Raw genomic sequence first — 57,359 nt, 5'->3', positions numbered from 1 at the left:
GAAGGCGGCAACGAAATGGGGCTGGAGGCGGCGAGCCTCGGCCCGTTCCATGTCTTCCCGAATCTCCCGGACGCGGGAGGCATCCATGGAGTCGTGCGCCAGGGCGTGTTCCTCGATCAGATCGCGGAGTTTGTTCCGATCCATGGCGTTGTCGACGACCTGGTTCAGCCGCGCACGCACTTCCGGATGGTCTCCGTACCGAATGGCCTCCATGAGGAGGCTCCGCAGAGGCTTATCACCGAAAAGCAGTTTGCCGAGGATGTCGAATACCTTTCCTCCCAGCGCCTTACGTTCCTCCTCCAACTTCTCCAGCAGGCGGCGATACACATCGCCTTCCCGCGTCTTTGACGCGACGAGGTTCCAGCAGTGGCAGACCTCCGTCTGCCCGATGCGGTGGATGCGGCCAAACCGTTGTTCGAGACGGTTCGGGTTCCAGGGTAAATCGTAATTGACCATCAAATGGGCCCGCTGCAGGTTGATACCTTCGCCAGCCGCGTCCGTGGCGATGAGCACCTCTGTGGCTCTATCCTGAGTGAAGAGCGATTCATTCTTCTTTCGTTCCTCACGGCCCATGCCTCCGTGAATAGTCACGACGGATTCCGGCTTCCCGATCACCGACCCGATCCGGTCATGAAGGTAATTCAAGGTATCGCGATGCTCGGTGAAAACGATCAGCTTGCGGCGATGACCATGGGCATCGAACATCTCCGTCTGGTTCTGCAGTAGACTCGAAAGCTCATCCCATTTGCGGTCCGTGCGTGATTGACGAACCCGCAGGGCCACTTGCTCCAAATCCTTGAGAATTGCGATCTCCGCCCTTAGCTCGGCGATTGTCTGGGCTGCCGAGGCCAGATCGACAACGCGCTCTTCCGTGTTCTCGACTTCCTCATCCGGCGCGTCTTCGAGATCTTCAAGGTCATCTTCGGACAGGGACGGGACATCCTTGTACCAATCGATACGGACCTCTGCGCCACGTTTGAGGAGTTCCTCCTCGCGGCATCTCTTTTCCAGTCGCTCCCGACGCCTGCGGAGCGATTGATAGATGGCTTCCGGCGAAGAGGCCAACCGACGCTGCAGGACCGTCAAGGCAAATCCGACCGTGCCTTTGCGGCCGTCGTTGGCAAGTTGTTCGGCGCGGTTGAACTCATCGCGAACATACTCCGTCACACGCTGGTACAGGTCCGCTTCACCGTCGGAAAGCTCGTATTCGACGGTGTAGGCCTTACGCTCCGGGAACAACGGACGACCATCAAACTTGAGCAGGTCCTCCTTAACCATCCGACGCATCAGATCACCGGCATCGATGGAATGAACGCCGTCGCGGAACTTGCCCTCGAAGCGGTCGCCATCGAGCAGCGCCATGAACAACTGAAAGTCCTCTTCCTTTCCGTTGTGCGGCGTGGCCGTCAGAAGCAGGAAATGACGAGTGAGGACGGAAAGAATCTGTCCCAACTGGTGGCGTTTGGTCCTGCGGATTTCACCGCCCCAGAAGGATGCGCTCATCTTGTGGGCTTCGTCGCAGACCACAAGGTCCCAATCCGTGGTCTTCAGTTTCTCCTGTACGTCCTCGTTTCGGCTGAGCTTGTCGAGACGACAGATAGAGAGCGGGTTCTCCGCGAACCAGTTTCCGGTCCGGGCCGCCTCGTACTTGTCATTGGTCATGATTTCGAAGGGCAGATGGAAGCGCCGATAGAGTTCATCCTGCCACTGTTCGACCAGGTTGCCCGGGCAGACAATGAGGCACCGTTGCAGGTCGCCCCGCGCGATCAACTCCTTGATCAACAACCCTGCCATTATGGTCTTTCCGGCCCCGGGATCATCGGCCAGAAGAAAGCGAAGTGGCTGCCTTGGAAGCATCGTCTCGTAGACCGCCGTGATCTGATGTGGAAACGGATCGACGAGTGAGGTGTGGACCGCCAGGAGCGGATCGAACAAGTGCGCGAGACGAATACGGTACGCCTCCGAAACAAGCCGAAAAAGGTCGGAATCACCATCGAAGCTCCAGGGCTTGCCGGATTCCAAAATTTCGATGTCGTCTTCGCGGTCGCGATATATTAATTCATTGGCCAGCTTCCCTTTGCTGTCTTTGTAGGTCAGTTCGATGGCGACAGAACCAATCCAGGACACATCGACCACGGTTATGAACCCCTCCGGCAGAATGCCTTTGACAGTCGCACCGCGTTTCAGTTCTTCGAGTCTGGCCATCAGGATTCTCGTTGTCTGATTTTAGATTGTTCATTTTCCGGCGGAGAAGTGTTCGCACCACCGCTTCTCACCCACTTGTCAACTTCTCGCTGGTTGAATTTCCAAAGCCGACCGATCTTGTGGCCCGGCATCTGCCGTTCACTGATCCACTTGTAGACCGTGTCCCGCTTGATACCGAGATGGCCGGCAATCTCATCTACTGAAAGCCATCGGTCTTCCATCATTCGACCTCGCTCACTGTTTGCTTCATCGGTTGCCTCCCAACAGCATCTTTCTTTTGGTTGATCGGTGTCCCACGTTCCAGTCCTCGTTGCTTGCATCCCAACAAACCAAGACAAACAGGGTTACAATATATCAAACTGATGCCAAATGTCAAACTGTTTATCCGGTTTGTTGCTAACATGAAATAGTGCCTCAGGGCGGGTCTTTCATTGACGGCGCCTTTCCAAAGGGTATACAGGAAGGAAAAAGGAGGACTGAAACAGGCAAACGTGTTCATGACCGGCGGCACGGGCTTTGTCGGAGCACTCCCGGCGCGCGATCCGGTCCACAGAGGCCGCCGGCGACAATGATCCCGACGTCCACGCTGGAAGGAACGGAAAGAAGCATAAAAGGGATTTCATGCCCGGCGGGAAACCCGACGATCGGAGGCTCGTGTTTCTGCCCGGGAAATTCGGCTCCGTTCTGCTTCGAGGACAGCGTGTGGAGTACGGACGGGGGTCACCGTTTGTGAACAGACGGGGGATGGAGCAGGTCTATTCCGCGTTCCATCAGGTATTCCTTCACCTGACCGATACCGATGACCCGGTAATGAAAAACAGAGGCGGCCAGGAGAATCCGGGCGCCCCCTTCCGTTACCGCTTCGTAGAAATCCTCCAGTTTCCCCGCGCCGCCCGAGGCGATGACGGGAACCGTCAGGGCGCTTGAAATGGCCCGTGTAAGCGGGATGTCGTACCCCTCCCGTGTTCCGTCTCCGTCCATGCTGGTGGGAAGAATGACACCGGCGCCACGGTCCTGGCATTGCCGGGCCCACTGGACTGCATCGATACCCGTCGGTTGCGTCCCGCCGGAAGTCACCAGCTCGAACCCGGAGGGCATGGCGCCGTTGCGGCGGGCATCGACGGCCACGACGATACGCCCGGAACCGAACCGTCTCGATGCTTCGTCGATCAGGTCGGGACGTTTTACGACGGCGCTGTTGACGGAAACCCTGTCGGCGCCGGCTTCGAAGGTGAGTTCCATGTCCTCCGGAGACGATATGCCTCCCCCGACGGTCAGGGGAATGTCGATGACTGAAGAAACAGCCCGTACCCACTCCAGGCGTGTCCCGCGGTTCTCGAGAGTGGCCGCTATGTCCAGCATGGCCAGCTCGTCCGCCCCCTCGGCCTGATAGAAGGCGGCGCCTTCCACGGGATCACCGGCATCCCTCAACCCCACAAAGTGGATCCCCTTGACGACGCGACCGTCTTTCATGTCGAGACAGGGCATAATGGTCACCGGACGTATCGCCGTCTTTTTCTGTTCCATGGCCATGTTCACCTCCCCGCCTCGCCCTCGTCGGCTGTGACCCCGCCGTATCGGGACAGGTCCAGGCCGGAAACAAGTTCCTTGAGTTCTCGAAGCACCTGCCCGCCAGTCCGGTATGCAATGGCATGCCACCCGCATTCCCGGGCCCGCCCGCAATTTCCCTCGTTGTCGTCAATCAGGCATATACATTCCCCCGGAATGTCCAGGCGGCGCGCCGTTTCAACAAAAACCTCACCGTCCCGCTTGCTGAGACCCAGGTGAAAACTGTTGGAAACATAGTCGAAGTGCCGGAAAAACCCGTCCCGGGCATCGAGCCGGTCAAGCCAGTCGGTCTGATCGCTGAGAATTCCCACTGTCAGGTCCAGGGACCCGAGATCATCGGCCAGATCCAGAACCCATGGACGCAGTACAAAGCGCGCCAGGATTTCCCGGCGCAGGCACTCATCGGTCCCCGCGATACCGGTTTTTTCCCGCAGGGCCTTCCAGAAAGCGGCCTCATCGGCACGGCCCGTGAGGTATCCCGTGGATGCCACCAGATCGAAGGCGGCGTCGATGAAAAAATCCCTGTCCAGGCCGCCGGTGTCCGCCAGAGCCGTCAGTCCTCCGACGAATCCTTCCTCGGCAATGACCCCTCCGTAGTCGAACAGAACCGCGGCGATCCCCGCGTTGCCCATGGATGTTACCCCGCCGCTCACAGCGAGGCCCTTCGAAGCATGTCCCGGGCATGCATGTGCCACGATTCGTCCACGGCTTGTCCCTGGGCAATGAGATCGAGCACCTGCTGCTTTTCTTCGGGAAAGCGGTATCCCTCGTAGTCCTGGGTAAAGAGAAGCCCTCCCCTGCCGTCGATCCAGGAGTTCATGGCATGATCGAAGCAGACCCTCGATGTCACGTCAAGCCCCTCGACCATCACCTTCAACTCTTCCAGCCGTTCGTGGGGCGACGAGAGGGTCAGCCTGCCCGCCTTGTAGTCGTCGTACAGGGGCGTACCGGGCCGGGGAACCAAGGGGCGCGAACGGATATAGTGGGGGTTAATGGCCGTCAGAACGCGGGCCGTGTTTTCGGCATGCTGCTTCCAGCGCTCGCGTCCTCCCAGGTCGGGCATCCAGTATTCGGAAAGCTGGAACCCCGCTTCAACGGCCTGCCTGCCCCCCTTGATCTGTTCCTCGCCGGTGACCCCCTTTCGGATGAGACCCAGCAGCTCGTCGTCTCCCGTTTCAAGTCCCACGTGAAGGCGGTCGAGACCAGCCATGCGGATGTTTTTCAGGTCTTCCGGTTTTCTCTGGGCCAGCGTTTTGGAGCGGGCGTAGCTGGTGACGCGGGACACCCAAGGCAATTGTTTTCTCAGGTGAACGAGTACGTCGACAAGCTCCGGGGGACGCATGATGACACTGTTCGCGTCCTGGAGGAAAACCGTTTTGCCTCCCGAGTAGAGCCAGTTGAACACGATGATGAAACAGTGGTTTCCGTTCAGCGACGGATCGGCCCGCACAATGGCGGCACCCACGTCCCGGGTGATCCTGCCGCCGAAACCAAGTTTCCACGAAATCGACCGGATGTCGTCCGCCATTTCGCGCACGGCGTCAATATCGGCCTTGATATGCTCCACCGGACGGTACTCAAAGGTATGGTTTTTATACATTTCACAGAATGTACACTTGTTCCAGGGACAGTTCCTGGAGACCCTGAGGAGCAATGAAGAGCTTCCGCCTTCACTGGGCGGGCGGTACACGCCCACATCGAAGGTGAGCGTTCCGAGTTTTTGTATAGTCGAATCCGGCATCATGGGGACATTTCCTTTTTCCTTTTTTTCAGTCAGGAAGTTCCGTATTGATCAGGGCCTAATATAGTGTCCACCGGGGGCTTTGTCAAAAAAAAGGGCGGCCCCCGGGGGCCGCCTCGGAAAACGTTCCGTGTCGAAAGCGGGTTCAGGCACCCGCCTCTTCATGACGCTGCCGGATGAGCTTCTTGACGAAAACCTCCTCCCGCTCCATCTCTTCGATTCTTCCGGTGATGTAGACCTTCGCTTCTTCATGCTGGGGTATGAAGATTTTCTCCAGGGCATTGACCCGGCGCTGGACCTTCTTGAGTTCCCGGGAAAGCAGAATGATGACCCGGGCGATGGCGGCGTACTCGGAAAGTATCCGAAGTGCCCTGATTGATTTCTTTTTCGCTTCGTCGTAGGAAGCGGTTGACTGCGGAACAGTGTGGGCTACGGGCAGCTTCTTTTCCCTGATAGTGATTTTCGGAAGCCGAAGGCCCATGAGTCGGGTCGATTCCATCCGAAGGTAGTAGCTCCTTTTTTCGGAACTGCTCTGCAGCGTCAGGACGTCTGAACCCATGTCAACGGCGGCCAGGCGGTAGGCTCCGTAGAACGAACCGAGAACGTCCGCCAGTTCCGCCTCGATGCGCCGGGCTTCTCCCACGCGTTTCATGATCTCGATTACCAGAACCTCCCGCTTCTGGTTCAGCAGGTCGTATCCTTCGTAGGCGAAGGTGAGTTCGTCCTTGATTTTTCGCAGTGACGATTTGGTCGGTGGAAGTTCCAGGTGCGGCATTCTTATCCCTTGCCTTCAGCAATGTAGTATCGCTGTATATCCTCGCGGCTGATGCGGTACAGCTCTTCCTGAGGCAGGTACGACAGCATCCGCCAGCCCATCTCGAGGGTCTGCTCGACAGTCCTGTTTTCAAACTCTCCCTGCCGGAGAAACTCATCTTCAAAGGCAACGCCGAAGGTAAGATAGGTCTTGTCGAGTTCGGACAGTTCCTCTTCCCCGACGATCGCCGCCAGGGACCGTATGCGCTTGACCTTGGCGTAACTGGCGAAGAGCTGTGCCGCCACCTGCGCGTGGTCACCCCGGGTCCGCCCTTCGCCGATACCGTCTTTCATCAGCCTCGACAGCGAGGGAAGCCCCGCGATGGGCGGGTAAATACCGCGATTGAAGAGCTCCCGCTCCAGAACGATCTGTCCCTCCGTGATGTAGCCCGTCAGGTCCGGCACAGGGTGGGAAATGTCATCGCTGGGCATGCTCAATATGGGCATCTGAGTTATGGATCCATTAAAACCCTTGAGCCTGCCGGCCCGTTCGTAAATGGAGGCCAGGTCGCTGTAGAGATACCCCGGGTACCCTTTGCGGGAGGGAATTTCGCCCCGGGAGCTGGAAAGCTCCCGGAGGGATTCGCAATAGTTGGTCATATCCGTGAGGATGACCAGGACGTGCATCCCCTCGTCAAAGGCCAGGTGCTCGGCCAGGGTCAGCGCCACCCGGGGCGTCACGAGCCGCTCGATCGAAGGAGCGTCGGCGAGACTCAGAAATATTGCCGAGTGGGTGAGAACCCCCGATTCCTCCAGGGAGTTTATGAAAAACCGGGCCACGTCGAACTTGACCCCCATGGCGGCGAAAATGACGGTAAATTCCTCTTCTTCGGTGAGGATCATGGCCTGCCGGGCTATCTGGGCGGCGATGAGGTTATGGGGCATACCGCTACCGGAGAATATGGGCAGTTTCTGTCCCCTGATCAGGGTGTTCATGCCATCGATGGCGGAAATGCCCGTCTGTATGAAATCCCTGGGGTATTCCCGGCTCCAGGGGTTGACGGGCAGCCCGTTCACGTTCATGCGCCGGTCGGTCACCACCTGGGGATACCCGTCAATGGGGCGTCCCAGCCCATCGAAGACCCGTCCCAGCATGGCCCGGTCAACGGGTATTTCCTGGGCGCGCCCGACGAAGGAGACGCGCATGCCCTCCAGGGCCAGTCCGCTCGTACCTTCAAAGACCTGGACCACCGCCTTGTCTTCATCGACTTCCAGTGTCTCGCCAACTCGCAGTGTCGATCCGTCCCGAATCTCGACAATCTCTCCGAGGCCGACCCCCTTTACCCCCTGGACAAAGATCAGCGGCCCCGAGATTCCCGCTATTCTCGTGTATTCGATTTCGAAGGACATGATCACACCCCCAGAACCAGTTCTTTGAGCGATTCAACCTCTTTCATGAGGCGTTCATGATAATCGTCTATCAGTTCGGTCTCCTTGTTCGGTATCTCCGACTTCAGGCGCACCATCCCGGTAACCGCTTCGAGGTCGGTAATGTCCTTAAGAACAAGACCGGCCTGTACCAGTTGCATCCCCCGCTCGTAGAAGGCGACCAGCATCTTCAGAATTTTCAGTTGTTTCTCGGGACTGCAGTATTTGTCCACGGGATCGAAGGAATTTTGCTGCAGAAAAGCGTTCTTGATCATTTCGGCCACGTACAGGGTGAACTGCTGGGTTGTCGGCAGGGCGTCGGCCCCCACGAGCTTGACCAACTGTTGGAGCCGGTTGTCTTCGAGCAGAATATTCATGGCTGCGTTGCGAACGGCAAGCCACTGGCTGTCCAGGTTCTTCCACCAGCTTTCTATGTCGTGGAGGTACTCCGTATAGCTGTCTATCCAGCTGATGGACGGATAGTGGCGCGCGTCGGCGAGCGTCTTGTCCAGGGCCCAGAAGCACCGCACGAATCGCGATGTATGCTGGGTGACGGGCTCGGAAAAATCACCCCCCGGCGGTGAAACGGCGCCAATGATCGTGATGTCGCCGTCGGCTCCCGACAGTGTTTCCACCAGGCCCGCCCGCTCGTAAAATTCAGCGAGCCGCGTGGCGAGATAAGGCGGGAATCCTTCTTCTGCGGGCATATCGCCCAGCCTGCTCGAAAGTTCCCGCAGGGCCTCGGCCCACCGTGACGTTGAATCGGCCATGATGGCCACGCTGTACCCCATGTCGCGGTAGTATTCGGCGATGGTGACGCCCGTGTAGATACTTACCTCCCGGGCGGGAACCGGCATGTTCGATGTGTTGGCGATCATGACGGTCCGCTCGATCAGGGGGCGTCCGTTCCGTTCGTCGATGAGGTTGGGAAATTCCGTGAGAACGTCGGTCATCTCGTTCCCCCGCTCGCCGCAGCCGATGTAGACAATGATATCGGCATTGCACCACTTTGCCAGGGCGTGCTGGGTCATGGTCTTTCCCGTTCCGAAGCCACCGGGAATGGCCGCCGTTCCGCCCCGGGCGATGGGGAAAAAAGTGTCGATGATCCGCTGGCCCGTCACCAGCGGAATGTTTGGGTTCTTCTTCTGCTTCACCGGTCGGGGGGTCCGTACGGGCCAGTACCCGGCAAGCTTCCCCTCGTATGTGCCCCTGGAGGTCTCCATCCTGTAAACTACGTCCTCGATGGTGTATTCCCCGGCTTCAGCGATGCCGGTGAGCGTACCCGAAAGACCGGGCGGAAGGACTACACGGTGTGTTATGAGGTAACTTTCCTGTATCTCACCGATGACGTGCCCTTCCCGCAGCGTTGTCCCGGCGGTTACGGAGGGGATGAATTTCCATTTCCTGTTTGTATCCAGGGCGGACAGTTTTATACCCTTTTCAATGTAGCTGCCGCACAGGTCGGCAATGCCCACAAGCGGCCTCTGTATGCCGTCATAAATACTCGCAATAAGCCCCGGACCCAGAAGGACTGACAGCGGCCTGCCCTCGGAAACCACCTCGTCCCCCGGTTTGAGCCCCGTGTTGTCTTCGTACACCTGGATCAGGGCTACTTCCCCGAGAAGCCGTATGACTTCTCCGATGAGCCGTTCGGGCCCCACCTCGGCGATATCGAACATTTTGATGCCCCTCATGCCCACGGCTTTGACGATGGGGCCGTTAACCGAAATCACTCTTCCCCCTATGAGGCCATCCATGCCATTTCCCCCGCTTTATTCAGTAAAACCATGTTTTTTCAGAACATCCATCACCTCGCGGCGGATCATGGCGGATTTTCTGAAATAGATTCTGTCCACGGCGCCGTTCAGAATACGACCGTCCTCACGATCCTCGACGAGTGCCCCGCCCCGTTGAAGGGTTTTGTCTTCCTCGATGGTCCAGGGGGCTGTGCGGCCCGACTCGGCCATGGCTTTCTCGATATCCTTCCGGAACCCGAGATCCTCGCCTCTCAGCATGACGCGGGCCTCGCCGGGAACCCGTTCCAGGGCCCCCGTGATGAATCGCAGGAGAAAGTCCCTGTACCGGGGATCGGAGCCGATGGCCCGGAAGGACTTCTCAACGCACCCCTCGGTGAGATCCTCCACGGCCCGGAGCCGAAGTTTCCTCTTTTCCAGGATGCCCCGGTTGGCAATCCGCGACCGTTCCCATTCCAGACGCTCGGTAATGTCGGCTTCAACCTCCTTCAGGCGCCGGTCAATGTCGGCGGTATGGCTCTCGTCGAGCTGCTTCAGCTCCAGGGCTTCCCGCCCTCTCACGGCCTCAATCGCCCGGTGCGCCTCTTCCCTGATGGAGTTCTCCAATGATGAATTTTCCATGAATACCCCTTCCGCCAAAATTACAGGGCGATACCGAGCGCCTCGGTGATGTAGTCCAGGGCCGAGGCGCTGAATCCTTCTTCATCGTCGATACCGGGTATCTCAACGACCACAGGCAGGGCGCCCGTCATGGCCATTGCGCTGATTCTGGCCTGAAGTCCCCGGGCCAGGTCGTTGGTAACAGCCAGGATGCTCGCGTCGCCCCGCGAAACAATATCATCGAACCTGCTTTCCGCTGTCTCCTCATCGCACACCACTCCGATTATTCCGGCGAGGCGAAAGGCGCTTACCGTATGAATGTCACCGATCAGATAGATTCTGCTCATGGCATGACACCCTTGTCAGGATGCCGCCCGCGACAGATCGCGCCGGCATCCGTCCTGTTACAGCTTGTTCAGGATCATGATGGAGATAATCAGGCCGTAAATGGCGATACCCTCGGCAAGACCCACGAAGACAAGGACCCGCCCCATCATTTCCGGTTTTTCACTGATGGCACCCATGCCTGCCGATCCTATCTTTCCGACGGCGAAGCCGCTTCCGATACAGGCCAGGCCGACGGCCACAGCCGCCGACATGTACGCGGGCCCGAGCCATGTCGTACCCCCGACCGATTCCGTCGCCCAGAGCAGATCGGGACATACCATCATACCGATACAAACGAGAATCGCCACCGACGCCCCTCTTACCGTGCTGTTCGCCATCATCATGCACCTCCGCTGTTTTCAATTGCATCACCGGGCAGGGAGAGTGTAGTCCTGTCCCCGCTTTCCGTTCATCGTCAGACCTCGACCCGCTTGACTTCACCGGGCGGCCGTTCCGCCAGCCTGAAAGGCTCGAAAACCACGCCGGAACCCTTGAAAAACTTGCTGAAGAATTCGTAATATTCCAGCCTCAATGACTGTATGCCGCAAATCAGCCCCTCAAAACCGATAATGAATATGTTTCCCGCGACGATCACCGCGATGGCTCCCGGGGAACGCAGCGAGGGATCGAGCATGTGCGCCAGTGTGTAGGTTACAATGCCCAGGCCGGCGTGAGAAAGGGCGAAGGCACCGACCCTGATGAAGGAAATCGTGTTGGCGAGCATGCTGATTGCCAGCTCGAATATTTCCATGATCGTCTCGACGATGTACTCAACGGCGCTGTGGGGCGCGCGGCTTTTGAATATAAGCGGTCCCAGGACACCCCGGAGGGCGAAAAGGACAACCGGGAAGAGTATGAAGACCGATGTTTCCCACAGAACGGGCACGTGGTCCGTCGCCACGAACCGTACGGCGAAAAAAACCAGGGCGAGGTAGGGAACCAGGATGACAAGCCCCCGTTCCTCCAGCAGGGCTTCCCCGTATTCACCGTTCATAACGCAGTTGATCATGTTGATGATCAGCCCGACGGTAATGATGACAACGCCCATCATGACGGTGAACCCGAAGAGGGTCATGATGTTGTTGATGGGGTGGAATATCAGCGCCGGTATGAGGTGCTCGTGAGAAAACACGCTGCCGAAGAGAATACCGCAGAAGGCGGCCCCGAGACCACAGAGAATCATGATGCCTCCGGCCTGGCCGACGGGACCGGCGAGCACGCCTTTCTTCCGGGCAATCCTCCTGAGGATAACGCCGACCAGGGCCAGGGTCAGCCCCTGTCCCAGGTCTCCGAACATGATGCTGAATATGATGATGTAAAAAACGGCCGCCAGGGGTGTCGGGTCTATTTCATCGTTTGAGGGGACTCCCATCGTTTTCACGAGCAGTTCAAAGGGCCTGAAGAGCGCCATGTTCCTCAGGCGGACGGGAGCCCGGGGGTCCCGTTTCCCCTCGATGGAAAGGATGTGCCGATCACCGCAGACACGGTCGAGAAGAGCCGTCAGCCGCTCCCGGTCCCGAATATCCATCCAGCCCGTAATGAACATGGCCCGGGACGAAAAGAGCGACATCCGCAGGGATTTGATAATTTCGTCGACCCTTCTGTAGTGATACAGCATGGCCGGAAGTTTTTCCGCCGCTTTCCGCCTGAGCTCCTCACGGTACCCGCCGAGGATGGATGCTCTCCTCCGCAGCGTTTCCAGCCGCGATTCCGCTCCTTCGACCGACAGGCCGACGATGTCCCGTGAGCGGTCGACAAAGCCCCTGTCCTTCAGGAAGGTCTGCATTTCATCACGCTGGGCCGGCATGGCGACGGCGAAGACATAGGGGCCCTTTCTGACGGCAAGGAAGCCGTCTTTTTCCGAAGGCTCCCATCCCTCGTCTTCGACCGTCCCGAACACCATGGTCATCAACCGCGTCCTGGTAAGCGCCCCGGAATCGACACCCATGGACTCCAGGGCCCGGAAGCAGGAAAGACGATCCTTAAGACGGGTCGATTCTTCGTCGTTTTTCGAACGCAGCCGCTGCAGGCGGTTGACAACGGAGAGCATCTCCATGACGGAGTGCCCGTCCTCCGCCGCGTCGGGTTCTGTTTCCCGCGGCACGTGGATGGAGGAATCGACATCGAGGACCCGCATGATGGCGTCGATCCCCATGAGGATCTCCCGTATTCTCGCCTCCTCGGTTTTCAGCCCTTCCTCGGCCTGGCCTTCATCATGCGAAAAGCGTCCCAGGTGCATGATGCCCGCTCTTCCCAACTCCAGAGAGACATCGTGGTAAAACCGCTTTTCGAGAGCTATGGACACTCTGCGTATGTCGGACTTTACAAACATCGGCGTCCTCAGGTTTCGCTGATGATCCTCTCAAGTATGTCCTCGTGAGGCAACCGGAACCGAAGCCCCTCGAAGATGACGAACATGTTCTGAATCTGGCGGCCCAAAAGCCACAGGTAGGCCGCGACACAGCAGATGGAATGAAAATCGCGGTAGAAGACGTGTCGGATCCAGCGGTAATAATACTGTTCCAGGTGGTGTTCTATGTCCTGCGCGCCCGGTTCCGATCCGGTCTGCTTCTTCAGTTCTTCCAGGTCTCTGTCCAGCTGACGCTCCACGGTGACGATAAAGCGTGCCGGGCCGTCCTCCATGAGATCGTTCGCGATGTTCCCGTAGGCCGTGGCCCTGCCGTACTCCCACCCGTAATTGATGGTAAGCCGCCACTTCCAGGCGGTCATGGACACGGCGGCCCGCATGAAGATGATTTCGCGCAGAAAGGCGGCGTCATCGCGATCGAGAAAGGCGGCGCAATCCAGCATACGGGCCAGCGTAAGCCGGTCAAGGCGGATCAGGAGGTGATCGTAGTTCACCGATCCCCTAAAGAGACCGTCAAGCCAGGTGTCGGTAAGCATGCGTTCGATGGTCTTCGGGGTAAGTTTTTCGTCCAGAAGGCCGCGGTCAAGGATGGCGAAACGGCCGATATCGTACCATTGCTCCGCTACGCTCCTGTCAAAGGCCTTCGCCAGAAGCAGTTTCAGGTTCCGGGCTTCGTAGCGCCGCAAAAAGGCCATAAACAGAGGAGCATGGTAGGCCGTCGCCTCGGCAAGGTTAAGGACGTCCCGGATCTGCTCCCTGAAGAGGGCTTCTTTACCGGAGATCGTCATCCGGTGGGCTTCGGCGGTTTTTTCCACAAGGCCTTCCTGCTCCCGCAGTAACGCGTTGTAGTCCCTGAGGCGAAGAAGCCTGCCGCGCATGGCATAGATTCTCGTGTGAAGATATTCCTTGTCGGCGTAATTTTTCATCGTCCCTCAATCAGCGAGCAGGATGGAAAGAATCCGTTCCTCGATCTCCCCCGTAACGTCAGGATCGTTGAGGAAGTGTCTCTGCCTGTTCCGGGTCGACTCGAGTTCTTCTTCCATCGCGCGATTTGCCTCATCCACGGCCTTTTGAAGCCTGCCGTCGGCATCGGCGGCAATGCGCTCGAACTCCCGGTTTTTTTCGTCCTCAAGGGATTTTCTGTGCTCCTCGACAGCCTTTCTGCTGTCCGCTTCAGCTTTTTCAAGCTCTTGGGCACACTGCCGCTCGACCTCGACAATCCGGGCAACCATACTATCCGTAGCCATAGGCCCTCTTTCCTCCTGGACTTGACGACCCCGTTAAAAGTTTAAAGCATCCGATTCGGGACGGCTTTGTAAAAAGTTCCTCAAGGAACGGCGCGCGCATCCTGAAGAATGAGGCGTACGTTAAGGTACGCCGCGATGACGAAGGAAGGAACGCAACCAGGCATCCGGCACCGGTACCGGTGACATGCCTCCGGTACTGGTGTACGAAGCCGTCAGACTTTGTTGTCGTCTTCCTTCTGCTCCCTCTCATAACCGACGGACACACACCAGATAATCCGGTCAAAAAAGAAGACAACCCGGTTATTGACTTCCAGGACCTTTTCGGCTCCCTGATATTCGGCGAAAAATTTTTTCTCTATGAGAAACAGCCACAGGTGACGCTTTATCAGCATCAACATCATGATGACTTCCGAAAGGGGAATGCCCTCATTGTACTTCTCGCGACCCGTTTCCACATAGTGTTCAACGATCTTGCCCTTCGTCTTCCCCCCGCCGAGCCAGGAGCTGAGCATCCCGTAAACATCGTAGATCTGACCGTAAATCCTCGTCTGGCGGAGATTCCGCAGATGCTTCGTCTCTTCCCTGGTGAGAAGATCTTCAACCAGGCGCTTCGCCAGTTCCTCGCCGCTTTGTTCGATGAAATCGATCATGTTCCGGGAAATCATGGGTCCTCCCTTCTTCGTCTCTTCGTCCACCTTTGACAACCAACAGAAGGTTCAACAACATGAACCGCGGGGAGATCTCCTCTCCCCGCGCTGTTCACGGGGACAGCCGCGGGAATCCCGGCAGGAACCCCGACGTCAATCGTTGTGCATCGAGCGTGATTACAAAAAGGAACAAGGAACGGTCACAGAGAACTGTAAGAACCATCCGCCACCCCCCCTGACAGACAATTCCTGAAACGTTCACCAGGAAAACGCACATTGTGCACGGTGCGTACAGTTTTTGACGAGATGCTTTACATGATGACCGATGAATTCTTCTTTGTCAACGGCTTTTTCGAGGACGGGGCTTTTTCGCTTTTATCGTTCACCGGCATGTCGGGGTGTCATGGGTTCCCCGCGGCAGCGACGATCTCCTTGAATCTCTTCAGCGCGTCGCCCAGGCCGGACGGATCGGATCCTCCCGCCTGGGCCATATCGGGACGACCACCGCCTTTCCCGCCCACCAGGGGGGCTATCTCCCTGATGATGTCACCGGCGTGAAACCGGCCGGAGAGGTCCCTGGTAACCATGCACAGAAGCATGGCCTTGCCGTCGATGACGCTTCCCAGACACAGGACACCGGAGCCGAGCCTGTCCCTGAACCGGTCGCCCATCTCGCGGAGAGTCTTCACGTCGGGAGCCTCCAGCGTCGCCGCCAGAACGGGCACTCCGCCGATCTCTTCCGCATCTTCAGCCAGGCCTGATGTGTCCCGGAAGGCAAGCTTTCCCTTAAGGACGCCGCACTCCCGTTCCAGTTCCTTCTGGCCGGCCAGGAGCTTCTCCAGACGGGCCGTCAATTCCAGGGGATTCGTCTTCAGGAGCGCCGCCGATCGTTTCAGTATCTCCTCCGTTCTCCGGCCGTGGCGGACCGCTTCTCCACCGGTGACGGCCTCGATACGCCGAACACCGGCCGCTATGGAGCTGTCGGAAAGGATCTTCATATACCCGATGTCCCCTGTTCGGCTCACGTGGGTACCGCCGCAGAGTTCGGCGCTCAGGTCTCCCATTCGAACCAGGCGCACAACGTCACCGTATTTCTCGTCGAAGACGGCTGTGGCCCCCGTTTTCAGGGCATCGTCCCGGCTCATGATTTCCGATGTGACGGGAAGATTGAGGCGTATGTATTCGTTCGCCAGGGTTTCAACGCGGTCAAGCTCTTCCCCGTCGATGCGGGCGAAGTGGGTAAAGTCGAAACGGAGTCGGTCGGCGTTCACCAGGGAGCCGGACTGCTTTACATGATCTCCGAGAATACGGACCAGCGCCGCCTGCAGTATGTGGGTTCCCGAGTGGTTGGCTTCGATGGCCCGCCGGAGCATCCTTTCGGTCTTGAGAAGCACCGTTTCACCCACCCGTACGCGTCCCGAGGCGACAACACCCACGTGCGTGAAGAGGGTGTCCAGGGGTTTCCGGGTAGCACGAACTTCGAAGCGGGCGTTTTCATGCTCCAGGACACCCACATCCCCCACCTGCCCTCCCGCTTCGCCATAGAAGGGCGTCCGTTCCGTTATGACTTCCCCCTCGTCGCCCTCGAGAAGCTCATCCACGGGTTCTCCCCGTTTCAGAAGGGCGATGACCCGGGACGATGCCTCGCAGTTGCCCTCGTAGCCGACGAATTCCGTTGACACCCCTGAAAGGGCCAGGCGGCGGTAGGTTTCGGAAACGGCCTCTTCACCGCTCCCCTGCCAGGACCGGCGGGCCCGTTCCCGCTGGGCCTCCATGGCGGCATGGAATCCCTCCGTGTCGAGTGTCAGGCCGGCCGATCGGGCCGCTTCTTCCGTCAGGTCCAGGGGAAAGCCGAAAGTGTCGTAGAGTTTGAACACCACGGCACCGGGGATGATCCTTTCACCCGCTTTGCCGAGACGCTCGATTTCCTCGTTGAGAATGCGAAGTCCCCCGTCGAGGGTTTCCATGAATCGCTGTTCCTCGTTGGTCACGACGGTACGCAGGAAGGATTCCTTGTCCAGCAGTTCCGGATACACCCGGCCCATCCCGGCTATGACCACCGGCACGAGATCCGGGAGAAAGGGCCTGTCGATTCCGAGGAGCCTGCCGTGCCGGGCGGCCCTCCTGAGTATGCGGCGCAGAACGTATCCCCGGCCCTCGTTGCCCGGCAGGACACCGTCGGCTATGAGAAACGTCAGTGCCCGGGCGTGATCGGCAATAACGCGAATGGATATGTCCCCGTCGCCGTCGCTCCCGTAGGATTTTCCCGACAGGTTTTCAACGGCGGTGATGATGTCGCTGAAAAGATCCGTGTCATAATTGGTGGGAACTCCCTGAATAGCCGCCGCCAGGCGTTCGAGCCCCATGCCCGTGTCGATATTCGGCCTGGGGAGAGGCGTCAGGTTTCCGGAAGCGTCGCGATCGAACTGGGTGAACACCAGGTTCCATATCTCGAGGTAGCGGCCGCATTCGCACTCGATGCCGCAGGAAGGTTCGTTGCACCCCAGGGCTTCGCCCTGGTCGAAAAGAATCTCGGAACAGGGACCGCAGGGACCCGTATCACCCATGACCCAGAAATTGTCCTTTTCACCGAGACGGACAATCCGGTCCGCGGGAATACCCACGGTTTTGTGCCATATCCCGAAGGCTTCGTCATCGTCTTTGTAAATGGTGATCCAGAGGTTCCCGGCGGGGAGCCCCATGACACGGGTGAGAAAATCCCAACTCCAGGTAATGGCCTCGACCTTGAAATAGTCGCCGAAGGAAAAGTTGCCCAGCATTTCGAAAAACGTGTGATGGCGGGCCGTGTATCCCACGCTTTCGAGGTCGTTGTGCTTTCCCCCGGCACGGACACATTTCTGTGAACTGACCGCCCGGGTGTAGCCGCGGTCCTCCTGCCCCAGGAAAAGATTCTTGAACTGCACCATGCCTGAGTTGGTAAAGAGCAGTGACGGATCCTCCCGGGGGACGAGGGATGAACTGGGAACGACGGTATGATCCCGCTCCCTGAAATAATCCAGAAACTTCTGCCTGATCTCATTGGCCGTCAACACTGTCACTCTCCTTGACCGGGTGGTCCAGCACATCGTAAATAACGGACAGCGGAAACCCCTTCGCCGCCAGGTGCCTGATTAATCGCTGCTTCTCCTTAACGGAAATTGCAGGTGCTGTCAATCGTTCAGGGCTTTGTTTTTCCAGTATTTTCAGTATGGCTTCACGCTGGGTTACTTCTTTCCTCGCCTCTTCCACGGCCCCCTGCACAAGCTCTTCGGGAATGCCCATGTCCAGAAGCCTGGCCTGTATTTTCCGGTCTCCCCAGAGACTGTTGACGGCGTAACTGCGGGCCCACTGGCGGGCCACGGCGGCATCGTCGAGATAACGCAGCTCCCGGAACCGATCGATGACCGCCGTTACAACGGCTTCGGGAAACCCTTTCTCCATCAGCCGGATGGTGAGTTCCCTGATGCTTCTCGACCGGCGGGCCAGAAGGCGGTAGGCCGCCGTCCGGGCGGCCCCCTGAAGACGGTCTGCCTCACTCATTCCTCACCGGAAGCGGCGGTTTCACCACTTTTTCTTGCCAGAACAGGGAATTTTTTCCGAAGATTCGCTTCGATGGCCTCCGCTATGTCGGGATTTTCTTTGAGGAAGTTTTTCGCGTTTTCTCTTCCCTGCCCGATACGTTCCCCGCCGAAGGAATACCATGCCCCCGATTTTTCAACAATGCCGTTGTCGCCGGCCAGGTCGAGCAGGTCACCCTCACGGGAAATGCCGGTGCCGAAAATGATGTCGAACTCGGCCTCCCTGAAGGGCGGTGCCACCTTGTTCTTCACGATCTTCACCCTGGTTCTGTTGCCGACCTGATCCTGACCTATCTTGATGGATGTTGTTCTGCGAATGTCGAGGCGCATGGAAGCGTAGAACTTGAGGGCGTTCCCGCCTGTCGTGGTCTCGGGGTTGCCGAAGAAAGTGCCTATTTTCATTCTGAGCTGGTTGATGAAAATGACCGTTGTCTTTGAACGACTGATACTGCCGGTGAGTTTTCTTAAGGCCTGTGACATGAGGCGGGCCTGAAGTCCCATCTGGGCGTCTCCCATGTCCCCTTCAAGCTCGGAACGGGGGACCAGGGCCGCGACGGAGTCCACCACCAGGACGTCCAGTGCCCCGCTTCGAACGAGGACTTCGGCGATTTCCAGGGCCTGCTCGCCCGAATCAGGCTGGGAGATGAGCAGGTCGTCGGTGTTGACACCGATTCTTCGGGCGTAGGTCACGTCGAGGGCGTGCTCCGCGTCGATGAACGCGGCAAGTCCTCCCTCTTTCTGGGCTTCCGCGATAACATGGAGGGCCAGGGTTGTCTTGCCCCCCGATTCGGGGCCGAAGATCTCGATAACCCGCCCGCGGGGAATGCCCCCCACGCCGAGGGCGAGATCCAGGCTGAGGGCCCCCGTGGGAATGGCGGGAACGTCGGAAACAACGTCACCGCTCCCGAGCCGCATGATGGATCCCTTCCCGAACTGCTTTTCTATCTGCGAAATCGCAAGGTCTACCGCTTTTCCCCGTTCCGAATGTACCGCCATGTGATGCTCCCCTTTCGTATTTCGTATAGTATTCACACTAGTTTCGACCCCATTCACCCGTCTCCCGAGGAGAGAGGTTCTCCGCGAATACCCGGGATTCCCTCATATTTCATCTCCGAAGGGGTACCGTTCCAGAGGGGTGTACCGAGCGCCCCGGGGGTGCAGGTCACTTCTGAACAGTGTCAGCCCGCGTACGGTAAAGGAGGGCTCTTCCCCCGTTTTCTGCAGGTCCATGGCTTCCTTCAGTCCCGGGACCGCCTCCATGACTGATGTGACGCGTCCCAGGGTCACATGGGGCTTGAAGGACCGTTTTTCCTTCCTGCAGCCGAGTGCGTCAAGCTCCGATTCGATGCGTTTCCGGAGCCCGGAAAGGACCGCTGTGTCCCCGCCGAGACCGACCCAGATGGTCCTGGGCCTGGTCACGTCCGGGAATACTCCCACTTCCGCCAGGGAGAGGGTGATTGTCTTTTGAGAATCCGTGTGTTTTCTCACGGCCCGGGACAGGATCTCGAGTAGTCCGGAATCGGTATCGCCAAGAAATTTCAGAGTCAGGTGAATCGAAGAGGGAGCGACCCACCGAACGCCGCCGAGCCTTCCTTTCAACCGGTTCTGAACCATTTCGAGGTAATCGACGACGGGTCCGGGAAGCTCAACGGCGATGAACATCCGCATGCTCTGTCTATTCATCACAGACTTGCGTTCCTGTCAAGTATTTGTGTACCATCTCCAGCGCCATGCTGGAACCGATTTTCTTTATGTCCCGCCGCCCCCGGCGAATCCGCGCCTTCCGGCAGACGACACGTTGTCTGTCGGCAAGGGCGATATAGACCGTCCCCAGGGGTTTTTCCGCGCTTCCTCCCGATGGGCCGGCAATCCCCGTGGTTGACAGCCCCAGGTCCGTTCCTGCCGAGGCCCGTATCCCCCGGGCCATCAGCCGGGCCGTTTCGCGGGACACGGCACCATGCCGTTGGATAACGTCCGGAGGCACACCCAGAAGATGCACCTTCGACTCATTGCTGTAGGCGACGACCCCTCGTTCCAGAAAGAGGGAACTGCCGGGAATGTCGGTGAGACGATCCGTTATGAGCCCGCCGGTGAAGGATTCGGCGACGGACAGGGTGAGAGCCCGTTCAGTGAGAATCCGGGCGACGACACCTTCCAGTGTTTCGTCATCGAGACCGTAGATATAAGGACCGAGCGCTTCATGAATCCGCCTTGCCGCTTCATCCAGACGGGCGACCGCCTCGTTCCTGCCCCGACCCCGGGCCAGGAGTACCAGGTGGTTTTCCGGAAAACGGGGATAGAACCCTAAGGTAACACCGGGGAAAGGGCCCATACCGGCTATTATTTCATCCACCCGGGATTCTGAAAGCCCGAAGATTCGAATCGTCTTTCGGGCCTTTTCCCCCCCGGTCACGGGAAAATCACGCTCCAGGAGCGGCAGCACGCCCCGGGGAACCATCTGTCGGACCTCCCGGGGGACACCGGGAACCACAATCACCGCCTTGTCCTCCCGTTTAAGGTAAAAACCCGGAGCCGTGCCCGCGGGATTCTCGATAATTCCCGCTCCCCGGGGAAACCACGCCTGTTTGGCGTTGTTTTCCGTCCAGGGGATACCGAAAGAACTGAAGCGTTCTTTCAGGCGCGCCAGGATTTCCCGATTCTCATCGAGGGGAAGGTTGAATGCGGCCGCGATGGCGGCGGTTGTTATGTCATCCGCCGTCGGTCCGAGGCCGCCGGAAACGATGACGGCATCGGACCGGGAAAGCAGATATTCCAGGCCGTTCGCTATCGCTTCGGGGTCATCACCCGTCAGAAGAATCGTCGAAACATCCCACCCGGAGAGGTCAAGCTCTCCCGCGATGAAGGAAGAATTGACGTCCGGGATCGACCCTCCCGTCAGTTCATCCCCTATAATAAGCAATCCCGCTTTCATGACGGATGCCCCCCCGGATTTCCCGCCGGTACCTCTCACATCAGATCAGCCGTATCAGGATGTTCAGAATCACGGCCCCGTAAATTCCCGCCGCCACGTCATCGCCGACTACCCCGAACCCTCCGGGAAGTCGCTTCTCGATGATCCTGATCGGAAAGGGTTTCAATATATCGAAGAACCGGAATAAAAGAAAACCCGCAACGACGGTGAACACCGAGGGCGGCACGAACATCATGACAACCAGGTACCCGGCGATCTCATCGATGACGATCTTCGAGGAATCACGTTCCCGGAACAGCCGCTCCGCCTCGGCCGACACGTGGACGGCAAAGAATATGAAGACCAGAACGCAGAGAAAACAGAGGGGCGGAGGAAGGACGGAAAAGACGAGATACAGCGGTATTCCGACGATCGTTCCCAGGGTTCCGGGAGCAACGGGCGACATGCCGACGCCGAGGCCCGTGGCCGCAATTTTTATAAAGGTCACTCCCATTGGATCACGTTTCACGACACCGCGGCGCGCGCCGCTCCCGGTTCGCTCCGCTGTCGGCCTTTCACACGAGGACTCTATAGTATATTGACCTTCCCATGTAAAATGTAAAGAGCGCATGAAAGGGGGAAAACCACAAAGTAAGGGTTTTTTACCCTTGACATGAGGCATTTGATGGATTATGGATGGCCCAGTCAAAGCGGATCGTTCATTTTGCCCGGTCGATATACAAGAAGTGGTTATTGTGAGGCAGGGTAACCAAGCGTGAAAAACAATCCACATCCACCAAAAAACAATGCCGTTCTGCTGCTTTTGATGATGGCCTTCTGGCTTGTGATGAGCGGCTACTTTGACGTTTTCCACATCTCCATGGGAGTCATCTCCGTCGCCCTGGTCTTCTGGCTTGACCGGAAACTTCTGCGGGAACGGTTTTACCCGGCCGCGGAGAAACGTCCCCAGCTTCGACTGGGATATTTTCATTTCAGCTATTTCCCCTGGATGGTCTGGCAGATCATCCAGGCGGCCCTTCACGTGGCCCGCGTCATACTTACGCCGGGGGATCCCCTGAACATGTCCCTGGTGCGTTTCAGGACAAGACTGCCCTCTAACACGTCGCGGGTCATCCTGGCCAATTCCATTACCCTCACACCGGGAACACTGACGATCGACCTCGTCGGCGACGAGTTCCTGGTCCACGCGCTGACGGATCAGTCGTCGGAAGGAATCATCAACAGCGACATGCCGGACCGCGTGGGCAAACTCTACGATCCCGACGGCGGAACCATGATGATCGACTATGACGTGCTACGGGCGGATGATTTCTGATGCAGACGTTCTTCCTCTACACAGCTGTTATCCTGACCATCATCATACTGATGCCGCTCTACCGGATGTATGTCGGACCGACGCTCTTCGACAGAATTCTCGGAGCCGGATCCATCGGAACCAAAACGCTGGTCCTGATCTTAATCATCGGCAACATATACGACAGGTTCGACATGTTCCTGGATATTACCCTCGCCTACGCGATCCTGAACTTTCTCGGAACACTCGCGATAGCCAAGTATCTCAACTCTGCGAGAAAAAAGGAGAAGGAATGATCGAGATTCAAATCATACTGGCAGCGGCGTGCATCATTATGGGCGCCTTCTTTCTCTTCGTGGGAAGCCTGGGCATCATCAAGTTTCCCGATTTCTACTCCCGGGCCCACGCGGTCAGCGTGGGTGATACCCTGGGAATCATTCTTGTACTTGGGGGGCTGATGATCTACGAGGGCTTCTCGCTGAACAGCGGCAAACTGTTCATTGCCATTCTTTTCGTGGCTCACGCGACCCCCACGGGATCCCATGCCATAGCACGGGCCGCCTACAGGGGAGGACTCAAACCGTGGTTCGGCCCTGCCGGGGGGGATGAAAAAAAATAAATGTACTGGCAACTTGAAATCACACTGATGGTTTTTATCGTCTTGACGGCCTGGGTGGCCGTCTTGTCGAAGAACATCCTGACGGCGGCGGTCAACCTGACGATCTTCAGCTTCCTCATGGCCCTGGCGTATATTTCCATGGGATCCATCGACGTGGGCTTCACGGAATCCGTTGTCGGCGCCGGTGTGACGGGACTGTTCATCATCATCGCCATCTTTAAGACGTCACCGATAGCGATCGAAAAAAAACAGTCCCGGTTCAGGATCTTGAGGCTTGTTGCTCTTGTCGCCTTCGGGGCAGTTCTTATCTACGGTTCAAGCGGCCTTCCGAACAGGGGCGATGCCTACGCGCCGCTGAACGCTGAAACAAGCATCGCCGGAACGCCCAACGCGGCCACCCACTATATACTGAACGCCTACGATGACGCGGCGACACCGAACATGGTGGCGGTCATCCTGGCCGACTACAGAGGCTACGATACGCTCGGGGAAGAAGTTGTCATCCTCACGGCGGGGTTGATCTGTTTCCTTTTATTGAGAACGACGAGGGGTCCACGTGAAAGAGAGAGACGAAAGTCCGATCGTCATAATCGTTAGCAGAATGATCAGCCCCTTCATCATGATGTTCGGGGCCTACGTCATCGCTCACGGCCACTACGGTCCCGGTGGAGGATTTCAGGGAGGCGCCCTGCTGGCGGCAAGCATCCTCCTGATCCGCCTGACTGCCGGAAGCCGCATATCGGAGCTCCAGTTCAGAAGAATCTGGGGTACTCCGATCGGCGTCGTGGGAGTTTCAATTTTCTTCGGCGTCGGCGTGATATGCATGCTTAACGGCGGAGAAGTGCTGAATTACGCCCATTTCATCATTCCCGGCGTTGACGGCCCCATGCTCAGGTCGCTCGGCATCCTTGTCGTCGAGGTCGGCATCGGGCTCGCCGTCATGGGTATACTGGTTTCCATCTACGATGACCTTCTGGAAGAAGATGAACCCCGGGAACTGTATCGAAGGGAAGACGAATAACGATGGAATTCTTGCTCGGACACTACAGCTACTTTTTTGTCTTCGTCCTCCTCTGTATAGGACTCTACGCGGTTCTGTTCATGAGGAACCTGGTGAAGCAGATCATCGGCCTGAACATCTTCCAGGGGGCCATCATTTTATTCTGGGTGTCCTGCGCCGTTAAGTGGAACGCCACCGTTCCCATATACGACCCGGACATCGGACTTGGAAGCACGGCTCTTTACATCAACCCGCTTCCCCACACGCTGATGCTGACGGCGATCGTTGTGGGTGTCGCGACGACGGGTGTGGCCTACGCTCTCCTGATTATCATTTATAAACACTACAAGACGGTCGACGAAGAAAAACTGATCGAAGAAATGAAGCGATGGTAAGAAACGCTCCCGCACTCATACCGGTTATCTACCTCACGGCGTGCCTGCTTATCGCCCTGACGAAGATCAAGTACCGGCAGTACGCCTACCCCATGGCGGTAGCGGCGGCGGCCCTCGCCTCGGCCGTCTCCGTGGGTATGCTTGTTCACGTGGTCCGGTACGGTCCCCTGCACTACCATTTCGGCGGCTGGATTCCGCCCCTCGGCATTGAATATTCCATTGACCATCTGTCAGGCTTCGTGGCCGTGGTCATCAACATCGTGGCCACCATCGTGCTGGTCCATTCCCTCCACGTAAACAAGATCGAACTCGTGAGGAAGGTTGTTCCTTACTATTCCGTGGCCATGCTGCTCATGCTGGGCCTCAACGGTATTGTTATAACCGGTGACTTCTTCAACCTCTTCGTGTTTCTTGAAATCGCTTCTCTCGCGTCCTATGGACTCGTCGCGACCGGAGAACGGGGGTCGGCCTTCGCCGCCTTGCGGTACCTCATCCTCGGTACCGTGGGAGCCTCCTTCTATCTCCTCGGCCTGGGCTTCCTCTATATAAACACGGGATCCCTGAACATGGCCGACCTGGCGCTCATCATCCCCCTGCTGCAGCCCCACAACGACCCGGCCATCATTATCGCCCTTGTTTTCATGGTTGTGGGCATTGCAATCAAGATGGCCATTTTCCCCCTGCACGGATGGCTGCCGGACGCTTACACGCTGGCCCCTTCAACGACCTCGGCGCTGATCGCGCCTATCGGAACAAAAGTGGCTTCATACATTCTGATCAGGGCGCTGTTCTTTGTTTACGGAGCAAACCTTGTCAGCAAGGGCATTCCTGTTCTCACGATCCTGGGATGGCTTTCCGCGGCGGGCATTATTTACGGTTCCATACTCGCCATCGCCCAGAGTGAATTGAAGCGTATGCTGGCATACAGCAGCGTGGCCCAGGTAGGCTACATAGGCCTGGGCGTCAGCATGGCAAACCCCCTGGGGTTCATCGGGGCCGTGCTGCACGTGGTGAACCACGCGACCATGAAGGCCTGCCTCTTCCTCGTGGCGGCGAACATGAGGGTCCACATGGGACATTCCGACATCTCCCGGTTCGACAGCTCCTACCGGGTTAAAATGCCCTTTACCATGGCGGCCTTTACCGTAGCGGCCATCTCCATGGTCGGGCTGCCGCCGCTGGCCGGATTTTTCAGCAAGTGGTACCTGGCCCTGGCAACCATCGAGAACTCCCAATGGATTTTCCTCGGGGTGATCTTGGTGAGCAGCCTTCTCAACGCGGTTTACTTCTTCAGGGTTATCGAAAAAGTATATATGAAATCACCTTCCGATAAAACAGTAAATGATCAACACAGCGGCGGCCGGGATGATCACCAGGCTGCCCCGGAAGAGGAAGCGGTTACCTTCGGCAGTGGTGAGCCGGGTCCGTCCATGCTGGTCCCGGTCATTATATTTGCCGTGGCGTTGCTCCTGCTTGGCATTTTTAACGCCGTCATAGTCACAACGCTTATTAAACCAATGATTCCCCTGGGCCTGTAACTCATGAATGAACTGATCTACGTATCACATATTCCCCTCTACGCGGTGCTGGTCTCCATGGCTGCGGTGCCCCTCATTCTCCTGAGTTCGTCAAAGCCCAACCTTCGTGAAACATGGACCATCATAGCCGCGGTAAGCAAGTTCCTCCTGGTGCTTTCATTGTTACCCGGCGCCCTTGAAGGACGCAGCGCCGCTCTTCATCTGCTGGAAATTTCACCCGGTATTGACCTGGCTCTCAAAGCCGATCCTTTCGGCGTCTTCTTCGCGCTGATTTCCTCGGGGCTCTGGATTGTAACGTCCTTCTATTCCATCGGGTACGTCCGCGGGAATCAAGAGCATAAGCAGACCCGTTATTTCGCCAGTTTTGCCATGTGTCTCTCGGCGACCATGGGAATCGCTTTTTCGGCGAACCTGCTGACCTTTATCATCTTCTACGAAATTCTGACAATTTCAACCTACCCTCTCGTTATTCATAAAGAATCAAAGGAGGCAATCAGCGCCGGACGGCAGTACCTCCTCTATACACTGTCGGCAGGCCTGCTTCTCATCGCCGGTGCCGCCTTCACCTATCTCGCGACGGGTACCATAGATTTCAAGGCCGGTGGGTTATTCGGCACCGTCGTCCTCTCCCAGGGAGCGATGACGGCTCTCTTCTTCCTCTTCCTGGGGGGCGTGGGCGTCAAGGCCGGCATCATGCCGCTCCACAGCTGGCTCCCCGTGGCCATGATAGCCCCCACACCGGTCAGTGCCCTGCTGCACGCCGTGGCCGTTGTCAAATCCGGTGTCTTCGGCGTCATCCGCGTAGTGGGATTTGTCTTCGGCCCCGAGGTCATGGCCGCCTACGGCCTGAACATCATCCTGGCCGTTTTTGCCGGCGCGACGATACTGCTGGCGTCCTTTATCGCCTTCAAGCAGGACAACCTGAAGAGGCGGCTCGCCTATTCCACGGTGGGACATCTCTCCTATATAGTCCTCGGAGCCGCGCTCCTCTCGCCCGCGGGATTCCTGGGAGGCATGCTGCACATCGCCACCCACGCCACCATGAAGATCACGCTGTTTTTCTGCGCCGGGGCCATCTACGTGAACCTCCACCGGGAAAACATCAGTCAGCTCAACGGGATCGCAAAAATCATGCCCTGGACCATGGGGGCCTTCATCGTCGGATCACTGGGGCTTGCGGGGGTGCCCCCTATAAACGGCTTCGTCAGCAAGTGGTTTCTGGGCATGGGAGCCCTGCAGTCGGATCAGCTCGTGGTGCTGGCTATCTTTCTCATCAGCGGGCTGCTTAACGCGGGATACTTCTTCCCCATAGTGTACCGTGCCTATTTCATGAAGGGCGAAGGCCTCGAAGGCCACGGCGAGGCACCCAGGTTCATGGTGGTTCCCCTGGTCATCACGGCGATTCTGTCGCTCCTTCTAGGACTGTGTCCCGATCTGTTCTTCCACTTCCATGAGCTTGCAAGCATGGTGGCCCAAAGCCTGACGGGGGGGATGCTGCTATGAACCGGAATCTCTGGATAGCCCTCGGGGCCGTTATTGTACTTTCCTTTATTGCGGAATTCACCCGGAAAGCCCACCACTGGTGGGAGAATATTCCCGGTTTTTACATCATATTCGGGTTCATCGGAGCTATCGCGCTCATCCTGATCTCACGATACCTGGGGAAACTGTTTATTCAAAAGAACGAGGATTACTACGATGTTCAGTAGTTTCTATCTTCCACCCTTTTTCTTTCTCATGGCCGGCGCCATTATTCTGCCGCTACTGCCGAAGTTTCTCCGCTCCGGGTCGTTCATCCTGTTCCCGCTTCTATCACTGCTGGTCATCTGGATATCCCCCTTCGGCGACCTGTTGACCGTCGGGTTCGCCGGCTATACTCTGACCGTCGCCCACGTGGACGGCCTGAGCCGCATGTTCGGAACCATCTTTGCTCTCATAACGATTATCGGCGGTGTCTATGCGTACTATCTTGAAGACACGGGCCAGCAGGTAGCGGCTCTGCTGTATGCGGGAGGCGCCCTGGGCACCGTTTTCGCCGGAGATTTTCTCACGCTCTTCATCTTCTGGGAAATCATGGCATTTTCCGCCACCTATCTTATCTGGGCGAGGCGGACGAAGGAATCCGAAGGCGCGGGTTTCCGCTACGTGCTGGTTCATCTCTTCGGCGGCGGGCTTCTCTTGTCGGGCATTCTCCTCCATCTTTCCGGCGGCGGCTCCCTGGAGCTTACGCAGATAATCCGTGACGGGTCACTTTCCTCCCGGCTTATCCTTCTGGGCGTGGCGCTGAACGCGGCTGTTCCTCCGCTGCACGCCTGGCTTGCCGACGCCTATCCGAAGGCGACCGTCACGGGTGCGGTGTTCCTCTGCGCCTTTACCACCAAGGCGGCAGTCTATGTGCTGATCCGGCTGTTCCCCGGATGGGAGATCCTCATAATCGCCGGTGCCGTTATGACTCTCTGGGGAACCATATATGCCCTGCTCTCCAGGGATATCCGGGAAATACTTGCCTATTCGACCATCAGCCAGGTGGGCTACATGGTGGTGGGCGTCGGAATCGGAACCCAGCTCGCCCTCAACGGAGCCGTAGCCCATGCATTCAGCCACATTCTCTACAAGTCACTGCTCTTCATGGCCACCGGCGCGGTTCTCTATACGACGGGAACGTCCAAGCTCGACCAGCTTGGCGGACTGGCGAAATACCAGCGGTGGATTGTGGGCCTGTACCTGGTCGGAGCTTTTTCAATATCGGGGATTCCTTTCCTGAACGGGTTCATCAGCAAGTCGATGATCGTAAGCGCGGCCGGTTACTCCCATTACGAAGCGGCCATGTTTGTCCTGATGCTGGCCTCCATGGGTACCTTTCTCCATACGGGTCTGAGACTCCCCTACTACACCTGGTTCGGTGCGAACTGGGGCGTCCGCCCCAAGAAAGAGGCGCCGACTTGCATGATCGTCGGCATGGGTATTGCCGCCTTCTTCTGCATTCTCTTCGGGATTTTCCCCTCACTTCTGTACACCTGGCTGCCCTTCGACGCGACCTATCGTCCCTTCACGGTGCCCCACCTCGTTGAGGCGGTGCAGACACTCGGCCTTACCTTCGTGGGTTTCTGGCTCATGAAAGACCGCCTCGCCGGAGAACCCGCGATTCCCGTGGATACGGACTGGTTCTATCGTAAAACAAAGCCTGTCTTCTGGGCTGTCTTCGTGAGATCGGTAAACTTCTTCTTCGATACCATGGAGGTCAAGGCGATTGCCTTTGCCCGCTCCGTGGCGGTCCTGAGCAAGAATCCCGTTCGGTTCTTCATGCATGACGAATCCACCGACACGACCTATTCGGCCAACAGATACCGCAAACCGATGTCTGTTATCCTGTTCGTCATTCTGGTGATCTTTGTTGTTTTCGCCGTGAGGGGAACTCTCTAGCTTCCTCCCCGGAGATACCATCATGAATGAGACCGGCGGGAACCCACCAGGTGCTTCCGACCCGATTCCCTCCTGTTGAAACCTGTCCGGGCCATCCCCGTACCGTGGGCTCACCCCGCTTTCCCCTTTCCTGCCGTTCCACGAGGCGTGACCCGCCTGAAACGTCCACCGCCTCGCGGATCCGCCGGAGGATATCCGAAGGATTCATACTGCATGCAGGGATTCGCCGGGAACCAGGTCGAGGAGAGTCACGCCCGTCGCTCGGTAGGGGGGCTCCCCTTTTTGATCGAGACCGTCACTGATGAGGCAAGCGCATTCCAACAATCGATTGTGTCATTTCGATATCAAGGAAAGATTTCTCGTCGCTTCGCTCCTCGAAATGACGGACCTTAAGACGTTCCTCGAAATGACGAGGAGAGCCTTGAATGCCGGCCATTTTTGTCATTTCGACCGTAGGGAGAAATCTTTCACTAACGGCAATCATCAGGATTTCTCGTCGCTTCGCTCCTCGAAATGACGGGCCTTAAGGCGCTCCTCGAAATGACGGGCCTTAAGGCGCTCCTCGAAATGACACATGCGGCCGTTGAAATGACACAATCGATAGTGTTAAAGGTCTCTACACGACCCGTGACCCGCAGGCACAGAAAAGGGCCGGTGAGATCCCGTCTGATCGTCTCACCGGCCCGAAATGGAGCAGGCTATCATCGTGTTGTGAAGGGTGGGGTCGTTCAGGCTTTTTCCGCTACCTTAAGGCGGATTTCAGCCATCTCGATTTCAGCCATCACTTTTCCATACCCACTGTCGTCCTTGTCCAGTTTCGCGAGCTTTGCTTCCGCCGTTTCTTTTTGCCGGTGTACCGCCGCCGTGTCAATCCTGTCCGCGCGGTCGCATATCTCCACGAGAACGGTAGCCCGTTTGCCCGTCACTTCGGCGTAACCCTCGCCCACGGCGTAACTGGTTTCCTTCCCCTCCCGACGGAAATGAAGTTCTCCGGGTTTCACGGCGCTCAAAAGGGGCGCGTGCCCGACGAGGACACCGAAAGCCCCCTCAACACCCGGAACATAGACGTCTTCAACCTCATCGCTGAAAACCATTTCTTCGGGGGTTACTATTTCAAGCAGTAATTCATCAGCCATGCATCAATCCTCCCGCCCGACGCTAATCCTCGGAGAGTCTCTTCGCCTTTTCAATAACATCTTCAATCCCGCCAACCATGTAAAAGGCCTGTTCGGGAAGCTCGTCATGCTTTCCGTCGAGGATTTCCCTGAATCCCCGCACCGTGTCGGCGACAGTGACGAACGTTCCTTCCGTTCCGGTAAACTGGGCGGCAACGTGGAAAGGCTGTGAAAGGAATCGTTGAATTTTGCGTGCCCTGCTGACGGTAAGCCGATCCTCTTCCGAGAGTTCGTCCATGCCCAGGATGGCGATAATATCCTGCAGATCCTTGTACTTCTGGAGGATCATCTGCACGTCGCGAGCCGTGGCGTAGTGTTCTTCTCCCAAAACCAGAGGGTCGAGAATTCTCGATGTTGAATCCAGGGGATCCACGGCGGGATAGATGCCCAGTTCCGCGATAGGCCGGGAAAGAACGACCGTTCCGTCAAGGTGCGCGAAGGTCGTTGCCGGCGCCGGGTCCGTAAGGTCGTCGGCGGGAACGTACACGCACTGAACGGCGGTAATGGAGCCTTTCGTGGTAGAGGTGATGCGCTCCTGGAGGGCACCGAGGTCCGTGGCCAGCGTGGGCTGGTATCCGACCGCCGAGGGCATACGCCCGAGAAGGGCCGAAACCTCAGAGCCGGCCTGGGTAAAGCGGAATATATTGTCCACAAAGAGAAGCACGTCCTGTCCCTCTTCATCCCTGAAATACTCCGCCTGAGCGAGAGCGGTCAGGGAAACCCTCATGCGGGCTCCCGGGGGTTCCGTCATCTGACCGTAGACCAGGGCAGCCTGACTGATAACGCCCGATTCCTTCATCTCCAGATAGAGGTCGTTTCCTTCACGGGTTCTCTCTCCCACTCCGGCGAAAACGGAAATGCCGCCATGGTGCATGGCGATGTTATGAATCATCTCCATCATGACGACAGTCTTGCCCACGCCGGCTCCCCCGAACATGCCCATCTTTCCGCCCCGGGGAAAGGGGACCAGGAGGTCGATGACCTTCACGCCGGTTTCGAGAACGTGCACCGACGTATCCTGCTCGGTGAACTGCGGTGCCTCGCGGTGAATAGAAGCCGTCTGTTCCATGCCGACGGGGCCGAGACCGTCCACGGGCCGTCCCACGACATTGAGAATTCGTCCCAGGCATGACTTTCCCACGGGAACCGTGATGGGGGCTCCCGTGTCCTTGGCGGTCATGCCCCGCACGAGACCGTCGGTGACATCCATGGCGATGCACCTGACCGCGTTGTCTCCCAGGTGCTGGGCCACCTCGACGACGAGGTTATCTTCCTCGTCGTTGATCGTCGGGTTTGTAATCAATATGGAATTCAGAATATTCGGGAGTTTGCCCTCTTCAAACTCAACGTCCACAACAGGACCTATTACCTGAACAATCTTTCCTGTATTCATCCCTCTCTCCTTAAAATGGTCTGTCCGGGTTTTTAATCGTTCCAGTCCGGGCTATGATGACTTCGCCAGGGCTTCTGTCCCTCCAACGATATCCATGAGCTCGGTCGTAATGGCAGCCTGTCGTGCCTTGTTGAACTTCAGCGTCAGAGTCTCAATCATTTCCTCACAACTGCTGGTGGCGTTTTCCATGGCCACCATGCGCGCCCCGTGTTCTCCGGCCGATGTTTCCAGGAGTCCGTTAAATATCTGGACCCTGATGTACATGGGAACGATCTGGGCGAACAGAACCTCGTCGGAGGGCTCATAGATATAGTCACCGAACACGTCGCTTTCAGCCGGCTCTTCGGCGGCAAGCGGCAACAGGCGTACTATTTTCGGCCTCTGGGAAGCTATGTTGCGGAATTCGTTGTAGGCAATGAAGAGTTCATCATATTCGGCCTCCTCAAAGGGCCCGATCACGTCAGCGCCCAGAGCTACCGCAAGCTCCATGTTGAAATTCGCCAGGACATCCACGTACTGATTCGTTACGGTTTCCTTGCGCCGGAAATAATCGCGGGCCTTCTTGCCCACCGTCACCAGGGCCAGTTCCTTGCCTTCATTCCGGTGATACTTGATGAATCCTTCGGCAGCCTTGATAACGTTCGTGTTAAACCCCCCGCAAAGCCCCCTGTCGGACGTCATGACGATGAGCTTGGCTCTCTTCGGCTCTCTGACGGCCAGGAGAGGATTGGAAATGCCCGACATCTGCGACGACAGGCTGTTCAATACCTCCATGACTTTCCGGGCGTAGGGCCTGAAGTTCTCCATCCGCGTCTGGGCGGACTTGAGCTTCGAGGCGGCAACCATGTTCATGGCCCGTGTTATCTGTTTCGTCTTTTCGACGGCCTGGGCTTTTCTTTTTATATCTCTTAATGATTCAGCCATTACCGGATCGTCTCCTTAAGAACCTGCACAACATTACGCCGGAGTGAGTGCCTGTGTTCGTCTCAGGCCGCCGCGAAAATGCTGTCGAACTCCTCCAGGGCGGCTCTCAGTTTCTTTTCCACGTCACTGTCGATTTCCTGCTTCTGCTCCAGTTCGTCGAGAACATCCTGGTGCTTGGCCCGGACAAAGCTCAACAGCTGTTCCTCATAGCTCTTGAGCTGGGCAACTTCGTACTTGTCCACGTATCCGCGGACCGCCGCGAACAGTACCAGTACTTCCTCGGGAAGCGACATGGGTTTGTACTGGGGCTGCTTGAGGATTTCGACCAGGCGGGCGCCCCGGTCCAATTGCGCTTGCGTGGCCTTGTCGAGGTCACTGCCGAACTGGGCAAAGGAAGCAAGCTCACGGTACTGGGCCAGGTCGAGTTTCAGGGTTCCCGCCACCTGCTTCATGGCCTTAACCTGGGCGGCGCCGCCGACCCGTGACACGGACAGTCCCACATTGATGGCCGGACGGACACCGGAATAGAAGAGGTCGGGCTCGAGATATACCTGACCGTCGGTTATGGAAATAACGTTGGTGGGAATAAAGGCCGACACGTCACCGGCCTGGGTTTCGATGACCGGCAGGGCCGTCAGGGAACCCCCTCCAAGATCGTCGTTGAGCTTTGCGGCCCGTTCGAGCAGTCGGGAGTGATTGTAGAAGATGTCGCCGGGGAAGGCTTCGCGTCCGGGGGGGCGCCTCAAAAGAAGTGAAATCTGGCGATAGGCTACGGCCTGTTTTGAGAGGTCATCGTACATGATGAGGGCGTCCTGACCGTTGTCCCTGAAGTATTCCCCGATGCTGCAACCACCGAAGGCCGCGATGTACTGGAGCGTTCCGGGGTCACTGGCACAGGCGGAAACCACGCAGGTGTAGTCCATGGCATCGTTCTGCCGCAGCACCTCGACCACCTGCGCCACGGTGGACTTCTTCTGGCCGATGGCCACATAGATGCACTTGATGCCCGTTGTTTTCTGGCGGATAATGGCATCGATGCAGATGGCCGTCTTTCCTATCTGCCGGTCGCCGATGATCAGTTCCCGCTGTCCCCGGCCGATGGGCGTCATGGCGTCGATGGCCTTGAGGCCGGTGTACACGGGCTGGTTGACGGGCTGCCGATGGATAACGCCGGGAGCGACCATTTCAATGCGCCTGAATTCGTTGGTTTCAATGGGCCCCTTGCCGTCGATAGGCCGTCCCGTAGCGTCGATAACGCGGCCGAGGACCCCTTCGCCCACGGGAATCTGCGCGATATTCCCTGTTCTTTTGACGATATCGCCCTCTTTGATGTGCGTGTCCTCACCGAGAATGGCCACACCCACGTTGTCCCGCTCAAGGTTCAGCACCATGCCGAGGATACCGCCGGGGAACTCGAGAAGTTCCATTGCCATGGCATTTTCGACGCCATAGACGCGGGCGATGCCGTCACCGACGTTAAGCACGGTACCGGTCTCGCTTATATCAAGTTTTTTCTCGTATTCCTTGATCTGCTTCGAGATTATCTGTGTAATTTCTTCCGCCCTGATCGCCTGCATCTATATCTCCTCCCTTATGAGTTCCCTGATTCTCGAAAGTTGCGTTTTAATGCTCCCATCATAGAGGGTATCACCCACGGCGACGACGATTCCTCCCAGGAGCGACCTGTCGTCATCGACGGCCATCTCCACATTTTTGCCGGTTATTTCCTGAAGGCGGGCCGACAGTCTTGCAACCATCTCATCGGACAGGGGAAATGCCGTTTTCACCTGTACCCTGACCTTGTTCATGAGCGTGTCGAGGTAATCACGGAAACAGGCCTCGACTTCGAAGAAAATGTTCATCCTTCTCTTTTCGACAAGAAGGTACAAAAAGTTTGCCGTCAGACCGGAAATTTTCATTTTCTTGAGAATTTCCTTCATGACCGATATCTTGTCGTTCTGGTCGAATACAGGATTGGCGAAAAACTCCATCAGGTTTTTGTTCTCTCGCAGGGTCAATGCAAAGCCTGCCAGCTCACCATGAATTTTTTCGACAGCCTCATCCTCTTGCGCGACCTTGAAGAGCGCCTTGGCATATCGCTTCGCGATTTCGCTTCCTCTCAATTTCTGGTCACCATCCTATTCAAGAAATCGTCGACCATCGCTTCGTGGTCTTTTTCATCGATATTGTTCTTCAATATCTCTTCCGCCATCTCGACGGACAGCCTCGTCGCCTCTTCCTTCAGCTCCGCCACGGCTTTCTTGAACTCCTGGTCGATCCGGGTTCCGGCGTCCTGCTTCATCTTTTCCGCCGCTATCTTCGCGTCATCAATGATCTTTTCCTTCTCGCGCTCTCCCTGGGACCGGATCATCTCCGCGATCCCGACGATCTCCTGGGAGGCCTTCTCGAGCTTTGTCTCGTACTCTCGCAGTTTCTCGAGAGACTCGTCACGGAACCGTTCGGCTTCTTCTATGGATTCCCGTATCCGCCGGCGTCGCCCTGAGAAAAACCCCCTGACGGCCTTGCGCGCCAGCAGGTAGATTATGGCGGTAAAGATGGTGAAGTTAAGGATTCTCCACAGAAAATCCTTCATCTGTCCGGAATGGTCTCCATCACCGGCGGCATAGGAAAGACCCGCCGAGAACACTACAATGGCTGCTGCAATAAGGAACCGCTTCATTGGACACCCCTTCCCAGAACCTTTTCGGAAATCTCACGAGCCATCCGGCGGGTCTGTTTATGAAGGAGTATCCGGGCTTCCTCCTTCTCGGCGGCTGCCCTGGTTTTAAATCCCTGAATCATTTCGGACACCTCTTCGCGGGCTGACCCGAGAATGTCCTTCGCCGCATCGGTTCCCGCCGCCTTGATGCTCTCACGCTCCTCCATGGCCTCAGCCCGGGCCCTGCGCAGGGTATCCTCATAATCGGCAACTTTTTCATCGATGGATGCCTCAAGAGACCGGACCTCGTCGTGAGCGTCATCGATACGCTTTTGACGGTCACCGAGGAGTTTCATAAGAGGCTTGTAAAGAATGAGATTAAGGATAAACATGAGGATGAGGAAATTTGCGGCCTGATACAGAAGTGTTATATCAAGATCTACCATTCTGCCTCTCCTGTTGACGAACCCTGAAACGGGATAGCCATTTCGTGATAAATGCTACCGGGGAAGCGAACTTGGGCCGGTCGGATACGATCACCAAGCGCAAGCGCGTGGTGTACTAACCATAAGTCTTTCCGCTTGTCAAGCATTTTCCAGCCTTCCTGTGCCGCATGCCGGGAAGGCATATCGTGCTCCGGTTGCAAGCGATGCGGGAGGCGGGAGTACAACATCAGCCCCCGGAATCGCCGTCCCCCCCGGTTTCAGCGCCCATGGTGCACTGCCCGTCAAAGCGGGCGCCTTCCCCGATGACCAGAACAGGCGTGACGAGCGTGCCGGCCAGGGAACCCGTTTCGGTAATCTCAACTTTCTCCTTGATGGTGAGCTTTCCCTTGACGGCACCGGAGATCTGTATGCGATCCACGGTAACGGCAGCCTCCACGGAGGCGTCTTTCCCCACAATGAGCATGCCCGCCCCGTGGATCTCCCCCTTGAAACGTCCGTCAATCCGAATGGTTCCACACAAAATGAGTTTCCCGTCAAATTCCGTTTCCTTTCCAAGAAACGCCTTGATCTCGTCGTCTCGTTTTCCCACGTCTCGCAAGCCTTCCTTTCTGTATCGGGACCATTGCATTCCGACGAACTCACGAAAAGCCGGAATATCCCGTACCGTCACGACTGCAGCACAAACCGCCGCATGCTCACGTTCATCATCAACCCCACGGCCATCATGAGAACAACCATGCATGAACCGCCATAACTCATGAAGGGAAGCGGGATGCCCACGACGGGGAGGATGCCCAGCACCATGCCCACGTTTACGAATACGCCCCAGAAAATAATCATCGTCATGCCGAAGGCGAGCATGGACCCCGAAAAATCGCGGGCCCTCCGGGCGATGTGAAAACCCCACAGGAGGATCGAAAAAAACAGCGCGAGAACCGCTATTACTCCCAGGAATCCCCACTCTTCAGCAAAAACGGAAAAAACGAAATCCGTCTGCTGTTCGGGCAGAAATTTCAGCTGGCTCTGAGTGCCCTTCATGTACCCCTTCCCGATGAGACCCCCGGAACCGACGGCTATGATCGACTGGATGATGTGGTACCCGGCTCCCAGGGGATCCCGTTCGGGATTCAGAAACATGAGCAGACGGTCCCGCTGATACTCTTTCATCGCGAACCACATGACCGGGAGAAAAGCCACCCCCGCCGCGACAAGGGTGAAAAAGGCCCGCATCTCGACTCCGGCGAACAGAATGATTGACAGGAAAAGAAGCAGCAGGAAAACTCCCGTACCCAGGTCGGGCTGTTTTATAATCATCACCACGGGGAGCATGACGATCACAAAGGGAATCATGAGCGCCGGAAGAGAAAAGACCGTCCCGACATTGCGCTCATCGATGTACTTTATCAGGGCGATAACCATGGTGAGCTTGACGAGTTCCGAGGGCTGAAAGGAGAAATCGCCCAGGGACAGCCACCGTTGCGATCCATGGGTTATACTTCCGTACAGGAGCACCCCCGCGAGCAGCAGAATCGATATGCCATAGATGATGTAGCCGTGGCGGACGATATGCCGGTAGTCGACGGCAAGGCAGAACATCATGGCGACCAGCCCCATGCCGATCCAGTACATCTGCTTCATCCAGGACGGTGTCCCGGTCGTGAAGGGCAGGTTTGAACCAGCGCTGTAGAGGTTCATAACCCCCACGGCACAAATCGACACTACCAGCAGCGGCAGTAACCACTCAAAATTAGTCAGCACCCTTCGGTCAATTTTCATGCCCGTGTCCTGCGCCCCGAACCGTCAGGGTTTCCCCTTCGCTTCCCGGTTCGCTCCTGTGTTCCATGTACCAGTCGACGATTTTCCTCGCCATGGGGGCGGCGACGGATCCACCGTGTCCCGCGTGTTCAACAACGATTATCACCGTAACGCGGGGGTCCCCGCAGGGAACCGAACAGACAAAGAGCGCGTGATCCCTGTGCATTTGAGGTGTCTTCATGGTTTTTACCTCGTCATCGTCGTCGGGCATGGAGATGACCTGGGCCGTGCCGGTTTTTCCACAGACATCACGTTCACTCCTTCCGGCGGCTCCCCCGGTTCCTCTCTGCTCATTGACGGCCCCCCACAGGGCCTTTTTGAGCCGTTCGCGATGCTCGGGGCTCAAGGGCAGACGGGCCACCTCCAGGGGATGAAACACATCGACGACCTCTCCCCGGGGCGTCTCCAGCCGATCCAGAATCCTGGGCTTGTACAAGATTCCCCCGTTCGTCAAGGCACTGAAGGCACGGACGAGCTGCAGGGGCGTCGCGTTCAGGAAGCCCTGGCCGATCGAAACTGAAACCGTTTCGCCCTGCTGCCATGATTCCCCGAATCTGCGGTGCTTCCAGTCCCGGCTGGGAACCAGACCTTCCTTTTCGCCCAGGATGTCCAGTGCCGTGAGTTCCCCCAGGCCGAAAGCCCTGGCGTACTCGGCGATGACATCGATACCGAGCTGGAGTCCCAGAGTATAAAAATAAACGTCACAGGACTGAACGATTGCCTGGTGGAGGTTCAGGGCCCCGTGTCCCCCTTCCCTCTTCCAGCATCTGAAGGTGCGGTCGCCCACCACCAGGGATCCCCTGCAGGATATGGTCTCATCCCCCGTTATCAGTCCCCGGTCCAGAGCGGCAGCGGCCACGATGAGCTTGAAAAGCGATGCCGGGGGATAGTGGGCCGCGATCGCTCTGTTCTTGAAGGGCGCCCGGGTGTCACCACGAAACGCATCCCAGTCCCGGACGGTGATACCACGGTTAAAAAGATTGGGATCGAAGGAGGGTTTGCTGACCATGGCGCGGATGGATCCGTCCCGGGGATCCATGACAATGACAGCGCCCGCGTGATCTTCAAGGACGTCCCAGCACAGTTTCTGAAGTCCGGCGTCCAGGGTGGTAACCACGTTGAGCCCCGGCATCGCTTCAACCCGGGCAAGAACATTCAGCGTCCTTCCCACCACATTGACTTCGATCTGCTCTCCGCCGCTTTCTCCTTTCAGGTACCGGTCCATCATCCTCTCGATGCCCGACTTTCCGATGATGGACCCGGGACGATAGTCGCGACGAGACGGCCCGCGCAGCTCCTCCGGGCTGATTTCACCGACATAGCCCAATACGTGGGCCATGGAGGGGCCCATGGTGTAATTCCTCACGGGGACGACATCGATGACAACCCCCGGCAGCGCGGCCGAATGTGCTTCCACCAGGGCGAGTTTGTCCCAACCCACATTACGCTCCAGGCTGACGGGCGTGAACAGCCTCCTTCCCGGCTGAAAGTCCGGCACTCCCGCGTAAGAAAGCTCCTGTTCATCGTAAAGACGCTTCAGTGTATCGACAACGGCATCGACGTTCCGGGCTTCGTTGGGAATAATCCCGATATCGAAAGAGGCGCTGTTGTCAACGAGTATCGTTCCCCGGGAGTCAAGTATGAGACCCCTGAGAGGCTTGATTTCCCGCACCCGGATCCGGTTGTTTTCGGACCGTTCTCTTAATTCAGGTCCCTTGACCACCTGGAGGTACCAGAACCTGCCGCCGAGAAGGGCGAAGGCAAGGGATACGATGCAACCCGCCACGATGAGGCGAATCCTCAACCGGGAGGGATCCTGCCGGTTGAGCCTATTTTGAAGTCCCGACATGGGCCGCTCCGTCACATTTTTTGAAGACCGCGAAAAACAGAGGAACCACAGAAGCAAGAAGCACGGACTGCACGATAACCGGCCCGAAACCCGGCGCCGGGGGATGGATGGCTGAATAGTGCCAGTACAGGAGTGAACCGGCAACCCTTTCGGCAAGGGAACAGCACAGGGCAAACCCCATGACAAAGAAAATCCCCTCGCCGTATATCCTGAGCGAGGCACCCTTCGCGGCCAGAAATACCAGTGGATAAAACAGGGTGTAAAAAAAGGGCACGGTGGCCGTCATTGTGTCGAAAATGAACCCCAGGATCAGTGCCAGGACGGTCCCTTCAAGCAAATCACCATAAAATCCCAGATATATCACAAGAATAAGAGTCAGTTCGATCCTGATGACACCCATGAAAAGAACATCGGCAAGCGTCACCTGGAGAACGATCAGCACGAGCGCCATGACCGGAAAAAGCAGATAACGGATCACGGTGCCGCCTCCTCCCCGGGGCTTCCCGGCCTGATCACGACGAGTACTTCTTCAACCTTTTCGGTATTCACCGCCGGCCGAACCCGAATTTCCTGAAAGAGATGATCGGGATCCCTCACAACATCCGTTACCGTCCCGAGAACCAGCCCCTTCGGAAAGGTCTCCGTCAGACCGGATGTAACGACAACATCCCCCTCGCCGACCGATTCGGACCGCGGAACATACTTGAGGAAACATTCGCGACCGTGGTGTCCTTCAAAGATGCCCCTGGCCCTGCTTCCCTGAAGCAGGGCGTCGATCCGGCAATTATAGTCGTTGATGAGCATCACCTTTGACGTGCTCCAGGAATGTTCCATAACGATGCCCACCACGCCCTCGGCGACAATGACGGGGGAACCGGAGGTGATGCCGTGGCGGCTCCCGCGGTCGATCACCAGCGATCTGAAAAGAGCGGCACGGTCCCTGGCGATGACCCGGGCGGTCACCGTCTCGAAGGGCGCGGTTTCCTTAACGTCCAGGAGAAGCCGCAGCCGGGCGCACTCGAGGATGGTCTCACGGGCCCTGTTCAGATCCCGGTCACGAAGGGCGATCTCGTCCCTGAGAAACCGGTTCTCCTCTTCCAGCCCGACAAGAAAAACATAACGCCGCCAGGCACCGGCAATTCTGTCCGTGGTTGTGACGATGAACGTCTGGAGGGGCCGGGCCGCCTCGAGAATGACTTTTCGCGCGAGACCCGTCTCATCCGATTCCCTGTTGAAAACTGAGAGAAGAACCAGAGAAAGGGCAAGGACAAGAACCAGCACCAGGATTGTCTTCCGGTATTTCTTGAAAGTGATCATGCAATACCCGGCACACACATCACGGGGAACGTCACAGGAAGTACGGGGAAAAACAGACCGCGAAGCGGATCAGAAACACCTGGAACGGTACACCCGCCGGTTGCACCCCTGCCGTTGACTCCGGCTACAGCTGAATGGAAACCTCTTTCAGAAGATCGATTTCATCCAGCGCGATTCCCGCCCCCCTGGCCACCGTGGAAAGAGGGTCGTCTGTTATGGATATGGGAAGCCCCGTTTCCTCGCGCAGCAGCACATCGAGATTCCGCAACAGCGCCCCGCCGCCGGTCAGTACGATACCCCTGTCCACGATATCACCCGCCAGTTCAGGCGGCGCGTTTTCCAGAGCATTGCGAACGACGTCCACTATCATGCCAACCGGTTCCGCTATGGCCTCGCGAACCTCGTCGGAACTTATTTCGATGACCTTCGGTATGCCCGATATGAGATCCCTGCCCCTGACGTCCACCGTCAGCACTTCTTCGTTGGGATAGGCGCATCCGATGGCCGTCTTGATCATTTCTCCGGAACGCTCCCCGATGAGAAGGCTGTGCTTGCGCTTCATGTATTGAACGATGGCCTCGTCCATCCGGTCCCCGGCCACGCGCACCGACCTGGAATAAACGATGCCCGCCAGGGAAATAACGGCCACCTCCGTGGTCCCCCCGCCGATGTCGACGACCATGGAACCCACGGCCTCCGTTATGGGAAGCCCGGACCCGATTGCCGCGGCCATGGGCTCCTCAATGAGGTACACCTCCCGCGCCCCTGCCGACTCCGCCGCTTCTTTGACGGCCCGGCGTTCCACCGGGGTGATGCCCGAGGGTATGGATATGATGATTCTGGGCCTGACCAGTTTCTTCCTGTTGTGCACCTGGAGAATGAAGTGGTGGAGCATGGCCTCGGTGATCTCAAAATCAGCGATCACACCGTCCCGCATCGGCCGGATGGCGATGATATTGCCGGGTGTCCTTCCCAGCATCTTCTTTGCTTCCTCGCCCACGGCAAGCATCTTCTTCACGCCCCGCACATCGCGATGGACAGCCACCACGGAAGGTTCGCTCAAGGTGATGCCTTTCCCTTTGACGTAAACCAGTGTGTTGGCCGTTCCCAGGTCGATGGCGAGATCGTTGGAAAACAGGCCCAGCATGTAGTCGAATATCAAGTTACCATCCTCCCTCGGCACAGTCGCTGATTGGTACCCTATACAGCATTTAAAGGGGGTAATCAACGAAAAAGCTGTTGCTTTTTCAAGGGTACTGTACTATCAGGAGTACTTCACCATTCAACAACCGGGGGTGTTCCGACAGGTCATGCTTGCCTTGATGCGAAAACACGCCAGAAACTGGCTCATGAAAATCATACTGGGAATCATCATTCTCGTATTCATCTTCTACTTCGGTTCCATCGGGGGTAACCTCGAGCAGGACGCGATCGCTACGGTGGGCGACACCGTCATCACCCGTGAAGCCTACGTACGAGAATATCAGAACCTCATCACGGTCTACCGCCAGCGCTACGGGACGAAGCTGACCGACGAGGTTCTCAGCGCTCTCGATCCGAAACGGCAGGCCTTCGATTCCCTGGTCAACCAGGCGGTCATTCTGGCCACGGCGGACGAACTCAACCTGGATGTGAGCGACCGGGAAGTGCAGGACCTGATATACTCCCACCCGGCCTTCCGGCGCAACGGCCATTTTGACCCGGGCCTGTACGAGCAGACCCTTCGTTACCGCGGCATGAACCCCGCGGATTTTGAGGCTCTGCAGAGAAGGATGCTCACCATAGAGAAGATGGAACGGTTGATCAAGGAATCCGTGAAGGTGTCCGAGACGGAAGCCCGGGAACTCTACCGCCTCCAGAACCAGGAAATGAACATTTCCTTCGTGCGCGTCGACCCGGAAACCTTTGAAAAACAACTGGTTCCATCGCATGATGACCTCGAAGACTACCTGGCGGACAATGCCGATCGTTTCCGGGTGCCAAAAAAAGTCAAGGTACACTACCTGCGGTTCCCCGCAGCGGCCTTTGCAGACTCCCTGTCCGTCACCGACACCATGATCGAGGATTACTACTACGGCAACCTGCACCAGTTCAGGAAGCCCGAGGAGGAATCGGCCGAACCCTACTACCCGCTGCCCGAGGTGCGGAACCGCATTGAGAGCGAGCTGCGGATTTCGCGGGGATTCGAAGAGGCTTACCGGCAGGCGAAAGCCGCCCACGACACAATCTATCAGACTGAAGATTTTGAAGGGTACGCCTCCGGGCACGATCTGACCGTCACGTCAACGGAATTCTTCTCCGAATCGACCGTTCCCGACGAGCTTGCCGGGGTGCGGGATATCCTCCAGTGGTCCTTTGGACTCGGCACCGGAGAAACCAGTCCCGTTCTTTCCGACGACGGCGCCCATTATCTCCTGCTTCCCGTTGACGAGCAACCGTCCCATGTGCCTTCCCTCACCGAGGTGAAGGACGCCGTGGAACGGCGCTGGCGGGCTGACGAAGCCCTGAGACGCGCGCGGGACATGGCGGACAACCTGATCCGGCGCCTCGGGGAGGAAGATTCCTTCGAAGCCGTCCTGCGGGCCGAGGGCCTCGTCCCCCGTGAGACGGGCTTCTTCATTCCCGGAGGAGAGATTCCGGGCATCGGTTATTCCGGAGAGTTTTTCGACTCACTGCTCGGCCTGTCTGAAAGAAACCCCCTCGTGGACAGGGTATTTCTTGTCAACGGAGCCTACCACGTCATGTGGCTCAGGGAGAGGGGACGCCTGGATGAGGCCCGGTGGGAAGAAGAGAAGGAACAGATCCGGACTGCCTACATGAGCGTCAAGCAGGAACAGTATTTTCAGTCCTGGCTGGAGGAAACGAAAGCGTCCATGGCGCGCTCGGGAAAACTGTCGCTTCACCGTAGCGTCGACGAACTGTAGCCCTCGTCCAACAATGACGGTCCCGTAAAAAGTCGAAAAACATCTGGTTGAGGATGGCTTCGTAAAAAGCTCCGCAGGCAAGGCGCGCAAATCCTGAGGAATGAGGCGTACTGAGTGGTACGCCGCAGTGACGAAGGATGAAGCGCAACTTAAGCATCCGGACTTTTTACGAAGCCGTCAACAGTGATTGAACATTCCTGACCAAAGCGGCCCGCTTCCTCAGGGGGGTAGTCTCGTCGAAGGGAAATTCCAGGAGATAGAAAACCTTGTAGGCCACGGAGGAGGTCTTGTATTCCGTGATCTCCGTTACAAGAACGTTGCTCAACAGTTCAATCTCGGCCTGCGAAAAAAGATCCGACCCGCTGAACACAAGGTCCAGCGCCTCCTTCGCGTCCCGTTCGTTTTCCAGCACTACTTCGATACCTTCACTTTTACGAAGGGCCTGGACGATATTCTCTTTTTCCACTCGAATTTTCATTGCCGCTCCGCACCCGTCACTGCTTCACCCGTGAAAGAACCTCCGTCACCAGCGCCTCTATGCCCAGGGCGACCGGCGCTATAGTGGGACCGATCATGTAGGCCGGCGTCGTTACGACGTTGTGTGTTTCGTCCACGACGATCCCGTCAACACCGCAGATCACGTGGCGCGCGCCCATTTCCTCGATGGCCCGCGCCGTCGGAGAGTCCCCGCCGACGGTCAGCTCGGGTCCCAGCGGACCCAGCACCCGGGCGGCGATAACCGGCGCGATGCAGATAAACCCCATAGGCTTCTTCTGCCGGTGCATGGCCTCTATGAGAGCGGACACCTCCGGAATGACCGTACAATTACTTCCTGAAACCGCAAAATTACAAAGATTTCCGGCTGCGCCCATCCCTCCGGGAAAAATGAGGGCATCGAGGTTATCGGCGGTCACATCAGCCAGGTCGCTGATATCCCCGCGGGCAATACGGGCGGATTCCACCAGCACATTGCGCGCTTCACCGCCGGGCTTATGACTGACATGGTTGATGACCATACTCTGGCCGCGATCGGGGGCCATGCAGACAATGGCCGCTCCGGCACGGTCCAGGAAATACAGCGTCAGCGTCGTTTCATGAATCTCGGACCCGTCAAACAGCCCGCAACCCGAAAGCATAACTCCCACGCGTTTCATCATCCCGCACCTCCTTTCAGGGCTCGCCGGGGAAAAGCGACGGCGGCCGTCTTTACACCGACCCCGATCCTGACCGTGAGCCTGACTCCGGTCCTTTCCAGATGTTAACTTCCGGATCATTATTGCAGCTTCGGCAAAAGGCCTTCACGTCGCCGCTTCCGCATCCGTAGCACCAGATGTCGAAGATGCGGCACTCTCTGCAGATCGCTTTCTCACAACCACTGCAGAAAACCACAGCCTCTTCCTTCCTGCAATCCTCACAGATGATTCCTTCCGCAGACCTCATAACCATGGCGTTCCCTCCCCGGCGCCACCGCCCGCCGATTACCGGCCCTGCCGCGGCGCCCGCCGTGTTCCGGCTTGATTGAACCTGCCGCTTTGCAAGTCCGTCACATGCAAGGCTCCCCGTCCCCGTGAGTCTTTTCAGGAGCCTTTCTCAACGACCGCTCCAGGTTTTTTCATGCCTCGGATAAACTTTTCACTGTTCTCCGAACATGTTTCCATGTCCCACCCGTGAAGGCAGAAGTCTTCAAAGTGGCGAAGCCAGCGTTCCCCTGCCCGCGGGCAGGTGTAGATAAAGTTGATAAAATCGTCGAGGCGATCCATTGTTTCAGAACTGAGGACGTGCTCCATTCTGCAGGCTTCGGCATCGGCGGTTCCGTCGTCGATCTTGAGTACATCCGTCAGGAATCTCCGCAGGGCATCATGCTTTCGCCTCATTTCCCTGCCGATGACGACTCCCTCTGCCGTTAAATGAACCGTCTCATACTTTTCATAGTTGACCAGCCCCCGTTGATTCAGGATTTTCAGCATGCTTGTCACCGAGGGCATCCGGACATCGAGTCTGTCGGCGATATCCTTGACCCTGACGGCCTGCTTCTTCGCGTCGAGGTCGAATATAGCCTCGAGATAGTCCTCCATTGAAGCCGTCAGGGGCTTGTTTTTTGACGCGTCACGGAGTTCGGGCATGGTACATCCTGAATTAGTGTATACTAACTTTATTGCCCATTCCTATCGCAGGTCCGTCCCTCTGTCAAGGTGTATCGCCTGAAGCCCGTGCCGCGCCGTCCCTGCGCGGAACGAACCGTCACACTCGGCACCACGGGTGCCCTGTGCCGGAACGCGCTGTCAGTAGGTTTCGCAAAAAACCTCAAAATACGCCCGGGGATGAATACAGGCGGGACATTCGAGGGGAGCCTCGGTTCCCTCGTGAATGTAGCCGCAGTTTCCACACTTCCAGGACAGGGGTTTTTCTTTCTTGAATACCAGGCCCTGTTCCACGTTGGCCGCGAGTTTGCGGTAGCGCGTTTCATGGCGCTTTTCGGCCAGCGCGATCATGGTAAAGGCGGCCGCCACCTCGGGAAAGCCCTCCTTCCTGGCTACTTCCGCGAAAGCGGGATAGAGTTCGGCCCACTCCTCGTACTCGCCTTCCGCGGCGGCCTGAAGGTTTTCCAGGGTCGTTCCCTGCGCGACGGGATAGGCCGCCGTGATTTCAACCATCCTGGGCAGTTCACCATCAAAGCCCGCCAGGAGAAACTTGTAGAACCTCTTGGCGTGCTCCTTTTCGTTATCCGCCGTCTCGATAAAAATAGAGCGTATCTGTTTATAGCCTTCCTTATCCGCCACCGAGGCGTAGTAGGTGTAGCGGTTACGGGCCTGCGATTCTCCCGCGAAGGCTTTTAAAAGATTTTCAGCCGTTTCGGTTCCATTCAGTTTTTTCATTCCATTCTCCTCCTCTGTGTTGTTTTCGTTGTGCAATGAACGCCTCAATCCCGACATGTCGAACAGATTCCCCGGTAATAGACGTTTCTCTCCCTGATTTCGAAGGAGGCAAGTCCCTCTTCACCAAGCAAATCGGAGCCCAGGGGAAAATCGTATATCCGGCCGCAGGAATCGCACTTGAAATGGCCGTGACAATCCGTCAGGACATCGTAATGGGCCTCGCTGTCGTCAACGATGACGCGACGGACCAGGTTTGCCCGCGCGAAGAGTGTCAGTGTATTGTACACCGTTGTCTTCGACAGGGTCGGTATGTCCTGCACGAGGGCGCGGTGGATTTCATCCACCGTCGGGTGGTTCCGTCGCGAAGACAGGTACTCCATCACTTTCAAGCGCTGGTACGACGGTTTTATATTGTGTTCGGCAAGCAGCTTCTCCGGGGAGCGCTGCCCTGTCATGGGCGAAGCCTTGTGCTGTTGCTGTTTCATATTTGTATTCAATACATTTAATATTCTTCTCCGGCTGTCAAGAAAAAAGTCCTTCCCCTGAATCCGGTCTCTGCCGTTCGGCGGGTCTTCGGCCTCAGTCGCTCTCCCGGCACCGCAGTATCACCACGCCGCACGGCCCGATGTTCAGCGTGACGTCCCTCATGGGAAAGTCCCGACGGACTCCGTCGGCGACATTCTCCGTCTTCAGGATCGGTCTCCCTCCCAGGAAGGGTGAAAGGTCGAGCCGGAGGCTGTAGCCGTTGGCAACGTCCAGGTTGGCACCTATGAGAAACCCTTCCCGCGCTTCCGGGGACGACCGCCGCAACGCGACCAGCACGGCGCCATGATCACCGTCTATGAAGTCGATGTTTCCCTCGTGATGGAAGATGTCCGATTCAGCGAACACCCTGTTTATGAGCCGAATACCCCCGGCAATGACGGGGTTGTGGTGAAACTCCATTGTAACCTGACGGCCGATGAAGGCAATCTTTTCAGGACAGCCGTATTCAGTCCCCTGAACGATACCGGTACGCCCCGTGCCCATCAGGGCTGTCACGGCATAGCGCGGAACGGCGGCTTCCGGCGCTCCGAAAAGCTGGGCCGGCGCTCCCGTATCGTGGGTTGTAATGGGCATGAAATAACGGACCATGCGGCCGATGTCGTGAATATAGCGGATATACATCCTCAAGTCTCCGGCGTAGGGGTTTTCCCATTGGTTGGCCAGAAACAGATCGATGTTCCACTCGCCCGCCTTTTTCAGGACCGTGTTGGAATCGGTAAAAAACTCCGCCATGACGATCAGGTCGGGACAGGCCCGCCGTAATTCCTCCAGGAGGTGGCTGATGAATCCCTCGTGACTGGAATGGAGGTTGTCCAGTCTGACCATACCGCCCGTCAATGCGGCGAAGTGGGCCCAGAAGAGTGAATATTTCGTCATGTATTCCCAGAGATCGGCCCTGATTTCCGAATGGGGATGATCATAATATATCCGAACCAGGTCTTCCCAGCGAAGCCAGGTATTCATGTGCCAGCATCCGGCCCGCTTCATCCCGTCCTTTTCTTTTCTGTCGGGAACGATCCACTCGGGACACTTCCTGACCATACGGCCGGCCACTCCCACATGATTCAGGGTAAGGTCAAAACAGAGCTTGATTCCCCTGTCCCCGGCAGCATCGACAAATCTCCTGAATTCAGAGAAGGCGCTACCGCCGTCCGATTCAGTGTAAACGCTGTCAATGGTAAATAAATCCCGCGCCGAATAGGGGCTCCCGGAAATGTCACGTTCCGTCAACGGCAGCAGGTGGACCGCGTTGAAGCCCAGATCGGCGATGTGACCGAGCATGTCCGTCCAGTCTCTCATGGTTCCCGACACCGCCGGAATCAGGGTGTACATCCGGATGTCTTTCAGGGAAGCCGGGTCAACTATCACCCGGCTGAAGGGAAGCCGGTCCCAGTACCAGGTCTGACCGCCGTCGAGGGAGTATTTTACCCTGAACTGATAGGTGCCGCGCTTCCGGGTCACGTGGGACAGGCGGTACGCCCCCGGGGATTCCCGCAGAAACTCGAGTTCACGCCATTCCCCCGCGGGGCTGTCCATGGTGGTGTAGAGACGGACCAGCGTCTCCGGGGAATCGTACCCCTGGATTTCGACCCGCAACTCCAGGGGATCCCCCTGGTACAGGCGGAAAAAATCGTCCGGACCGTCCGCGAATGACCGTTTCAGGATACCTTGCGGGCCGATTCTCATGTTGCGGGACTTCAGTTCCGGAACGGGGAAGGGGAAAAGGGATTCCCCGTCGTTCCCGACGGGCGTTCTGCCTGTGCCGTTCATTCCAGTCATACCGTCCTTCGGTGTTTCAGCGTGCCGGACGCCGTACCCTCGCTCGTCATTGTTCGAGGACGGCCAGGTCGAGCAGCACGGAGAGCGGATCACCCTCGCCGGTCGCTTCCGAAGGCATAACGCTGATCCGGGCCGGATCCAGCCCTTCGGGTCCGGCAAGATGAGCCGCAACCGCCGCGGCTCTCCCGTCGGCAAGGTCTTCCAGGGAGCCGGAATCCAGGACCTCCCGTTCAACCAGCGCCGCGAAGATGGAGCGGGACACATCGGCGGGCTCAATCGTCACCGGTGCCGCTTTCTTCTTCTGCCCCTCCGCTTGTTTCCCCTCATCCACGGCCATGGCTGTCCGCACCTGCTCGTATTCATCCTTCCCGTAGCGTTCGACAAAAAGTGACGCAAGCCTGTTTTGCGCCTCGGGATTGCTGAAATCCGGCGGCCCGGGTTCTTCACCGGGCTCCAGCGTGATCCCCGACAGTTCGGCACAGGCCGTGCGGATCCGACGGTCCTTCAGCGCTATCCCGTCGTGCGCTGCGTCATAGCGGCCCGTGACCACAAGCTTCAACTGCGGTCTCTGCCGGAGAGCTTTAAGGAGCCCGTCAAGCCGCTCTTCCTCCCCGGGCGGTATTGACATCGACCCGGGTTCGAAGAGAACCCTGTTGAGCGCTTCCTCATCGCCTCCGATCAGGGCTCCGAGGGCCCGGAAGGGAGAGGTGACAACCTTGGTAATCACGTTGACGAACACCTGCAGGATAAGAGGTCCTATGCGGAATTCCGGGTCATCGAGACTGCCCGTGACGGGCAGGCCGATGTGTATGACGCCGTCGGCATCCTTGAGGAGGGCCACGGCGAGACCCAGGGGAAGATTCACGGCGTCGGGGCTCTCCACCCGATCGCCCAGGACCAGAGATTCGATGACGACTGTGTTGTCGCTCGCCAGGCGGCTGTTTTCTATTCTGTACGCGAGGTCGAGAGACAGCCTGCCGTCATCGATCCTGCGGCCGGCGAACTTGCCCGAGTAGGGCGTCAGGCTCGGCATCTCCAGGTTCTTGAAAACCATGACGATATCGGTAAACTCCCTGGGGTCGAAGAAGTTCGTTTCGCCGGTGATCCTGCTGCTTCCGTAGCGGTCGACGCGGCCGTCCAGTTCGACCCGGCTGCGGGTCCCGGGCGTCGAAGAAACGCCGGTTATAACACCCTTGAGTTCATGAATTCTCGTTTCAAACTGCGGCCTCAGGCTGAAATCGGCAAAATGCAGCATACCCTTGTCCAAAGTCACCCGGCCGATCGTGACGGGAAAGGGTTTACCCGGTTCAGAAACCGCCGGCTGTTTCCCGGGGGCTTCTTCTTCCGGGGGTCCGTCACCGGACCTGAATGCCTCGACGGCGCTGACCTTTCCCTCTTCGGATATGATCAGTTTCCCCGTCAGACCCGAAAGGCTCACGGTATCCGCCTCCAGTCCGTCCGGATCGAGAGAGATGCGCAAATCGGGAACCCTGAACCGGTTCCACCCCACCAGTATGTCCCTGGAGGTATTTTCGATGACCTTAAGGTCCGCAATATCGATCTGCCCGCGATAGGCGAGCGCTCCCGTCCCGTCCCGGCGCATGGTCCCACCCGTCGAAAGCCGCCCCGATGCCAGGGTCAGATCGGCCACCTGAGCCAGGTAGGGCGCAATGACCGGCAGGGAAAGGTCCCGCACGGCCATCTCCGATTCGAGAGTCATGGAGTCAGGCTCGAAGGTTCCCGAAACCGTGACGGACCCTCCCTGGAGAAGCTCCAGGGAGGCCTCGAAGGGAAAGGGCGATCGGCCGTCAAAGTCAGACAGGGTAAGGGTAATATCGTCAATATCGACAATCGTGGAATCGGGCCGGACCGCCGAATCGGTGACATGGGTCCTGAAGCCCCGCAGGGAAAGGCTTTCAAGAAAAACGTTCCAGGGTTCGCCCCCGTCGGCGGATTCTTCACTTCCGGCGGTGCTCACGTTCAGGATTCCCCCCGGAGCGTCCAGCAGACGGACAAGATTGACTGTGCCCTCCCCGTCGCGAATCACATCGATGATGCCCTCCGCCAGGTCAAGGTACTCCACGGTGACAGAGTGTGAGGGCAGATCAAAGGTGCCCCCCTTCAGAACGGTCCTGCCCAGTTCAAATGCCGGCCTCGCTGTACCGGAAAAGCCCAGAGACAGACCCGAGAGGGCCAGGGCGCAGGTATCAGCCCTGCCGCCGGGTATATCGACGGCTTCCACATCCAGGTCCAGTTCCGGCAGGCGCAGAAAAACCCCGTCGGTCCCGTCGTCGGTCCGCAGGCCCAGCTCCCGAAGACGCAGGCGCAGGTCCTGAAGCACGGCCACGGTTGTGTCGGTTCCGAGATCAAGGCTATAGCGGGCTTCCACGCTCAGATCTCCTTCAGGTGGAAGCATGTTCACCATGGAACTGAAAAAGGTCCAGGGGGTCTCCAGGGGTATGTTTCTGAAGGCCAGCGACCCCCGTGACCGGAGGGGGCGCATGGTCACCCGGCCGGACCACTCCAGAACCGTGCCGTCGGCACCGGTTGCAACCAGGGTGTAATCACCCTCCCGCTCCGGCAGGGTCGAAATATCCGCAAGGTGTACCGTGAGGGGGTAAAACGATGCCGTTGCCGGCACCGGCTGTCGCTGGTCGGTCACGTCTATCCGCGCGTCGTTGATTTCTGTGTTGAAGACAACCAGCCGCGGGGGAGCGCTGGTTTCCTCCACCCTTTCCGGCTGCTCCGCCGGAGCCGGCTCCAGGAATTCAGCCCCCGCTCCGGCAAGCCGCGCGAAATTGAGGTTCCCCTCCCCGTCGATCACGATGTTCAGGGAGGGACCGTCGAGAATCACGTCCCTGAAGGTCAGGGCCCACCTGAAGAGGCTGCTGAGCTGGAAGTTGACATGGAGCCTTTCGAATCCCGCGAGGTGCGCGCCGGATGGCTCACTGATACGGAATTTCTCAACTTCAACCGTCAGGCTGTAGGGATTGATCCTGACCTTTTCCATCGAAACTACGGCGTCGAAACGTTCACCGAGGACTCCGGGCAGGTAATGCCCTATCAGAAAGGGAACCAGAAGAAATCCGGCCAGCGTGTAGAAAAGAATCACGCAGGCGCCGATAGCGACAGATTTTCTTTTCAAAACAGTGACAGCCCCCTTCTTCGCGGTTTCAGCCATGGCACTCTCCTTCATTCCATATCCTGTTCCATATCCCGAATTTCTCACAGCCGGGGGCGTTAGTCAATCGGTCTTATCCCGCGGGACCCAGCCCATCATTTTTTTCATGAAGAGCAGTAAATGTTTTGATTCGGACAAGGGGTTCCGCTCATGTTTCTTTATTTATTACGAGATATTATGTGGGTCACGGCGTTCTGACCATTCGTTTATTTTATGACCGATGGTCATTGACTAGCGGTCACTTTCGGTGTACAAGAGATAAGGCTCGCCACAACATCCGTGTGGGCCCAACCGGATATGCAGATTACACTTTTTTGTTTAACTCTCGGGAGCAACAGACAATAGAGGAGGTTACAATGGTTCAGAGAATCAAGAAGGCCGCCGTTATCGGGTCCGGCATCATGGGTGGCGGTATTGCCGCTATCCTTGCCGGGGCGGGAGTCGAAGTTCTTCTTCTCGACATCGTGCCCTTTGACCTGAAAGAGGACGAGAAGGACGATCCGAAAGCCAGAAACAGGATTGTGAACGCGGGACTCGAAAACGCCCTCAAGGCGAGACCGCCGCTGTTCTTCTCCAAAGATGACGCAACCCGGATTACAACAGGAAACCTGGAAGACGATTTCGACAAACTCAGGGACTGTGACTGGATCATCGAGGTCGTCGTGGAAAACCTCAAGATCAAGAACGAGCTTTTCAAGAAGATCGACGCCATTCGCTCCGGCACCACCGTTGTTTCTTCGAACACTTCGGGTATCCCCCTGAAGGCCATGTCGGAAGGAACAAGCGCGGGATTCAGGGAACACTTCCTGGGAACTCACTTTTTCAACCCTGTTCGCTATATGCACCTCCTGGAGATCATCCCCGGAGAAGAAACAAAACAGGAGGTCCTGAAGCTCATCGCCGGCTTCGGTGAAACGAGGCTGGGCAAGGGGATCGTCTGGGCCAAGGACACGCCGAACTTCATCGGGAACCGCATCGGTGTTCACGGGATCGGCTTGTGCTTTAACGCCATGATGGAAGAGGGTCTCACCATTCCTGAGGTGGACGCCCTCCTCGGACCGGCCGTGGGACGACCCAAAACGGCCATTTTCAGGACATCGGACCTGGTGGGCATCGACACCCTGAAACACGTGGCCGATAACACCTACGCCCTGTGTACCGAAGACGAGGAACGCGAAGTCTTCAAGCTTCCCGACTTCGTCAAGGATATGGTGGAAAAGGGCCTTCTGGGCAATAAGACCAAGGCGGGATTCTACAAGACCGAACTGACCCCGGAATGGAAGAAGCTTCGCAAGGTGATAAACCCGGCGACCGGTGAATACGAAGAATACGGCACCGTTGATTTCCCCTCGCTGGCGGAGGCAAAGAAAAAAGAGAGCCTTCCCGAAAAGAAAAAGGCCCTCCTCTACGGAGATGACAAGGGAGCGAAATTCGCCTGGCGGGTGCTGGCCGGCGGACTTATCTACGCCGCCAACCGTATTCCCGAAATATCGGACACCATCGTGGAAATCGATAATGCCATGAAGTGGGGCTACAATTTTGAAATGGGCCCCTTCGAGTCATGGGACGCCATCGGTCTGGAAGAATCGGTACGGAAAATGGACGCCGAAGGCATGGCCGTGCCCGGGAAGGTACGCGCAATGCTTGCCGGAGGCGTCACGCGATTCTACAAGGTGGAAGGCGGGAAGAAGTACTTCTACGACTTCGCGAGCGAGTCCTACAAACCGATAGAGACAAGCGAAAAGGCGCTTAATCTGGAGAACATCAAGGCCCTGGACAAGGTTGTTCTCACCACTCCCTCCTGCTCGCTCATCGACATCGGCGATGGCGTGTTCTGCCTCGAATTCCACTCCAAGATGAACGCCATAAACAAGGACATGATCGAGTTCATGGCGAAAGCGACCGAGTACGTCGACGCGAACGGGCTGGGCATGGTCATCGGAAACCAGGCCGGCGGCATGCCGGGAGCATTCTCCGCCGGCGGAGACCTGGCCTACATGCTCGGGCTGGCCCGGGACGGAAACTTCGACGAAATAAACACCTTCATCGCCACTGCCCATGAGGGCATGAAAGCCATGCGTTATGCCGCCTTCCCCATCGTGGCGGCCCCCTTCGGCCTGACTCTGGGCGGCGGTTGTGAGGTATCCCTGGCGGCCGACAGGATCGTGGCCCACACGGACCTCTTCATGGGACTGGTGGAAATCGGAGCCGGCCTGGTTCCGGGCGGGTGCGGCATGACCAACCTCTGGAGACGCTTCGTCGAGTCGAAGCCTGAAACGGCAAAGATAACCGACTACGCGGGGTTCTTCGTACAGGCCTTCATGTCCGTGGCCCAGGCGAGGGTATCGAACTCCGCCGCCGACGCCCGCAGGAACGGTTTCCTCCGCGATTGTGACAGGATCGTCATGAACAGGGACAATCTCATCGGCGAGGCCAAAAAAGAAGTTCTCAAGATGGTGGATGACGGCTACGGACCGCCGCTGAAAAAGAAAATCCCCGTCTTCGGCAGGGAGGCTCAGGGCATGATCTGGGCGGAAATGAACAACATGAAGGGCGGCGGCTACATTACCCCCCACATGGAATTCATCGCCAAGAAGATCTGCTTCTGCATGTCCGGCGGCGATGTGCCCGCGGGAACCCAGGTTTCAGAGGAACACCTGATGACTCTCGAAAGAGAGGCCTTCATTGACCTCTGGAAGACTGAAAACACGCAGAAAATGGCCGAAAATATAATGAAAACCGGCAAGCCCTTGTTCCTCTAGCGCCGGGTCACGATGAATCCTCCGGAACGGCTCCCGCCGACCGGGGACGCCATGACGAGTGACACGATACGAGTCGAGAGAATGAGAAACCAACCAGGAGGATAAGCCAATGAGAGAAGCATATATTGTCAATTCCGTACGGACTCCCGGCTGCAGAAGGGCCAGAGGGGCCTTCGCGTCGACCCGGCCCGAGGATCTTCTGAAGACCGCGCTGAACGGACTTATGGACAGAACCGACGGCGTCGAGAAAAAGGACATCGAAGACATCATGGTCGGCTGCGCCTTCCCCGAGGCGGAGCAGGGACTCAACATCGGCCGGATTATCGCGCAGATGACGGGATTCCCCGATGAAACCTGCGGCGCGACCATCAACCGTTTCTGCTCCTCCGGCCTCGAGGCCATCGCCCTGCAGGCCATGCGAATCATGGTCGGGTGGTGCGACGTCGCCATAGGTGGAGGACTGGAATCCATGTCCATCGTACCCATGGGCGGAAACCTTCCCAGACCTCATCCCGAGTGGACGAAAGAGAACCCCGATGTTTACATCTCAATGGGCATGACCGCCGAAAACGTGGCAAACCGCTACAAAGTCACCCGGGAAATGCAGGATGAGTTCGCCTACCACTCCCAGATGAAAGCGGCGGCGGCCCAGAAGGAGGGCCGCTTCAAGGAAATCATACCCACCGAGGCGGTCAGGTTTGTAGAAAAGAACGGCATCACCGTCAAGGAGACCTTCGTCCAGGATTTCGATGACGGCGTCAGGGCCGACACGACGATCGAAGGCCTTGCCAAGCTCCGGCCCGCCTTCGCGGCCCTGGGTTCGGTCACGGCGGGCAACGCGTCTCAAACCACCGACGGCGCCGCGGCGACACTGCTGATGAGCGGCGACGCGGTCAAGAAGTACGGCGTCAAGCCCATCGCGAAACTCAAGTGCTACACCGTCGCGGGTTGCCGGGCCGACGAGATGGGCGTGGGACCCGCCTACGCGATCCCGAAACTTCTCTCCATGACGGGCATGAAGATTGAAGATATCGATCTCTTTGAAGTGAACGAGGCCTTCGCCTCCCAGGCCATCTACAGCCTTCAGCAACTGGGACTCTATGAGAACAGGAAACTCTGGGCTTCCGACAGTGATGAACGCATCATCAACGTCAACGGCGGCGCCATTGCCCTGGGCCACCCGCTGGGATGCACCGGAGCGAAGCTCTGTTCCCAACTGATGACGGAAATGCAGGCCAGGGGAGCCAGGTACGGTATCGAGTCCATGTGTATCGGCGGGGGAATGGGAGCGGCGGCCCTCTTCGAACTCTGCGACTAGAGTACCGCGCCGGCCGGTCCTTCGGAACACAACCCGCCGCGTGAAGCGCCGGGTCACGCTGTCCCGAAGAACCATAAAACACGACACGGACGACGAGAAGCACTCCCTCTCACACTCGGGAAGGCCGCCCGAACGGGCGGCCTTCCCCGGTACTCCCGGACACAATAATGACCCGTTGAGAGCCACCGTTGCTCTGTTTTTCCCCTCTGCGGGCAGGCTCCTCCGGGGAGAGCTTTTGATGAACTCCTGCAAAGCGCCCCAGCCCGCCTCCGGCGGGCCTGCATCATACAATCGACGTGCCGTAAACGGGCATCGTTAAGCATGGACGCACCGGCAAACCCGGAGAAGGGAACCGAATTGACACCGGTAAAGGCAACGCTCCCACCTCCGGAATCATGTGCCGCATGATGTCATATACGTACGCCTATGGAGGGGGACAGGCGAAATGACAGAGGAGCCCCATACTCCGTCGTTTCGAGGAGTACCCATATTCCGTCATTTCGAGGAGCACCCACACTCTGTCATTTCGAGGAGCGAAGCGACGAGAAATCTTGCCTTTCCACCATCACCATGAAAGATTTCTCCCTACGGTCGGAATGACAGAGGAACCCCATACTCCGTCATTTCGAGGAGCACCCACACTCTGTCATTTCGAGGAGCGAAGCGACGAGAAATCCTGCTTCTCCGCCATCACCATGAAAGATTTCTCCCTACGGTCGAAATGACGGAGGGGGACGGGCGGACGCTTACGTCGAAAGGACAGTAGAAGGAAACAAGGTAATGGAGAAAAGCAATCAGAATAACGGAGGAACACCCATACCCCGTCACTTCGAGGAGCACCCACACTTTGTCATTTCGAGGAGCGAAGCGACGAGAAATCTTGCTTCTCCACCATCACCATGAAAGATTTCTCCCTA

General features: G+C 57.5%; 55 protein-coding genes (1 of these 55 running past the window's edge). 13 read left to right on the top strand and 42 right to left on the bottom strand.

Annotated features, from left to right (window positions below):
* The 21 genes from M0Q23_05885 to M0Q23_05785 all read right to left on the bottom strand — a co-directional run.
* Positions 1 to 2,205 carry the 5' portion of an SNF2-related protein gene (locus M0Q23_05885; protein ID MCK9528165.1) on the bottom strand. Its footprint begins 1,329 nt before the window's first position, so only the first 2,205 of its 3,534 coding nucleotides appear in the window; its start codon is at positions 2,203 to 2,205; its stop codon lies beyond the left edge, outside the window.
* A complete protein-coding gene (locus M0Q23_05880; protein ID MCK9528164.1) occupies positions 2,205 to 2,426 on the bottom strand; it encodes a helix-turn-helix domain-containing protein in 222 nt (73 codons plus the stop codon). Before M0Q23_05880 ends, M0Q23_05885 begins: the two co-directional genes overlap by 1 nt.
* Positions 2,427 to 2,925: 499 nt before the next feature.
* Positions 2,926 to 3,711, bottom strand: coding sequence for an imidazole glycerol phosphate synthase subunit HisF (hisF, locus tag M0Q23_05875; GenBank protein MCK9528163.1), 786 nt, complete (start codon positions 3,709 to 3,711; stop codon positions 2,926 to 2,928).
* A gap of 29 nt (positions 3,712 to 3,740) precedes the next feature.
* A complete protein-coding gene (locus tag M0Q23_05870) occupies positions 3,741 to 4,427 on the bottom strand; it encodes an HAD family phosphatase (protein MCK9528162.1) in 687 nt (228 codons plus the stop codon).
* Positions 4,424 to 5,518, bottom strand: a complete 1,095-nt coding sequence (locus M0Q23_05865) for a radical SAM protein (GenBank protein MCK9528161.1) — start codon at positions 5,516 to 5,518, stop codon at positions 4,424 to 4,426. Before M0Q23_05865 ends, M0Q23_05870 begins: the two co-directional genes overlap by 4 nt.
* A 142-nt stretch (positions 5,519 to 5,660) precedes the next feature.
* The gene (locus M0Q23_05860) at positions 5,661 to 6,290 is read right to left on the bottom strand and encodes a V-type ATP synthase subunit D (GenBank protein ID MCK9528160.1); all 630 of its coding nucleotides are present in this window, start codon (positions 6,288 to 6,290) and stop codon (positions 5,661 to 5,663) included.
* A 2-nt stretch (positions 6,291 to 6,292) separates the two neighbouring features.
* The gene (locus tag M0Q23_05855; GenBank protein ID MCK9528159.1) at positions 6,293 to 7,678 is read right to left on the bottom strand and encodes a V-type ATP synthase subunit B; all 1,386 of its coding nucleotides are present in this window, start codon (positions 7,676 to 7,678) and stop codon (positions 6,293 to 6,295) included.
* 2 nt (positions 7,679 to 7,680) lie between these two features.
* Positions 7,681 to 9,453 (bottom strand): V-type ATP synthase subunit A, encoded by a 1,773-nt coding sequence (locus tag M0Q23_05850; protein ID MCK9528158.1) that lies wholly within the window; start codon positions 9,451 to 9,453, stop codon positions 7,681 to 7,683.
* Positions 9,454 to 9,468: 15 nt separating this feature from the next.
* Positions 9,469 to 10,071 (bottom strand): hypothetical protein, encoded by a 603-nt coding sequence (locus tag M0Q23_05845; protein MCK9528157.1) that lies wholly within the window; start codon positions 10,069 to 10,071, stop codon positions 9,469 to 9,471.
* A gap of 20 nt (positions 10,072 to 10,091) precedes the next feature.
* The gene (locus M0Q23_05840) at positions 10,092 to 10,397 is read right to left on the bottom strand and encodes a V-type ATP synthase subunit F (protein MCK9528156.1); all 306 of its coding nucleotides are present in this window, start codon (positions 10,395 to 10,397) and stop codon (positions 10,092 to 10,094) included.
* A gap of 57 nt (positions 10,398 to 10,454) precedes the next feature.
* Positions 10,455 to 10,775 carry an ATP synthase subunit C gene (locus M0Q23_05835; protein ID MCK9528155.1) on the bottom strand — a complete coding sequence of 107 codons (321 nt, stop codon included), beginning with the start codon at positions 10,773 to 10,775 and terminating at the stop codon, positions 10,455 to 10,457.
* Positions 10,776 to 10,852: 77 nt separating this feature from the next.
* The gene (locus M0Q23_05830; GenBank protein MCK9528154.1) at positions 10,853 to 12,769 is read right to left on the bottom strand and encodes a hypothetical protein; all 1,917 of its coding nucleotides are present in this window, start codon (positions 12,767 to 12,769) and stop codon (positions 10,853 to 10,855) included.
* Positions 12,770 to 12,777: 8 nt separating this feature from the next.
* Positions 12,778 to 13,731 (bottom strand): V-type ATPase subunit, encoded by a 954-nt coding sequence (locus tag M0Q23_05825; GenBank protein MCK9528153.1) that lies wholly within the window; start codon positions 13,729 to 13,731, stop codon positions 12,778 to 12,780.
* 6 nt (positions 13,732 to 13,737) lie between these two features.
* Complete coding sequence (locus M0Q23_05820; protein ID MCK9528152.1) at positions 13,738 to 14,052, bottom strand: hypothetical protein; 315 nt, start codon at positions 14,050 to 14,052, stop codon at positions 13,738 to 13,740.
* A 212-nt stretch (positions 14,053 to 14,264) separates the two neighbouring features.
* Positions 14,265 to 14,717: a hypothetical protein gene (locus M0Q23_05815; protein ID MCK9528151.1), complete on the bottom strand. Its 453-nt coding sequence runs from the start codon at positions 14,715 to 14,717 to the stop codon at positions 14,265 to 14,267.
* 383 nt (positions 14,718 to 15,100) lie between these two features.
* Positions 15,101 to 17,758 (bottom strand): alanine--tRNA ligase, encoded by a 2,658-nt coding sequence (alaS, locus tag M0Q23_05810; GenBank protein MCK9528150.1) that lies wholly within the window; start codon positions 17,756 to 17,758, stop codon positions 15,101 to 15,103.
* Positions 17,736 to 18,239: a recombination regulator RecX gene (locus M0Q23_05805; protein ID MCK9528149.1), complete on the bottom strand. Its 504-nt coding sequence runs from the start codon at positions 18,237 to 18,239 to the stop codon at positions 17,736 to 17,738. The genes alaS and M0Q23_05805 overlap by 23 nt, the downstream gene beginning before the upstream one ends.
* Positions 18,236 to 19,273 carry a recombinase RecA gene (gene recA, locus M0Q23_05800; protein MCK9528148.1) on the bottom strand — a complete coding sequence of 346 codons (1,038 nt, stop codon included), beginning with the start codon at positions 19,271 to 19,273 and terminating at the stop codon, positions 18,236 to 18,238. The genes M0Q23_05805 and recA overlap by 4 nt, the downstream gene beginning before the upstream one ends.
* Positions 19,274 to 19,375: 102 nt before the next feature.
* Entirely contained in the window at positions 19,376 to 19,960 is a 585-nt protein-coding gene (thpR, locus tag M0Q23_05795) for an RNA 2',3'-cyclic phosphodiesterase (GenBank protein ID MCK9528147.1), read from the bottom strand.
* A complete protein-coding gene (locus tag M0Q23_05790; protein ID MCK9528146.1) occupies positions 19,953 to 21,209 on the bottom strand; it encodes a competence/damage-inducible protein A in 1,257 nt (418 codons plus the stop codon). The genes thpR and M0Q23_05790 overlap by 8 nt, the downstream gene beginning before the upstream one ends.
* Positions 21,210 to 21,249: 40 nt before the next feature.
* Entirely contained in the window at positions 21,250 to 21,717 is a 468-nt protein-coding gene (locus M0Q23_05785) for a phosphatidylglycerophosphatase A (GenBank protein ID MCK9528145.1), read from the bottom strand.
* A 246-nt stretch (positions 21,718 to 21,963) separates the two neighbouring features.
* On the opposite strand from M0Q23_05785, the gene M0Q23_05780 reads away from it, so the two are divergent.
* Genes M0Q23_05780 through M0Q23_05735 form a run of 10 tightly spaced genes read left to right on the top strand, consistent with a single transcriptional unit; the run spans position 21,964 to position 29,478 of the window.
* Positions 21,964 to 22,524 carry a Na+/H+ antiporter subunit E gene (locus M0Q23_05780; protein ID MCK9528144.1) on the top strand — a complete coding sequence of 187 codons (561 nt, stop codon included), beginning with the start codon at positions 21,964 to 21,966 and terminating at the stop codon, positions 22,522 to 22,524.
* The gene (locus M0Q23_05775; GenBank protein MCK9528143.1) at positions 22,524 to 22,799 is read left to right on the top strand and encodes a monovalent cation/H+ antiporter complex subunit F; all 276 of its coding nucleotides are present in this window, start codon (positions 22,524 to 22,526) and stop codon (positions 22,797 to 22,799) included. The genes M0Q23_05780 and M0Q23_05775 overlap by 1 nt, the downstream gene beginning before the upstream one ends.
* Positions 22,796 to 23,122: a monovalent cation/H(+) antiporter subunit G gene (gene mnhG, locus M0Q23_05770; protein MCK9528142.1), complete on the top strand. Its 327-nt coding sequence runs from the start codon at positions 22,796 to 22,798 to the stop codon at positions 23,120 to 23,122. Before M0Q23_05775 ends, mnhG begins: the two co-directional genes overlap by 4 nt.
* Positions 23,123 to 23,719, top strand: coding sequence for a DUF4040 domain-containing protein (locus M0Q23_05765; GenBank protein MCK9528141.1), 597 nt, complete (start codon positions 23,123 to 23,125; stop codon positions 23,717 to 23,719).
* Positions 23,679 to 24,143: a hypothetical protein gene (locus tag M0Q23_05760; GenBank protein ID MCK9528140.1), complete on the top strand. Its 465-nt coding sequence runs from the start codon at positions 23,679 to 23,681 to the stop codon at positions 24,141 to 24,143. The genes M0Q23_05765 and M0Q23_05760 overlap by 41 nt, the downstream gene beginning before the upstream one ends.
* A gap of 2 nt (positions 24,144 to 24,145) precedes the next feature.
* Positions 24,146 to 24,517, top strand: a complete 372-nt coding sequence (locus tag M0Q23_05755) for a cation:proton antiporter subunit C (protein ID MCK9528139.1) — start codon at positions 24,146 to 24,148, stop codon at positions 24,515 to 24,517.
* On the top strand, positions 24,511 to 26,055 hold the full coding sequence (locus tag M0Q23_05750) for a hypothetical protein (protein ID MCK9528138.1): 1,545 nt from the start codon (positions 24,511 to 24,513) through the stop codon (positions 26,053 to 26,055). The genes M0Q23_05755 and M0Q23_05750 overlap by 7 nt, the downstream gene beginning before the upstream one ends.
* 3 nt (positions 26,056 to 26,058) lie before the next feature.
* The gene (locus tag M0Q23_05745; GenBank protein MCK9528137.1) at positions 26,059 to 27,558 is read left to right on the top strand and encodes a monovalent cation/H+ antiporter subunit D family protein; all 1,500 of its coding nucleotides are present in this window, start codon (positions 26,059 to 26,061) and stop codon (positions 27,556 to 27,558) included.
* Entirely contained in the window at positions 27,555 to 27,764 is a 210-nt protein-coding gene (locus M0Q23_05740) for a hypothetical protein (protein MCK9528136.1), read from the top strand. The genes M0Q23_05745 and M0Q23_05740 overlap by 4 nt, the downstream gene beginning before the upstream one ends.
* Positions 27,754 to 29,478: a Na(+)/H(+) antiporter subunit D gene (locus tag M0Q23_05735; GenBank protein ID MCK9528135.1), complete on the top strand. Its 1,725-nt coding sequence runs from the start codon at positions 27,754 to 27,756 to the stop codon at positions 29,476 to 29,478. The genes M0Q23_05740 and M0Q23_05735 overlap by 11 nt, the downstream gene beginning before the upstream one ends.
* A 728-nt stretch (positions 29,479 to 30,206) precedes the next feature.
* Here the strand turns inward: M0Q23_05735 and M0Q23_05730 are convergent.
* From M0Q23_05730 to M0Q23_05670, 13 genes are all read right to left on the bottom strand, one after another.
* Positions 30,207 to 30,614 carry a F0F1 ATP synthase subunit epsilon gene (locus M0Q23_05730; protein ID MCK9528134.1) on the bottom strand — a complete coding sequence of 136 codons (408 nt, stop codon included), beginning with the start codon at positions 30,612 to 30,614 and terminating at the stop codon, positions 30,207 to 30,209.
* 22 nt (positions 30,615 to 30,636) lie between these two features.
* Positions 30,637 to 32,046: a F0F1 ATP synthase subunit beta gene (gene atpD, locus M0Q23_05725; protein MCK9528133.1), complete on the bottom strand. Its 1,410-nt coding sequence runs from the start codon at positions 32,044 to 32,046 to the stop codon at positions 30,637 to 30,639.
* Positions 32,047 to 32,097: 51 nt separating this feature from the next.
* Positions 32,098 to 32,970 (bottom strand): ATP synthase F1 subunit gamma, encoded by an 873-nt coding sequence (atpG, locus tag M0Q23_05720; GenBank protein MCK9528132.1) that lies wholly within the window; start codon positions 32,968 to 32,970, stop codon positions 32,098 to 32,100.
* Between the two features lie 62 nt (positions 32,971 to 33,032).
* A complete protein-coding gene (atpA, locus tag M0Q23_05715; GenBank protein MCK9528131.1) occupies positions 33,033 to 34,547 on the bottom strand; it encodes a F0F1 ATP synthase subunit alpha in 1,515 nt (504 codons plus the stop codon).
* On the bottom strand, positions 34,548 to 35,093 hold the full coding sequence (gene atpH, locus M0Q23_05710) for an ATP synthase F1 subunit delta (GenBank protein MCK9528130.1): 546 nt from the start codon (positions 35,091 to 35,093) through the stop codon (positions 34,548 to 34,550).
* Positions 35,090 to 35,650: an ATP synthase F0 subunit B gene (locus M0Q23_05705; protein MCK9528129.1), complete on the bottom strand. Its 561-nt coding sequence runs from the start codon at positions 35,648 to 35,650 to the stop codon at positions 35,090 to 35,092. Before M0Q23_05705 ends, atpH begins: the two co-directional genes overlap by 4 nt.
* Positions 35,647 to 36,075: an ATP synthase F0 subunit B gene (locus M0Q23_05700; protein ID MCK9528128.1), complete on the bottom strand. Its 429-nt coding sequence runs from the start codon at positions 36,073 to 36,075 to the stop codon at positions 35,647 to 35,649. Before M0Q23_05700 ends, M0Q23_05705 begins: the two co-directional genes overlap by 4 nt.
* Before the next feature lie 226 nt (positions 36,076 to 36,301).
* Positions 36,302 to 36,664 (bottom strand): polymer-forming cytoskeletal protein, encoded by a 363-nt coding sequence (locus M0Q23_05695; GenBank protein ID MCK9528127.1) that lies wholly within the window; start codon positions 36,662 to 36,664, stop codon positions 36,302 to 36,304.
* A gap of 77 nt (positions 36,665 to 36,741) precedes the next feature.
* Positions 36,742 to 37,851 carry a rod shape-determining protein RodA gene (gene rodA, locus M0Q23_05690; GenBank protein MCK9528126.1) on the bottom strand — a complete coding sequence of 370 codons (1,110 nt, stop codon included), beginning with the start codon at positions 37,849 to 37,851 and terminating at the stop codon, positions 36,742 to 36,744.
* Positions 37,841 to 39,739, bottom strand: coding sequence for a penicillin-binding protein 2 (gene mrdA, locus M0Q23_05685; GenBank protein ID MCK9528125.1), 1,899 nt, complete (start codon positions 39,737 to 39,739; stop codon positions 37,841 to 37,843). Before mrdA ends, rodA begins: the two co-directional genes overlap by 11 nt.
* Positions 39,720 to 40,217 (bottom strand): hypothetical protein, encoded by a 498-nt coding sequence (locus M0Q23_05680; protein ID MCK9528124.1) that lies wholly within the window; start codon positions 40,215 to 40,217, stop codon positions 39,720 to 39,722. The genes mrdA and M0Q23_05680 overlap by 20 nt, the downstream gene beginning before the upstream one ends.
* Positions 40,214 to 41,056, bottom strand: coding sequence for a rod shape-determining protein MreC (gene mreC, locus M0Q23_05675; protein ID MCK9528123.1), 843 nt, complete (start codon positions 41,054 to 41,056; stop codon positions 40,214 to 40,216). The genes M0Q23_05680 and mreC overlap by 4 nt, the downstream gene beginning before the upstream one ends.
* Before the next feature lie 124 nt (positions 41,057 to 41,180).
* Positions 41,181 to 42,203 (bottom strand): rod shape-determining protein, encoded by a 1,023-nt coding sequence (locus M0Q23_05670; GenBank protein MCK9528122.1) that lies wholly within the window; start codon positions 42,201 to 42,203, stop codon positions 41,181 to 41,183.
* 202 nt (positions 42,204 to 42,405) lie between these two features.
* On the opposite strand from M0Q23_05670, the gene M0Q23_05665 reads away from it, so the two are divergent.
* Entirely contained in the window at positions 42,406 to 43,980 is a 1,575-nt protein-coding gene (locus M0Q23_05665) for a SurA N-terminal domain-containing protein (protein ID MCK9528121.1), read from the top strand.
* Between the two features lie 166 nt (positions 43,981 to 44,146).
* Here the strand turns inward: M0Q23_05665 and M0Q23_05660 are convergent, their stop codons facing one another.
* From M0Q23_05660 to M0Q23_05625, 8 genes are all read right to left on the bottom strand, one after another.
* Positions 44,147 to 44,458 (bottom strand): hypothetical protein, encoded by a 312-nt coding sequence (locus M0Q23_05660; GenBank protein MCK9528120.1) that lies wholly within the window; start codon positions 44,456 to 44,458, stop codon positions 44,147 to 44,149.
* Positions 44,459 to 44,474: 16 nt separating this feature from the next.
* Positions 44,475 to 45,137: an isoprenoid biosynthesis glyoxalase ElbB gene (gene elbB, locus M0Q23_05655; GenBank protein ID MCK9528119.1), complete on the bottom strand. Its 663-nt coding sequence runs from the start codon at positions 45,135 to 45,137 to the stop codon at positions 44,475 to 44,477.
* Positions 45,138 to 45,186: 49 nt separating this feature from the next.
* Positions 45,187 to 45,426 carry a B-box zinc finger protein gene (locus M0Q23_05650; GenBank protein MCK9528118.1) on the bottom strand — a complete coding sequence of 80 codons (240 nt, stop codon included), beginning with the start codon at positions 45,424 to 45,426 and terminating at the stop codon, positions 45,187 to 45,189.
* A 131-nt stretch (positions 45,427 to 45,557) separates the two neighbouring features.
* Entirely contained in the window at positions 45,558 to 46,103 is a 546-nt protein-coding gene (locus tag M0Q23_05645; protein ID MCK9528117.1) for a metal-dependent transcriptional regulator, read from the bottom strand.
* 159 nt (positions 46,104 to 46,262) lie between these two features.
* Positions 46,263 to 46,856 carry a rubrerythrin family protein gene (locus M0Q23_05640; protein MCK9528116.1) on the bottom strand — a complete coding sequence of 198 codons (594 nt, stop codon included), beginning with the start codon at positions 46,854 to 46,856 and terminating at the stop codon, positions 46,263 to 46,265.
* A 44-nt stretch (positions 46,857 to 46,900) separates the two neighbouring features.
* Positions 46,901 to 47,311, bottom strand: coding sequence for a transcriptional repressor (locus tag M0Q23_05635; protein ID MCK9528115.1), 411 nt, complete (start codon positions 47,309 to 47,311; stop codon positions 46,901 to 46,903).
* Between the two features lie 124 nt (positions 47,312 to 47,435).
* The gene (locus M0Q23_05630) at positions 47,436 to 49,181 is read right to left on the bottom strand and encodes an alpha-amylase family glycosyl hydrolase (GenBank protein ID MCK9528114.1); all 1,746 of its coding nucleotides are present in this window, start codon (positions 49,179 to 49,181) and stop codon (positions 47,436 to 47,438) included.
* Positions 49,182 to 49,227: 46 nt separating this feature from the next.
* Entirely contained in the window at positions 49,228 to 52,362 is a 3,135-nt protein-coding gene (locus tag M0Q23_05625) for a DUF748 domain-containing protein (GenBank protein ID MCK9528113.1), read from the bottom strand.
* A gap of 356 nt (positions 52,363 to 52,718) precedes the next feature.
* Between M0Q23_05625 and M0Q23_05620 the strand changes: the two genes are divergently transcribed.
* Positions 52,719 to 55,124: a 3-hydroxyacyl-CoA dehydrogenase NAD-binding domain-containing protein gene (locus M0Q23_05620; GenBank protein MCK9528112.1), complete on the top strand. Its 2,406-nt coding sequence runs from the start codon at positions 52,719 to 52,721 to the stop codon at positions 55,122 to 55,124.
* A 109-nt stretch (positions 55,125 to 55,233) separates the two neighbouring features.
* Complete coding sequence (locus tag M0Q23_05615) at positions 55,234 to 56,442, top strand: thiolase family protein (GenBank protein MCK9528111.1); 1,209 nt, start codon at positions 55,234 to 55,236, stop codon at positions 56,440 to 56,442.
* Positions 56,443 to 57,359 lie beyond the last annotated feature (917 nt).

It is taken from the genome of Syntrophales bacterium (genome assembly GCA_023228425.1).
Classification (GTDB): Bacteria; Desulfobacterota; Syntrophia; order Syntrophales; family UBA2210; genus MLS-D.
Note: the sequence above shows the minus strand (reverse complement) of the source record. Positions and strands in the feature narration are given on the sequence as shown.

What these genes read in the sequence shown, in the direction of transcription:
- M0Q23_05880 (MCK9528164.1), bottom strand. Translation starts at nt 2,426, where the DNA reads ATGGAAGACCGATGGCTTTCAGTAGATGAGATTGCCGGCCATCTCGGT.
- M0Q23_05865 (MCK9528161.1), bottom strand. Translation starts at nt 5,518, where the DNA reads ATGATGCCGGATTCGACTATACAAAAACTCGGAACGCTCACCTTCGAT.
- M0Q23_05860 (MCK9528160.1), bottom strand. Translation starts at nt 6,290, where the DNA reads ATGCCGCACCTGGAACTTCCACCGACCAAATCGTCACTGCGAAAAATC.
- M0Q23_05855 (MCK9528159.1), bottom strand. Translation starts at nt 7,678, where the DNA reads ATGTCCTTCGAAATCGAATACACGAGAATAGCGGGAATCTCGGGGCCG.
- M0Q23_05850 (MCK9528158.1), bottom strand. Translation starts at nt 9,453, where the DNA reads ATGGATGGCCTCATAGGGGGAAGAGTGATTTCGGTTAACGGCCCCATC.
- M0Q23_05845 (MCK9528157.1), bottom strand. Translation starts at nt 10,071, where the DNA reads ATGGAAAATTCATCATTGGAGAACTCCATCAGGGAAGAGGCGCACCGG.
- M0Q23_05840 (MCK9528156.1), bottom strand. Translation starts at nt 10,397, where the DNA reads ATGAGCAGAATCTATCTGATCGGTGACATTCATACGGTAAGCGCCTTT.
- M0Q23_05835 (MCK9528155.1), bottom strand. Translation starts at nt 10,775, where the DNA reads ATGGCGAACAGCACGGTAAGAGGGGCGTCGGTGGCGATTCTCGTTTGT.
- M0Q23_05830 (MCK9528154.1), bottom strand. Translation starts at nt 12,769, where the DNA reads ATGTTTGTAAAGTCCGACATACGCAGAGTGTCCATAGCTCTCGAAAAG.
- M0Q23_05825 (MCK9528153.1), bottom strand. Translation starts at nt 13,731, where the DNA reads ATGAAAAATTACGCCGACAAGGAATATCTTCACACGAGAATCTATGCC.
- M0Q23_05820 (MCK9528152.1), bottom strand. Translation starts at nt 14,052, where the DNA reads ATGGCTACGGATAGTATGGTTGCCCGGATTGTCGAGGTCGAGCGGCAG.
- M0Q23_05815 (MCK9528151.1), bottom strand. Translation starts at nt 14,717, where the DNA reads ATGATTTCCCGGAACATGATCGATTTCATCGAACAAAGCGGCGAGGAA.
- M0Q23_05805 (MCK9528149.1), bottom strand. Translation starts at nt 18,239, where the DNA reads ATGAGTGAGGCAGACCGTCTTCAGGGGGCCGCCCGGACGGCGGCCTAC.
- recA (MCK9528148.1), bottom strand. Translation starts at nt 19,273, where the DNA reads ATGGCGGTACATTCGGAACGGGGAAAAGCGGTAGACCTTGCGATTTCG.
- thpR (MCK9528147.1), bottom strand. Translation starts at nt 19,960, where the DNA reads ATGAATAGACAGAGCATGCGGATGTTCATCGCCGTTGAGCTTCCCGGA.
- M0Q23_05790 (MCK9528146.1), bottom strand. Translation starts at nt 21,209, where the DNA reads ATGAAAGCGGGATTGCTTATTATAGGGGATGAACTGACGGGAGGGTCG.
- M0Q23_05775 (MCK9528143.1), top strand. Translation starts at nt 22,524, where the DNA reads ATGCAGACGTTCTTCCTCTACACAGCTGTTATCCTGACCATCATCATA.
- mnhG (MCK9528142.1), top strand. Translation starts at nt 22,796, where the DNA reads ATGATCGAGATTCAAATCATACTGGCAGCGGCGTGCATCATTATGGGC.
- M0Q23_05765 (MCK9528141.1), top strand. Translation starts at nt 23,123, where the DNA reads ATGTACTGGCAACTTGAAATCACACTGATGGTTTTTATCGTCTTGACG.
- M0Q23_05755 (MCK9528139.1), top strand. Translation starts at nt 24,146, where the DNA reads ATGGAATTCTTGCTCGGACACTACAGCTACTTTTTTGTCTTCGTCCTC.
- M0Q23_05750 (MCK9528138.1), top strand. Translation starts at nt 24,511, where the DNA reads ATGGTAAGAAACGCTCCCGCACTCATACCGGTTATCTACCTCACGGCG.
- M0Q23_05745 (MCK9528137.1), top strand. Translation starts at nt 26,059, where the DNA reads ATGAATGAACTGATCTACGTATCACATATTCCCCTCTACGCGGTGCTG.
- M0Q23_05740 (MCK9528136.1), top strand. Translation starts at nt 27,555, where the DNA reads ATGAACCGGAATCTCTGGATAGCCCTCGGGGCCGTTATTGTACTTTCC.
- M0Q23_05735 (MCK9528135.1), top strand. Translation starts at nt 27,754, where the DNA reads ATGTTCAGTAGTTTCTATCTTCCACCCTTTTTCTTTCTCATGGCCGGC.
- M0Q23_05730 (MCK9528134.1), bottom strand. Translation starts at nt 30,614, where the DNA reads ATGGCTGATGAATTACTGCTTGAAATAGTAACCCCCGAAGAAATGGTT.
- atpD (MCK9528133.1), bottom strand. Translation starts at nt 32,046, where the DNA reads ATGAATACAGGAAAGATTGTTCAGGTAATAGGTCCTGTTGTGGACGTT.
- atpG (MCK9528132.1), bottom strand. Translation starts at nt 32,970, where the DNA reads ATGGCTGAATCATTAAGAGATATAAAAAGAAAAGCCCAGGCCGTCGAA.
- atpA (MCK9528131.1), bottom strand. Translation starts at nt 34,547, where the DNA reads ATGCAGGCGATCAGGGCGGAAGAAATTACACAGATAATCTCGAAGCAG.
- M0Q23_05705 (MCK9528129.1), bottom strand. Translation starts at nt 35,650, where the DNA reads ATGAAGCGGTTCCTTATTGCAGCAGCCATTGTAGTGTTCTCGGCGGGT.
- M0Q23_05700 (MCK9528128.1), bottom strand. Translation starts at nt 36,075, where the DNA reads ATGGTAGATCTTGATATAACACTTCTGTATCAGGCCGCAAATTTCCTC.
- rodA (MCK9528126.1), bottom strand. Translation starts at nt 37,851, where the DNA reads ATGAAAATTGACCGAAGGGTGCTGACTAATTTTGAGTGGTTACTGCCG.
- mrdA (MCK9528125.1), bottom strand. Translation starts at nt 39,739, where the DNA reads ATGTCGGGACTTCAAAATAGGCTCAACCGGCAGGATCCCTCCCGGTTG.
- mreC (MCK9528123.1), bottom strand. Translation starts at nt 41,056, where the DNA reads ATGATCACTTTCAAGAAATACCGGAAGACAATCCTGGTGCTGGTTCTT.
- M0Q23_05670 (MCK9528122.1), bottom strand. Translation starts at nt 42,203, where the DNA reads ATGCTGGGCCTGTTTTCCAACGATCTCGCCATCGACCTGGGAACGGCC.
- M0Q23_05665 (MCK9528121.1), top strand. Translation starts at nt 42,406, where the DNA reads ATGAAAATCATACTGGGAATCATCATTCTCGTATTCATCTTCTACTTC.
- M0Q23_05660 (MCK9528120.1), bottom strand. Translation starts at nt 44,458, where the DNA reads ATGAAAATTCGAGTGGAAAAAGAGAATATCGTCCAGGCCCTTCGTAAA.
- elbB (MCK9528119.1), bottom strand. Translation starts at nt 45,137, where the DNA reads ATGATGAAACGCGTGGGAGTTATGCTTTCGGGTTGCGGGCTGTTTGAC.
- M0Q23_05650 (MCK9528118.1), bottom strand. Translation starts at nt 45,426, where the DNA reads ATGGTTATGAGGTCTGCGGAAGGAATCATCTGTGAGGATTGCAGGAAG.
- M0Q23_05645 (MCK9528117.1), bottom strand. Translation starts at nt 46,103, where the DNA reads ATGCCCGAACTCCGTGACGCGTCAAAAAACAAGCCCCTGACGGCTTCA.
- M0Q23_05640 (MCK9528116.1), bottom strand. Translation starts at nt 46,856, where the DNA reads ATGAAAAAACTGAATGGAACCGAAACGGCTGAAAATCTTTTAAAAGCC.
- M0Q23_05635 (MCK9528115.1), bottom strand. Translation starts at nt 47,311, where the DNA reads ATGACAGGGCAGCGCTCCCCGGAGAAGCTGCTTGCCGAACACAATATA.
- M0Q23_05630 (MCK9528114.1), bottom strand. Translation starts at nt 49,181, where the DNA reads ATGACTGGAATGAACGGCACAGGCAGAACGCCCGTCGGGAACGACGGG.
- M0Q23_05625 (MCK9528113.1), bottom strand. Translation starts at nt 52,362, where the DNA reads ATGGCTGAAACCGCGAAGAAGGGGGCTGTCACTGTTTTGAAAAGAAAA.
- M0Q23_05620 (MCK9528112.1), top strand. Translation starts at nt 52,719, where the DNA reads ATGGTTCAGAGAATCAAGAAGGCCGCCGTTATCGGGTCCGGCATCATG.
- M0Q23_05615 (MCK9528111.1), top strand. Translation starts at nt 55,234, where the DNA reads ATGAGAGAAGCATATATTGTCAATTCCGTACGGACTCCCGGCTGCAGA.